Here is a 55395-nt window from a genome sequence, read left to right on the forward strand (position 1 = left end):
GGAACGTCGCTGTGTGTACGGTACTGCACGAGGCGTTACAACTGCTTACTTTTCGCCGTCAACGGTGTTGTTGGCCATCGCGTTTTTGTAGCCAAGCGCGACTGTTTCGCGCGTTCGGAAAAGGAGTCCGACATGAGTAAGCTGCTGATCGCATTGACCGCTGGTCTGTTCGCCGCTTCCGCGGCATACGCGCAAGGCGCGGCATCGACGCCCGTGGCGGCGTCCGCGCCTGCCGTGACAGCGTCCGCGCCGGTGGCCGCCAGCGGCGTGAACACCAAAAAGCACCATGCACGCCACCATCACGGTGCGAAGGTGAAGCGTGCCGAGCAACAAAAGGCGGCGAGCCACCCCGATAGCGGCGGCACCGGTTCGAAGTAACCGATCCGGGCGCGGTCGCGTTCGAAGCGTCGTGTACCGCTCCCCGCGGCATCGCGGCGTTCGCACAGCCTCTCCCGTATTGGCGGGCGGGGCTTTTTTATTGGCGCGGCATGCCGCCGATAGCGCTGCCGGCTCCATAAGCCTGACAAGCGGGTTATTCTGTTGGTCGTTCGCGTGGCTTGGGCAAGGTCGCCGCGCGGCTTACCCCCATAATAAGCCGTCAAGGAGTGCTGGATGTCGCCAAAGGACCTGTTGCTCGCGTTTGTCGTGATCGCAGTATGGGGCGTCAATTTTGTCGTCATCAAGGTCGGGCTGCACGGTCTGCCGCCGATGCTGCTCGGCGCGCTGCGTTTTCTGCTTTCGGCTTTTCCCGCTGTGTTCTTCGTCAGGCGGCCAGCCGTGCCGTGGCCGCTTTTCCTGGCTTATGGCGCGACCATCTCATTAGGCCAGCTCGGGTTACTGTTCATGGCCATGTACGTTGGGATGCCCGCCGGACTAGCATCACTGGTGCTGCAATCGCAAGCATTCTTCACGCTGGTGTTCGCCGCGCTGCTGCTCGGTGAGCGTTGGCAGCCGCACAATTTGCTCGCGTTGGCGATTGCGACGATCGGGCTAGCCGTCATCGGCATACAGAGTCAACATGCGATGCCGGCCGCCGGCTTCGTGCTCACGCTGCTCGCGGCATCGATGTGGGCGCTGGGTAATGTCGTGATGCGCAGGATCGGCAACGTCGATTTGTTGGGACTGGTGGTCTGGTCCAGCCTGATTCCGCCATTGCCGTTCATCGCACTGTCCCTCTGGTTCGAGGGGCCGGCGCAGATCTGGGCGTCGGTCACCCAGATCTCGGCTGCGTCGGTGTTCGCGGTGGCCTACCTGGCATTTGGTGCCACGCTGCTTGGCTGCAGCTTGTGGGGCCGCTTGTTGATGCGCTACCCGGCCGCGCAGGTCGCGCCGTTTTCACTGTTGGTGCCAATCGTCGGGCTGAGCACCGCGGCGCTGTGGCTCGGTGCGATTCTGGTGATGGGCGGCTTGCTGGTGAACGTGTTGGGCCGCTGGCTGAGCGATCGGCTGGCGCACGCACGCCGAACTTGAGCATGGCGGCGGCCCGACGGGCGGCGCCGGGCCGCCGCGGCTTTTGCAACGGCGCGCGCCCGCCGCGGCTTTTGCAACGACGCGCGCCCGCTGCATGCAACTCGTTATGCAGACTTGCCCCAACTGTCACGCAGGCTGACGATTCGGTTGAACACCGGCTGGCCGGGCACTGAATCGACACGGTCCGCGACGAAGTAGCCGTGTCGCTCGAACTGAGCCCGGTCCTCAGGTAGGAATTGTTGTGCGCCCGGCTCCAGGTAGGCGGTGACCACGCGTTTAGCATCCGGGTTCAGCGCTTCGAGGAAGTCACGACCGCCGGCATCCGGCTGCGGCTCCTTGAACAGCCGGTCGTATAGGCGCACCTCGGCGCGGTACGCATGCGCGGCGCTGACCCAGTGGATGTTACCCTTGACCTTGTAATGGTTCGAACCCTCGGTCCCCGACTTGCTGTCCGAGAAATAGTTGCAATGCACCGCGACGATGTTGCCGTGCTCATCCTTGTCCGCGCCCGTGCATTCGACGACGAAACCGTAGCGCAGCCGCACGCGATTACCCGGGAACAGCCGGAAATAGCCCTTTGGTGGATTTTCGTTGAAGTCCTCACGCTCGATCCACAGCTCCCGCGAGAACGGGAAGGTCCGCGTGCCGCGCTCCGGGTGATGCGGATGCACCGGCGCGCTGCATGTTTCCTCGCTATCTTGCGGATAGTTGTCCACGATAAGTTTGAGCGGATCGAGTACGGCGATTGCGCGAGGCGCCTTCTCGTCCAAGTCCTCGCGTAGTGCCGCCTCGAGCAGTCCAAAGTCGATCCACGAGTTGATCTTGGTCAATCCGGTGCGTTCGCACATCAGCCGGATGCTCCCTGGCGTGAAGCCCCGACGGCGCAACCCAACGATCGTCGGCATGCGCGGATCGTCCCAGCCGTCTACGTGCTTGCCCTCGACCAGTTGCAGCAGCTTGCGTTTGCTCGTGATCACGTACGTCAGGTTGAGCCGCGAGAACTCGATTTGCTGCGGCAGCGGGCGCGTGAAGATGCCGGCATCGGCCAGCTCCGCGAGAAACCAGTCGTACAGCGGCCGATGATCCTCGAACTCCAGTGTGCATAGCGAATGCGTGATGTTCTCCAGCGCATCGCAGATGCAGTGCGTGTAGTCGTACATCGGATACACGCACCATGCATCGCCGGTGCGATAGTGATGGGCGAAGCGGATCCGGTAGATGACTGGGTCGCGCATGTTGATGTTCGGCGACGCCATGTCAATCTTGGCGCGCAGCACATGCGTGCCTTCGGCGAATTCGCCAGCCTTCATCCGGCGAAACAGCGCCAGGTTTTCCTCCGGCGTGCGATCGCGATACGGTGACGGCGTGCCAGGCTCGGTCAGTGTGCCGCGTGTGGCGCGCATCTGCTCCGCGCTCTGGCTGTCCACATAGGCTTTGCCGCGCTGAATGAGCAGCTCGGCGAACGCGTACAGCTTGTCATAGTAGTCGCTGGCGAAGTACAGGTGCTCGCGACCGTCCTTCTGCCAATCGAAGCCGAGCCACCGGACCGCGTCGATGATCGAGTTCACATACTCGACATCTTCCTTTTCTGGGTTCGTATCGTCAAAACGCAGGTGGCAAACGCCGCCGTAGTCGCGCGCGATGCCGAAGTTCACGCAGATGCTCTTGGCATGGCCGATGTGCAGGTAGCCGTTCGGCTCCGGCGGGAAGCGCGTCTCGACCCGTTGGCCCCACTTCCCGGACCGGTTGTCGTCATCGATGATGTTGCGGATGAAGTTCGATGCGGTGGCCGGTTCAGCCGATGCGTTTGTGGGTGCGCCCGAACCGCCGCCGGCCGGCGGTACGCCAGCAGAGGCGGCAGGGTGTTGGCCGGGCTTGGCACCCGATCTTGCGTTGTTGCGTTCGATATTCATGAGCGGGCAGGGTGGGCCGGCCCGTGCCCGGGCCGGACAATATTCATGACATTGCATTTTACCCGACGTGACGGCGTGGCGCGGGCTGTGCGGCGCGATCTGCTGGCGGGGCTGCGACCGTAACATCTGTAACAGCCCGTAAAACTGATTGCCACCCCGCGCCTCGGTCTCTTAGGATCCCTGAGCTCGCGCATGCGCGCGGCCCCGCTCAAAGGAGAAGAAATGAACGCGAAGGCGTCGACGCTCGCAAAGTTGGTGGTCCTGGTATCGCTCGTTCCGGCATTGTCCGCATGCGGCTCGTTGTCGCGCTCAGAAAAACACGCGGCGATTGGTGCGTCGGCCGGGGGCGCACTCGGTTACGTGTTGACCGGTGGGCCGCTGGGCACGGTGGTGGGCGCGGCTGCTGGCGGCCTGGTCGGCGCGGGCCATTGATGCGTGATTCTGGGCGATAAAAAACGTAGTCCTCACTGGCGCGCTTTCTAACGTGTTGCGCCGCGCCGGTCGGTAACGCAATATTATTTAATATATTAAATAAATTAAGGAGACATCATGAGTTTGGACGACACCTGTCGGTGGTCGCGCGCCATGTTAAGCATCGTGGCCAATGCGGTTGCACTGTCGTTGCCGTTGTCCTTCGTCGGCAACGAAGCGGCCTTTGCGAGGGCGCCGGTCCAAACCCCGGTGCTGACCGCGTCGGCCATCGCGGTGGCTGACAAGTACAGCGCCGATGCCGCCCAGCAGATCTTCAACGAGGGCGGCAACGCGATCGACGCGGCGGTGGCCATCGCGTTCACGCTGGCAGTCACGTATCCGGAGGCGGGCAATCTTGGCGGGGGCGGCTTCATGACGCTGTACGTGGAAGGCAAGCCGTACTTCGTCGACTACCGCGAGCGCGCGCCGGCCGCCGCGTCGCGCACCATGTATCTGGATGGCAAGGGCAAGGTGGTCAGCGGTATGAGCCTGGTCGGCGAGAAGGCCGCCGGGGTGCCGGGCACCGTTGACGGCATGTGGCAGGTGCATCGCCGCTTTGGACGCTTGACATGGAAGCAGGTGCTGACACCGGCAATCCAGTACGCGCGCCAAGGCTTCGAAGTCGAGCCGCAACTGCAGCAGGTGCGCGAAGCGGAGGAAAAGCACTATGAGGGCAAGACCAATTTCAGCCGCTATTTCGGTGCGTTGAAGGCCGGTACTACGTTCAAGCAACCGGAGCTGGCTCAGACGCTGCAACGCATTGCTGATCACGGCGGTCGCGAATTCTATACCGGCAGGATCGCCGAGTTGATCGCCGCGCAGACGCGCGGCAGCAAGTGGATCACCCGGCATGACCTGCAGCAGTACCGAGCCGTGTGGCGCCAGCCGATCATCGCGAACTGGCACGGCTATCAGGTCATCACCGCGCCGCCGCCGAGCTCGGGCGGCATCGGGTTGATCCAGTTGCTGAAGATGAAGGAGAACCTGCGAAGCCGCTTCGCCGACGTGCCACTGAACTCGCCGCAGTACATCCACCTGGTCGCGGAGATTGAGAAGCGCGTGTTTGCCGACCGCGCGCAATACCTGGGTGATCCAGATTACTACAAGGTGCCGGTCGCGCAGTTGATCGACGAGCCGTATCTGGCCAAGCGGGCGGCCGAGGTCAACCCGAAGGCGCCGTCGGACACCCGCAGCGTGCAGCCAGGCCTGGGCATGGTCACTGCACAGCGCGTGAGCCGTGTCACGGCGAATGAACGCGCCGAGACTACGCACTACTCGGTAGTCGATAAGTGGGGCAACGCCGTGTCGAATACCTATACGATCAACGGCTATTTTGGCTCCGGGGTGGTCGTCGAAGGTGCGGGCTTCCTGTTAAACAACGAGATGGACGACTTCTCGTCCAAGCCCGGTGTGCCGAACCTGTACGGGGTGGTCGGCAGCGATGCCAATGCGATTGAGCCCGGCAAGCGGCCGCTGTCGTCGATGACGCCGACGATCCTTACGCGCAACGGCAAGCTCGCGCTGGTGGTCGGCACGCCAGGCGGCTCGCGCATCTTCACGTCCGTGTTTCAGGTCATCACCGACCTGTACGACTTCAAGATGCCGGCCAACGAGGCCATTGCCGCGATGCGCTTTCATCATCAGTTGCTGCCGCCCAACACGATTTTCTGGGAGCCGTACCGGCCGATCGAGGGCGAGCTTGCGCAGCAGCTCCAGACGCTTGGCTATACGCTGGAAGGGCAGGCGTTCAACGGCGACGTCCAACTCGTAAAGATCAACGGCGATACACCTGAGCCGGTGACGGACCCGCGCAAGCGCGGCGTCGCGAGGGTGATCCGGTAGGGCGGCTGTTCGATGCGGCGTCGCGCTTGCGCGACGCTCAGTATGAGCGGGGCGCGGGCGCTAACACAAACTACAGTTGAGCACGATCAACAACGTCAGCGGATAGAGCGTGGCAAAGCCCTCGCGACGGCGGTGCGTGGCTTTCGCGCCTATCTCGGCGAGCGCGATCGCAAGCACGGCGCAGCTCGACGACTGCAGCGCGCCGAGAGTATCGTGCAGCAGTGCCAGCCCAAGCGTGAAGCCGAACAACAGCGAGTCGGCGCTCGACGAACATGCCGACACGCGGCGCTCCAGGTGATGCAGCACGGCGTCGAGCCGCCGCGCGGCGCCGTCCGGCACGAAAGCGAGTACGAGCGCGCCGCAGCACTGGAGCGTGCAGGCGAGCACCATCGCGGCAAAGGCGAGGTAGAGGAGCGACACCGGCAATGCAAGCGTATCGATTGCGTATGGATGCCTGCCCTACTGCAGCGCGAGCGTCGCGGCCAGGCCCAGCGCGCTGAACAACGGCAGGTTGTGCCGCAGGTCGGGCCACGGCTTGAACCATGTGTTGGGCGCACGCTTCATGTCAGATGACCCGTTGCTCGCGTAATGCGGCGAGCGTGGCCGTGTTGTAGCCGAGCCATTCGGCCAGCGGCATGGTGGCGCTCGAATCCATGTTAGTCATCAGAGCGGCGATCGCGACGCGTGCGCATCAGGGGCCGGCGAGCACGCGCGTCAGCTCCAGGACGCGCAGGTGAGTCAGGGCTCCCATCAACCGAACATGTCTTCTTGCAAGTGCGGCGGTTGCAGCAATTATACGGGGGTGGGCCGGTGCGTACATCCCGTATAATCAATCGTTTAAACGGACGCGTCCGTGTCCGGATTCACCCGATGCGCTGGCGCGCCAGCGACAGACCACTCGAAGCACGCTATGAAAGCCGCTGAAATCCGCGAGAAGTTCCTGAGGTTCTTTGAATCGAAGGGCCATACGATCGTTCGCTCGTCGAGCCTCGTGCCCACCAACGATCCGACGCTGCTGTTCACCAACTCCGGCATGGTGCAATTCAAGGACGTGTTTCTGGGCGCCGACACGCGGCCGTACTCGCGGGCCACAACCGCGCAGCGCAGCGTGCGGGCCGGCGGCAAGCACAATGATCTGGAGAACGTCGGTTATACCGCTCGGCACCATACGTTCTTCGAGATGCTGGGCAACTTCTCGTTCGGCGACTATTTTAAGCGCGACGCGATCCACTATGCGTGGGAGCTACTCACGCGCGTCTACCAGCTGCCGCCTGAGAAGCTGACCGTGACCGTCTACCACGAGGACGACGAGGCGTACGACATCTGGGCCAACGAAATTGGCGTGCCGCTCGAGCGGATCATCCGCATCGGCGACAACAAGGGCGCCCGCTATGCATCGGACAATTTCTGGCAAATGGCCGATACCGGTCCCTGTGGCCCGTGCTCGGAGATTTTTTATGATCATGGCCCGCAGGTGTGGGGTGGGCCGCCCGGATCGGCCGATGAGGAGGGCGAACGCTTCATCGAGATCTGGAATCTCGTGTTCATGCAATTCAACCGCGATGCGCAAGGCAACCTGACGCCGTTGCCCAAGCAGTGCGTCGATACCGGCATGGGCCTGGAGCGGCTCGCCGCGGTGCTGCAGCACGTGCACAGCAACTACGAGATTGATCTATTCCAACGGTTGATTGCCGCGGCGGCTCGCGAAACCGGCGTGTTGGATCTTGCGCACAACTCGCTGAAGGTGATCGCCGACCATATCCGCGCGTGCGGCTTCTTGATCGTTGACGGCGTGATTCCGGGCAATGAGGGGCGCGGCTACGTGCTGCGCCGCATCGTGCGCCGCGCGATTCGCCACGGCTACAAGCTTGGCCGCAAGAGCCCATTCTTTCATCGGCTAGTCGAGGATTTGGTTGGCGAGATGGGGGCCGCGTATCCTGAGCTGAAGGTGGCGCAGCAGCGCGTGACCGACGTGCTGCGCCAGGAAGAGGAACGTTTCTTCGAGACGATCGAGCATGGGATGTCGATTCTGGACGCCGCGCTGTCCGAGCTGACGGCGCGCGGCGCAAAAGTGCTCGACGGTGAGCTTGCGTTCAAGCTGCACGATACGTACGGCTTCCCGCTGGACCTAACAGCGGACGTGTGCCGTGAGCGGGGCATCGGCGTCGATGAGGTGGCGTTCGACGAAGCGATGGCGCGCCAGCGCGAGCAGGCGCGTGCGGCCGGCAAGTTCCGCATGGTCCAGACGCTCGACTACACGGGCAGCAAGACGACATTTCACGGCTACGACAAGCACGTGTTCGACGATGCCAAGGTCGTCGCGGTGTATGTCGATGGCACGGCGGTGCCATCGCTGCGGGCGGGCCAGCAGGGCGTGGTCGTGCTTGACCAGACGCCTTTCTATGCGGAGTCGGGCGGTCAGGTCGGCGACCAGGGCACGATCGGCAATGCCACGGTGCGCTTTGCGGTGTTTGACACGTTGAAGGTGCAGGCCGACGTGGTCGGCCACCACGGTACCCTCGAGCAGGGCGAGCTGAAGGTCGGCGATGTCGTTAGCGCCCGCGTCGATGCCGAGCGGCGCGCACGCACTGCGCGCAATCACTCGGCGACGCACCTGATGCACAAGGCGCTGCGCGAGGTGCTGGGCCCGCATGTGCAGCAAAAGGGCTCGCTGGTCGATCCGGACAAGACCCGTTTCGATTTCTCGCATCATGCGCCGCTCAGCGATGACGAGATTCGTCGCGTCGAGGCGATTGTCAACGCCGAGGTGCTGGCCAATACGCCGGGCCTCGCGCGAGTGATGCCATTCGACGACGCGGTCAAGTCGGGCGCGATGGCGCTATTCGGCGAAAAGTACGGCGACGAGGTCCGCGTGCTCGACCTGGGGTTTTCGCGCGAGCTGTGCGGCGGCACGCACGTGCAGCGCACCGGCGACATCGGTTTGTTCAAGATCGTGTTCGAAGGGGGGGTGGCGGCCGGCATCCGTCGTGTCGAGGCGATCACCGGCGACAATGCAGTGCGCTATGTGCAGGACCTGGAGTCGACGCTCGCGGGGGCTGCCGCGGCATTGAAGGTCCAGCCGGCGGAGCTTGCCCCGCGCATCGCGCAGGTGCAGGATCAGTTCAGGGCGCTGGAGAAGGAACTGGCGCAGCTTAAATCGAAGATCGCGTCGAGCCAGGGCGACGAGCTGGTGAGCCAGGCGGTCGACGTGGCGGGCGTGCATGTGTTGGCGGCCCAGCTCGAAGGCGCCGATGTGAAGACGCTGCGTGAAACGGTGGACAAGCTGAAGGACAAGCTTAAACATGCAGCGATCGTGCTGGCGAGCGTCGACGGTGGCAAGGTCAGCCTGATCGCCGGCGTGACGACCGACGCGAGCAAAAAGGTCAAGGCCGGCGAGCTGGTCAACTTCGTTGCGCAGCAGGTCGGCGGCAAGGGCGGCGGCCGGCCGGATATGGCGCAGGCGGGCGGCACCGATCCGTCGAAGCTGCCGGCGGCGCTCTCCGGCGTCAAGGAATGGATCCAGGCGCAGTTGTAAGCACGCCGCGGGTATCACTGCAGGTTACCGCGTGTCGCGGCGACGGTCCGGTGGCCCTCACGCAGCGTGGCCCGTGGACACAGTTGGGGCGGCGGGCGGCGGCCGCCGACGGGACTGCGGCGGCCGCGATGGCGCCACCGTCGCAGTCGTCGTAGCCGTCGCGGCGTGGGGCGGCGCGACGGCTACGGCAAGGTCAGCCAGCAGAATCTGCCGCAGCGCCCGGGCTGCGGATGACGTGTACCCGCACCGCCATGCGAGCAGCGTGTCCGATCATGCCGATGTCAGGCAACGGGTGCATTGATATACCTATTTCACGCCCGCCCGCTCGTTGCAGTTCGAGCACTGAGCGGGGCGTTACGGCGATGCCGGCCCCGGCGGCGACACAGGCCACGATCGCATGATACGAGCCGAGCTCGAGCGCGCGGCGAGGCCGCAGCGCGTCGTGCGCGTACCAGCGTTCGGCATACGCACGATACGCGCAGCCTGACTCGAATGCAATCAGCGTGGCAACGCGCACGTCCCGCGGCTGGCGGATCGGCGGGTGGTCGCGCGCGGCGATCAGCACAAGTTCCTCGCGATACACGGGCGTGAGTTCGAACGTGTCGGTGAGGTGGGACACGCCATCCACCGGTGTGGCGATCAGCGCGACATCGATATCGAACTCCCGCAAACGGTTGATCAGGCATCCGGTGGTGCCGGTTGCGAGTTCCAGCGTCACGTCTGGCCACTGGCCACATGCTCGCCGGCCCGTCGCATCGTCGGCGTGCGGCAGACGATGCACGGCGCGGCCAGGGGGAGTCTCAAAGCCGATACAATAGGCGGCTCTTTCGCGCATTTCAAACGATGATGGGATCGACCCTCGCAGGCGTGTTGGGCAGCGACTACCGGTATTGTCCGCGCTGCCGCGCCGAACTGATTGACCAACCCGTTGCGCACGGTACTCGAGCCGCTGGTTCGATAGCGGGGCGGCGGACACGATACGTCGAATGCTCGCGGATTTGACGATGCAATCGTTCGTTGCCGTGTTGCTCAATGGCCTGAGCTATGGGTTGCTGTTGTTCCTGTTGTGTGCCGGGTTGACACTCGTGTTCAGCTTGATGGGCGTGATGAACTTTGCGCATGCGAGTTTCTACATGCTCGGTGCCTACATCGGCTACACGAGCGCGCGCTACGGTGGCTTTGCCGCCGCGTTGATCCTCGCGCCGGCCGCGGTGGCCGGCCTGGCCGCCGCTTTCGAGCTTGGCGTGCTGCGCCGTGTGCACCGTCAGGGGCCGCTTGCCCAGTTGCTGGCGACCTTCGGCCTGGCTTATCTAATTGCCGAGTTCGTGCAACTAGGATGGGGCCGCTCGCCGTTGCCCGCCGTCGTGCCGCAGTGGCTCGATGGCGCACTGGTGAATTGGCATGGCGTGGCATTCTCCCGTCTTCGTGCCTTTATGATGGCGATCTCCGCTGGCGTGCTTGGCCTCTGTGCGCTGCTACTGCGGTATTCTCGCCTTGGCCTGGTGATCGCGGCCGCGCGCACGCACCCGCACGCCGTGCAGGCACTGGGCCATGATGTCGCTCGTGTGCATACCCAGGTGTTCGCGTGCGGCGCGGCGCTTGCCGCGGTGGCTGGCGTGCTTGGCGGCGTGGCATTCGTCACGGATACGTCGATGGCCGAAACGCTGGGTTCGGTCGTGTTCGCAATCGTCGTGGCGGGGGGAATGGGTTCGTTGGCTGGCGCATTCGCCGCATCGCTGTTGTTTGGCATCGTGCAGACGCTGCTTGTCGGACTCGACATACGGCTTGGCGCGCTGCTCCATTGGGTGTTGCCGACGGTGGACGAGACCGGCGCATGGGGCCGCATCACGTTGGCACAACTCGCGCCAGTAACGCCCTTTGTGTTGCTAATCATCATGTTGGCGTTGCGTCCGGGCGGGCTGGTGCGTGGCCATGTGGAGCTGGACACATGATGGTGCATCGCCAGGCCCCGCGTGGCATGCGGATCGACCGCGACGTGCGGCGGCTGCCGTGGGGCGGGCTGATATTGACAACCGTGCTCGCCGCGCTACCGCTGCTGCCGCTGGCGCACGGCGAGCCGAGCGGCGCGGCGCTGGCGCTCGCGTCTCAGGCGGCCGTGCTGATTGTGTTCGCGCTGTCGTACGATTTGTTGCTCGGTCAAACCGGCCTGCTGTCGTTTGGCCATGCCATGTATTACGGCATCGGCGCATTGGCGGCGGCGCGCGTGGCCAACGCGTGGGCATTGTCCGCGCCGTGGCTGCCGGTGGTCGGCGGCGCAGGTGCGGCGCTTGTTGCCGTCCCGGCCGGGTGGCTCAGTGCGCGCCGGGGTGGCGTGACCTTCGCGATGGTGACGCTGGGGCTCGGCGAACTGGTCGCGACTGCCGCGAGCACCGTGCCGGAATGGTTTGGCGGCGTGGGTGGCGTGATGATCGACCGCGGCGCCGTCCCGGGCTGGCTCGGTATCGATTTCGGTGCGACGCGCGCGGCCTATGGCCTGGTGGTCGTGGTCGCACTGGCCTCATGCATGCTGATCGCCTGGTTATTACGCACGCCGCTCGTGCACGTGGCCAATGCGGTGCGCGACAATCCGCGACGGGCGGCATTCGTCGGCGTGGATCCGTCGCGCGTGAGGTGGGCGATGACGGTCATTGCCGCATTCTTTGCCGGCGTCGCCGGCGCACTATCGGTGGTGACCTTTGAGATCGCCACCGCGGACAATGCGAGCGTTGCAACATGCGCGACCGCGTTGATCGCCGTGGTGATTGGCGGCACTGGCACGTTCGCCGGTCCTATCCTGGGCGCCGTGGTTTATGTGTCGATCGCGAACGGCTTGGCGTCGATCACCCGCGCGTGGCCGATGTACGTCGGCCTTTTTTTCTTGCTCGTCGTGGTGCTCGCGCCCGGCGGGCTGATCGGTGCATGGTTGCATCGCCGGGTGTCGCCATCGCTGGCGGGCAGCCGGCGTGCGCGATGCGCGCTACCACGGTTCAGCGGAAGACGCATGGGACGTGCGCTGGCAGTGCTCGGCATGCTGGCCGGCGGTATCGCTGTAATTCAGTCAGTTTATGCATGGCGATTTGGCGATACCGGCGCAGATATCAGTCCGGGCTTGCATGCCGCCAACGGGTGGGGCATCGCGGTGGCCGGGGCGGTATGGATGGCGGTGTCGGCGTTCGCGCTGCGTGGCACGACGCTGCGTTCGCCGCGCCGGGTTGCTACGAGCTTGCGTTCGACCCATGCTGCTGCGGCAGCCATGGCTTCGACCCACGCTTCTACGGCGGCCATGGTTTCGACCTATGCTGCTACGGCAGCCACGAGACCAGCCGTAGCCAAAGCCACCGCGTCAGTCATCGTCGCAGGCGCCGCCGCCAACGTGCCGGCACGAGCAGCCGGTACGGCGGAACAAGCGAAACCCATTGATCCTGCGCCGAGGGTACGGCCGAGACACGCGCCGAGTGGTCTGGCGCTTGATGTGACGCTGGACGACGTCCATGTCAGTTACCGCGCGACATCCGTGCTGCGCGGCGTGCATTTGCACGTGCGAGCCGGCGAGATTCACGCATTGATCGGCCCGAATGGGGCAGGCAAATCCACGGTATTCAACGTGCTCAGTGGCGTCACACAGGTCGATCGGGGCACCGTGCGGCTCGATGCCAGGCCGATCCGGCGGTTGGCGGCACATCGGATCGCTCGCCTTGGGGTCGCGCGGGGCTTGCAGACACCCAACTTGTTCACGCAGTTGTCGGTACTGGATAACGTGTGCTGTGCGATGCTTTGCCCGCGCGGCGCGCCGCTTTATCGCTGGCTACAACCTGCCGCGTGGCGCGGTCTGCGTGAGCGCGCACTCGACTGGCTACAGGTGGTGGGCCTCGGCGACGAAGCCAGCGCCCGCGCCGCGCAACTGAGCTACGCCCAACAACGCGCGCTTGAGTTGGCCATGGCCACGGCTAGTGGTGCGCGACTGCTGTTGCTGGACGAGCCGACCGCCGGCATGAGCCGGGCAGAGGCCATCGAGGCGCTTGCATTGATCCGCGCGATGGCGGCGGGGCGCACGCTCCTGCTGATCGAGCACGACATGGGCGTCGTGTTCGATCTCGCAGACCGGATTTCGGTGCTGGTTGATGGCGTGGTCATCGCCACCGGTACGCCGGCGCAGATCCGCGCCAATCCGGACGTGCGCGATGCTTACTTGGGCCCCGCGCGTGCGCTATGAGACTTGACGTGCGCCACCTGGAGGCCGGATACCAGGGCGTGCGGGTCATCCAGCACGTATCGATGCACGTGGACGGCGGCGAGATCGTCGCCCTGTTTGGCCGCAATGGCGTGGGCCGCTCGACGCTGGCCAAGGCCATTGTCGGTCTGGTTGAGCGGCGCGGCTCGATCGAGCTCGATGGCATGCAGATCGGCACGTTGCGCACCGTGGACATTGCCCGCGCCGGTGTCGGTTATGTCGCCGAGACCCGCGATGTGTTCCCGACATTGAGCGTCGCGCAGAACTTGCTGCTCGGTCTGCCGCGCCGCGCACGGGGTCCGGCGGTGCTCGAGCCGCTGTACGAGTTGTTTCCCCGCTTGCGTGTCCGTGCCGACGTGAAGGCGGGCGTGCTCTCCGGTGGGGAACAGCAGATGTTGGCCATTGCCCGGGCGTGGGCCGCGCAGCCCCGTGTATTGATCATTGACGAGCCGACTGAGGGCCTCGCGCCGCGTGTTGTCGATGAGCTTGGCGTTGCACTGTCAACGCTGGCTGCGCGCGGCACGGCGATTGTGCTGATCGAGCAGCGTGCCGCAATGGCGTTGGAGCTGGCGCGACGCGTCTACGTGATGGGACGCGGTCCGTCGGGCTTGGGTGAGATCGTCTTCACCGGTGCGCGTAGCGAGTTCGAGGCGAAGCCGGCGATTGCCCGGCAATGGCTGTCGGTGTAGCGCTGCGCGAGCCGCAGCGGCGACATGGCATGATCAAGTTATAGTCTGGTCAGCACGCCGGCAATGCAGGCTGCCAGCGTCGTTTCCCGCTACAATTCGTAGGCGGTGCGGCTCGCATCGCGTTTGAGCTAACGGTAGGGATTCGATGGAAGTTCACAAGGAAGTTGACGCGCGGGGGCTGAACTGCCCCTTGCCGATCTTGCGTGCGAAGAAAGCGCTGGCCGACATGCAGAGTGGCCAGATCCTGAAAGTGCTGGCGACGGATCCCGGCTCGCAGCGAGATTTCGCCGCGTTTGCAAAGCAGACCGGCAACGAGCTAGTGGAAACCAGCACGGGCGCTGACAGGACATTCGTGTTCCTGATGCGTCGGCGCTGAGTAGCAAACGCGCCGCAAGCTGCGGCGCCGTGCCGCGGCGTTAGCCTTCGAGTACCGGCGAGCGGGTGCGTAGGTATTCGGCGAACTCGTCGCGAACCTCCGGGTGCTGCAGCGCGAACTCGATTGTTGCCTTTAGGTAGCCGAGCTTGCTGCCGCAGTCGAAGCGCGTGCCGTGGTACTTGTACGCGAGCACCTGCTCGTCGCCGAGCAGCGACTGGATCGCATCGGTCAATTGCAATTCACCGCCCGCGCCTGGCTTCAGTGCACGCAAGTGACTGAAGATGCGCGGCTTGAGCACATAGCGGCCGACCACGCCAAAATTGGATGGCGCGACCTCCGGGGCTGGCTTCTCGACGATGCCTGACATCTTGACGATGTTGTCTTCCCATTCCTTGCCGTCGACGATGCCGTACGACTTCGTTTCCTCGTGCGGCACTTCCTCGATGCCGATCACCGAGCTGTGGTAGTGATCGAATACGTCGATCATTTGCTTCATCACGGGCGGGCGACCGTACAGCAGATCGTCGGCGAGGATGACCGCGAACGGGTTATCGCCGACGAGTTTTTCTGCGCACAGCACCGCATGCCCGAGCCCGAGCGCCTCGGGCTGGCGAACGTAGAAGCAGTCAACGTGGCTGGGCTTGATTCCGCGCACTAGCTCGAGCAACTTGTCCTTGCCGCGAGCCTCGAGTTCCGCTTCGATCTCATACGACTTGTCAAAGTGATCCTCAATCGCGCGCTTGCTGCGGCCTGTCACGAAAATCATTTCGGTGATACCTGCGGCAATCGCTTCCTCAACCGCATACTGAATCAGCGGCTTGTCGACCACTGGAAGCATTTCTTTCGGGCTCGCCTTGGTGGCTGGGAGGAACCGCGTGCCAAGACCTGCCACGGGAAACACTGCCTTAGTAACTTTGAGCATCTTCGATTACCTTGTTCGTTTCCGGTTGTACTACGTTAGCCCGATATTGGGAAAATGAACAGCGCGACAAAAAATATCGCCCTGTCATAGCAGATAACCCTGCACTTTATGCCGGAAGCCGCTCGAGTTGGGTGGTCAGTTTTGCCAACCTCGACTCAAAATCTGCCAATCTTTTGCGCTCCTGGTCAACGACGGCGGCCGGTGCGCGAGCCACAAAACGCTCGTTTTGCAGCTTCGTATTGCATTTGGCCAGTTCGTCGCCGATGCGGCTGATTTCGCGGGTCAGTCGCTCACGTTCGGCGGCAACGTCGATCTCGACCTTCAGTACCAGCTTGCTCGAGCCGACAAGGGCGACAGGCGCGCCATGCGCCTGCTGGTCGAGCGCGGCTTCGTCTGCGAGCACCTGGACTTGCGACAACCGCGCGAGCGCTTGGGCATAGGGTGCGAATTCGCGCAGGCGCGTGGCATCGCCGGCCGCCACCAGCGGTACGCGGGTGGCGGGCGACAGGTTCATCTCACCGCGTAAATTACGACATGCATCGACTACTGCCTTCAGTTCGGTAACCCACTGTTCCGCCTGCTCGTCGATCTTCGATGGTGTGCTGCGTGGATAGGGCTGCATCATCACGGAGGCGTCGCCGGCCGCGGTCCCGGCCGGGTACCGGCCCGCCAGCGGCGCGACTTTCTGCCACAACGCCTCGGTAATGAACGGCATCAGCGGATGCGCGAGCCGCAGGATTGTCTCGAGCACCCTGAGCAGCGTACGCCGCGTGCCGCGCTGCTGCGCCGGCGTGCCGGTCTGCAACTGGACTTTGGCCAATTCGACGTACCAGTCGCAATACTCATCCCAGACGAACTTGTAGATCGCGTTTGCAATGTTGTCGAAGCGGTAGTCGGCAAAGCCCTTCTCGACATCGGCCTCGACCCGTTGCAACAGCGATACGAGCCACCGGTCGGCGGGCGAAAAATCGAGCGTGCCGTGCGGCCCGCAATCGCCTTGGCACGGCGCGATACCGCAATCATGCCCCTCGCAATTCATTAGCACGAAGCGCGTGGCGTTCCACAATTTATTGCAGAAGTTGCGATAGCCTTCGCAGCGCGCCAGATCGAAGCTCACGTTGCGCCCGAGCGTGGCCATCGATGCCATCGTGAAGCGCAGCGCGTCGGTGCCGTAGGCAGGAATCCCGTCCGGGAACGCTTTGCGCGTCTTTTGCTCGATCGATGCCGCCTGCTTCGGATTCATCAACCCGGTTACGCGCTTGGCGACGAGCGTCTCTAGGTCGATGCCGTCAACGATGTCGATCGGATCGAGCGTGTTGCCGCGGCTCTTGGACATCTTCTGGCCTTCAGCGTCGCGCACCAGGCCGTGCACATACACGGTGTGGAACGGCACCTTGCCGGTGAAATGGGTGGTCATCATCACCATTCGGGCGACCCAGAAGAAGATGATGTCGAAGCCCGTTACCAGCACCGACGAGGGTAGGAAGTGCTCGAGTTCCGGCGTCGATTGGGGCCATCCAAGCGAGGAGAACGGCACGAGCGCGGACGAGAACCACGTGTCGAGCACGTCCTCGTCGCGCTTGAGCGCGCCGTTATAGCCCTGAGCACGGGCCTGTGCTAGGGCATCGGCTTCGCTGTGTGCGACGAACACCTGCCCATCATCCGCATACCAGGCGGGAATCTGGTGGCCCCACCAGAGTTGGCGCGAGATGCACCAGTCCTGAATGTTCTCCAGCCACTGGTAGTACGTGGTGGTCCAGTTTTCCGGCACGAACTTGATTTGGCCGCGGCGCACCACGTCCAGCGAGGTTTGCGCGATCGACTTGCCCGGATGCAGTGTGCCTTCGGGCGCCGGCTGGCTCATCGCGACGAACCACTGATCGGTGAGCATCGGCTCGATGATTGATTGCGTGCGATCACCACGCGGCACGACCAGCCGGTGCGGCTTGACCGACTCGAGTAGGCCGAGCGCGTCCAGGTCTGCGACGATGCGCTCGCGCGCGTCAAAGCGATCCAGCCCGCGGTAGGCGGCCGGTGCGTTGTCGTTAATCTTCGCATCGAGCGTGAGCACGACGATCTGCGGCAGTCCATGGCGTTGCCCGACCTGGTAGTCGTTGAAATCGTGTGCTGGCGTGACCTTGACCACACCGGTGCCGAACTCGCGTTCCACATAGTCATCGGCGATCACCGGGATCTCGCGTCCGACCAGCGGCAGCGTGACGGTCTTGCCGACCAGCGCCGCGTAACGCTCGTCCTGCGGATGGACCATGACCGCGACGTCACCGAGCATCGTCTCGGGCCGTGTGGTCGCCACGGTTAGGTGGCCGGAGCCGTCAGTGAGCGGATAGCGGATGTGCCACAGCTTGCCGTCCTCCTCCTCGCTGACCACCTCCAGGTCCGACACCGCGGTCCTTAGCTTCGGATCCCAGTTCACGAGCCGTTTGCCGCGGTAGATCAGCCCTTGCTGGTAGAGGCGCACGAACACGTCGGTGACGACGCGGGACATGCGCTCATCCATCGTGAAATACTCGCGTGACCAGTCGGTCGATGCGCCGAGCCGCCGGATCTGCCGCGTGATCGTGGAGCCCGATTCCTGTTTCCATTGCCAGACGCGCTCGATGAAGCGCTCCCGCCCCAGCTCGTGCCGTGATTGCTTTTGCGCGTCGAGTTGGCGTTCCACGACGATTTGCGTGGCAATGCCCGCGTGGTCCGTGCCGGGCACCCACAACGTGTTCTCGCCGCGCATCCGGTGGTAGCGTGCCAAGCCATCCATGATAGTCTGGTTAAACGCGTGGCCCATGTGCAGCGTGCCGGTCACGTTCGGCGGTGGCAGCTGAATCGCGAAGTCGGGTCGCTGCGGGTCTAGGGTTGCCTTCGCGTAGCCACGCTTTTCCCATTCTGGGCCCCAATACGCCTCGATCGTCGAAGGCTCAAAACTTTTTGCAAGCGTGGTATTGCTGTCGCTCATTGTCGAAATCTGCCGGAAAGACGGTGAAAATGCGGTCGAATAGATCGTTACAGTAAATTATAAGGGAGCTGGCGATGCACGGGCGCCGGTTGCGCCGCCGCGCGGCGCGGCACCTGCCGCCGTGGGACGGCGCATACTGGGTGCATTCCCCGCCTGCTGGACCGATCACGGCCGTATAATGGCAAGCTTGTTGTGACCAAGGCCGCTCATGTCCGATTTGCTTGCCAACCTGAATCCCGAACAATATGCAGCGGTGACGCTGCCAAATGAACCGGCCCTGATTCTTGCCGGCGCGGGCAGCGGCAAGACGCGCGTGCTAATTACCCGCATTGCATGGTTGATCTCGCGCGGCGAGGCGAGCCCCGCTGGCATCCTGGCCGTCACCTTCACAAACAAGGCGGCGCGCGAGATGCTGATCCGTTTGGACGCGATGCTGCCGATCAATACGCGCGGCATGTGGATCGGCACGTTCCACGGATTGTGCAACCGCATGCTGCGCGCCCATTACCGCGATGCCGGGTTGCCGCAGGCCTTCCAGATTCTGGACACAGCAGACCAGTTGTCGGCGATCAAGCGGCTGATGAAGGGTCTGAACATCGACGACGAGAAATATCCGCCAAAGAGCCTACAGTACTTCATCAACAACGCGAAGGAGCAAGGGTTGAGGCCCGAGCAGGTCGATGCGAGCGATAATTTCAATCGCAAGTGCGTCGAGCTGTATGCCGCCTACGAGCAACAATGCCAGCGCGAGGGGGTCGTCGACTTTGCGGAATTGCTGCTGCGCTGCCATGAACTGCTGCAACGCAATCCGACGCTGCGGGCGCATTACCAGGCCCGTTTCCGGCATATCCTGGTCGACGAGTTCCAGGACACCAACAAGCTACAGTACGCGTGGCTGAAGCTGCTGGCCGGCGGGCACAATGCGATATTCGCGGTCGGCGACGATGACCAGTCGATTTACGCATTCCGCGGCGCCAACGTGGGCAACATGCTCGATTTCGAGCGCGAGTTCAACGTCCGGCATCTGATCAAGCTCGAGCAGAACTATCGTTCGCACGGCAATATTCTCGATGCCGCTAATGCGCTGATTGCGCATAATTCAAAACGGCTTGGCAAGAACCTGCGTACCGATGCCGGCCACGGCGAGCCGGTGCGGGTCTATGAGGCGACGACCGATTCGCAGGAGGCCGGCTGGATCGTCGAGGAAATCCGCGCCCTGATCGACACGGGCCTGTCGCGCGACGAGATCGCGGTACTTTATCGCAGCAACGCGCAGTCGCGCGTGGTCGAGCACACGCTGGTCAATGCGGGGATCGCGTACCGAGTCTACGGCGGGCTGCGCTTTTTCGAGCGCCAGGAAGTCAAGCATGCGCTTGCGTACCTGCGGCTGATCGACAATCCGAGCGATGACACCGCATTTGCGCGGGTGGTCAATTTTCCGGCCCGTGGCATTGGCGCACGCTCGCTTGAGCAACTGGCCGATGCCGCGCGGCTGTACAACTGCTCAATGGCACAGGCGATTCCCTATGTGACCGGCAAGGCCGGCCAGGCGCTGGGCGGGTTTCTTGCTCTGATTGAGCGGATGCGTGGCGAGACCCGTGCGATGAGCTTGCCGGAGACGGTCGAGGCGGTGATCCGGCTCAGCGGGCTGGAGCAATTCTATGCCAACGACCGTGAAGGCCAGGAGCGCATCGAGAACTTGCAGGAGCTGGTCAACGCGGCCAGCGCATTCGTATCCGAGGAGGGCTATGGCCTCGATACGCCGGCGCGCTCGATTCCGCTGGCGCCGGGTGCAAGCCGCGCTGCCGCGCTGCGGGGGCCGGACGATGACGGGGAGCAGGCCGTGCTGGATGCGCCGCGCATTGACGCACCGGCGCAGAATCCCGACCAGATGACGCCGCTTGCCGGCTTCCTGTCGCATGCGTCGCTCGAGGCGGGCGACAATCAGGCGCAGGCCGGTGAGCACGCGGTGCAATTGATGACGGTGCATGCCGCCAAGGGGCTCGAGTTTGCCGCCGTGTTCATCACCGGACTCGAGGAAGGCTTGTTCCCGCATGAGAACAGCGTGACGGAACAGGATGGGCTCGAGGAAGAGCGGCGCCTGATGTACGTTGCAATCACGCGCGCCAAGGAGCGGCTCTATCTGTCGTTCGCCCAAAGCCGGATGCTGCACGGCCAGACGCGTTACAACGTGCGCTCGCGTTTTTTCGACGAATTACCGGCTGGGGTGTTGAAGTGGCTCACCCCCAAGTTAGAGCCCGGCTCACGCTGGGGTCAGCGTGCCGGTTTCGGCGACAACGCTGGATGGGGCCGCGATTGGTTCGGCCGCGGCGGCCGGCGCGACGACGCGCCGTATGGCAATGCGCGCTTTGACGACGGTGCACCGGCGCCGGCGTTCGCGGACCAGCAGCGCGCCGCGCAAAGCGGCTTCCGGATCGGCCAACCCGTGTTTCACGCGAAATTCGGCGAGGGTACGATCACCGCGCTGGAGGGGGGCGGCACGGACGCGAAGGCGCAGGTCGCCTTCAAGCGGCACGGCACCAAATGGCTTGCGCTCGCGGTCGCGAAACTGCAGTCGGTATGACGAACGGATAGCGGTGAGGGCGACGGGCTGGCAGCGGTGAAGGCGATGGGCCGGCAGCGGTGAGAGCGACAGACTGGCAGCGGTGGTGGTGACGGACCGGCAGCGGTGGACGCGCAGGGCCGTGGCACGCACGCGGCGGCGCTCCCGTGAGCGTCGCGACGGCTTACTCGGTCGGCGGCGGACCAGTGGGCTGCTCGACGCCGAAACAGCCGCGATAGGTTGCGTAGAACGAGCAATAGATCATTGTCCACAGGATTACGCTGACGGGCAACAGCGCGGTCAACGCGCCGCTTGTCAGGCCGAACGCGCTCAGCACGAAACCGAGCACCAGCGACACACCCATCAGGACCGCAAGCCACGTGGCCAGGTAGACGAGGAACGCGCCGCGGTTGCGCCAGCAGGCCACGAAGCTGAAGAACATCGCCTTGACGGGCGGCACGCGATGCCAGGCGGTCAGCAGCGGCGCGAACCAAAACAGCATCATTGTGGGCACGTAAAATACGAAGCCGAGCGCGATACTGGAAAGGAACATGCCGCTGGAGGCGACGTCGTCATCCGGCTTTGCCTCGCTGACGACGGTTTTCAGCAGCGAACCGCCGTCGATCAGTGACGTCAGGAACAGGCTCGCGGTGACCAGCACCAGGTAGATTAGCCCGAGTTGCAACAGCTGCCGCGCGACGGCGCCGCCATGCGCGCGAAAGCCGGTAAACAGCGCGAGCGGTAACACGTGCTTGCCGGCGATCACGTCGCGGCACGCGCTCATGAACCCGACGGACAAACCTGGCGCGAGCATTAGCCACAGCGCGGAGCCGACTACCGGCACATGCGCGACGAGCATCATCGAGAACAAATAGGTGAAGAAGATCGCCAGGAAGCTCAGCGGGTTCTTGCGGAATAGCCAGATGCCTTGGCGGAACCAGACATAGCCGGATTTTGTGGGTGCCTCGATTAGTCGCATAGGAGAGTGGTCAAACCCACGGTAACGCGTCTGCGCCGATACGCTCGCGCAACACACGCTCGAAATGAGCGGGGTCGTGCGGCTTGAGCAGGTGAGCGTCGCGTGGCAAGTAAAAGTCATAGAGCCGGGATAGCCAGAAGCGCAACGCACCGGCACGCAGCATGTCGCGCCAATGCTGTGTCTCGGTCGGCGTGAACGGCCGTACGGTCTGGTACGCGCGCAGCAATGCCTGTGTCCGCGCATCATCCAGGCGACCGGTGTCCAGGTCGATGCACCAGTCGTTGACAGTCACGGCGACATCGAACAGCCACTTGTCGCAGCCGGCGAAATAGAAGTCGAAGAAGCCGCCGAGCGTGTCACGTCCGTCGCACGACGCGAACAGCACGTTATCGCGGAACAGATCGCAGTGGCATGGCCCGCCGGGCAGCGCCGCGTAGCCGGACGACGCGAAGAACGCCTGATGATACGCCAATTCGCTGACCAGCAATCGGTGCTGCGCATCGGTCACGTAGGGCAACACCGCCGGGATATTGTCTCGCCACCAGGACAGGCCGCGCAAATTCGGCTGGTGCATCGGAAAATCGCGTCCGGCAACATGCATCCGCGCCAGCATGTGTCCGACTTCGGTGCAGTGTGTGACCTGCGGCGCCAGCCGCGGCGAGCCGTCCAGCCGCGTCACGATCGCGGCGGGCTTATCCATCAGCATGCCGAACAACGCGCCGTCGTCGCGGCGCATCGGGTCGGGCACCGGCACGTGATGCGCTGCTAGATGCCGCATCAATTCCAGGTAGAACGGCAACTCGTGCGCGGCGAGCTTTTCGAAGATCGTCAGCACGTACTCGCCAGTGGTTGTCGTCAAGAAAAAATTGCTGTTTTCGATTCCAGACGTAATGCCGCGGAAATCGATGATCTCGCCTATTGCGTAGTGCTGAACCCAGGCGGCGAGCTGGGCTTCGGGGACGGCGGTGAAAACGGCCATGCAGACGTCATTGGACAGGTTGAAGGTTGCCGCCGCTAGCGTGAGGCGGCAGGGGGGCCGCGTGCGGCTGGTATCGATTGCCGGCCGCCGAGTCGGTCAGTACTTGAGTTGCAAGGACGGCAGCCGCGTAGAAGGCTTGCCGCTCTCATGCACTTGCGGCGAGACATCCGGCGAGGCGCTCATCTGATAGCGCGTGCCGAAATTCGAATGGACCTGGATTTCGACCGGCTTGCCACGATCGCGATATTCGGTGATCGATGTGCCGTTCGGACTCTTTTCGTAGAAGCTCGGCGTGCGGGGCGCGTTCAATTGCACTGTCGAATGCGCGACGCCGGCAGGCCGGTTGATTTCTGTCAGATTCGGCAAGCCGACGGCCTCGTTTGCATCCTGCGACGCGGCGGTGGCCGGCGTCGCCGCCGCGTCCGGTTGTGGTGCGCTTGCCGCAGCGACCATTGTGGCGGCCAGCGCCAAGGTAGCCGGCACCAGTACGGTCGCGAACCGGGCTGCGCCGCGAGGGGGTGCGCCAAGCGCAATGTGGAACGGCTTCATGACAGTTCTCCGAGACGGTAAGGCAATTTTATCAAACCAGCGTGCGTCATAGACGCCAGCGTGACGCTGTCGCCGCGGTTTTTTTGTGCCCCGCATCGCTGCCATGTTTCGTGATAATGTGGATTGGCTCCGGTCGGCACGGGCCCGCTGCGCTCCTGCACCCAGGCCGTCACGTCTGCTCCGAGGAAATCGAATAATGAATATGATCAACGCGTCTGCTACGTTTTGCACCGAAGCCTTCGACGATCCCGCCGCGGCCGTCGAGCGGCTGTCCGCCATTTATGCTGCCAGCAGTGCGTCGCTGCGCGATGCATTCGAACGGTATCGGCGTGGTGAGCGCATCGAGGCACGTATCCGCGCCTGTTATCCGTTCGTGCGGATCCGCACGGACGTCAATACGCATATCGATTCACGCCACTCGTATGGCTTCGTCGCGGGCCCCGGCGTCTATGAAACCACAGTAACCCGGCCAGACTTATTTGCCGACTACTATCGCGAACAACTGAGACTGCTCGTGAAGAACCATAAGGCGTCGATCGAGATCGGGGTGTCGCGGCAGCCCATACCGATCCACTTTGCGTTTGCGGAAGGCATCTACTTGGAGGGCGAGCTAGACGTGGACCGCCTGCGGCAGATGCGCGACATCTTCGATACGCCGGATTTGTCGCTGTTGGATGACCGTATTGTTAACGGCACGTACGAGACGCCGCCTGGCGAACCGCACCCGCTGGCCCTATTCACAGCGGCGCGAGTGGACTTTTCGTTGCACCGGCTGCGTCACTATACGGCGACGTCGCCGGCTCACTTTCAGAATTACGTGCTGTATACGAATTACCAGTTCTACATCGACCAGTTCGTCAAGCTTGGCCGTTCATTAATGGCGCGTGCCGACGATGCGCGTGAGCGCGCGTATCGCAGCGAATACGTCGCGTTTGTCGAGCCCGGCGACGTGATCACATACAACGCGAACCTGGGGGAGCAGCCGGAACAGGGGCTGCCGGTGGCGCGCATGCCGCAGATGCCTGCGTACCACTTGAAGCGCGCCGACGGCAGCGGCATTACGATGATTAATATCGGCGTGGGGCCGTCTAATGCGAAGACGATCACTGATCACGTCGCGGTGCTGCGCCCGCACGCGTGGATCATGCTCGGGCACTGCGCCGGCTTGCGCAATACGCAGCGGCTTGGGGACTACGTACTCGCGCATGGCTATGTGCGCGAGGACCACGTGCTCGACGACGACTTGCCGCTGTGGGTACCAGTGCCCGCGTTGGCCGAGGTGCAGGTGGCACTGGAGCGAGCTGTCGCACAGGTCACGCGGCTCGAGGGCGCCGAGCTTAAGCGCGTGATGCGCACCGGCACGGTCGCCACCACGGATAATCGCAACTGGGAACTGCGCGATCATCACGAACCGGTGCTGCGGCTGTCGCAGAGCCGGGCAGTCGCGCTCGACATGGAGAGCGCGACGATCGCGGCGAATGGCTTTCGCTTCCGCGTGCCGTATGGCACGTTGCTGTGCGTGTCTGACAAGCCGCTGCACGGCGAGCTGAAGTTGCCAGGCATGGCGGATCGGTTCTATCGTGCGCAGGTGGACCAGCACCTGCAGATCGGCGTAAAGGCGATGGAGCTGCTGCGCACCAACGGACTGGACCAGCTGCACAGCCGCAAGCTGCGCAGCTTTGCTGAGGTGGCATTTCAGTAGTCCAGCCTTATGGGGCGGGGGACTGGCGCCCCCCGCCAGCTTTATTTTGTCTAACTTGTCTAGGGTTGTCTAACTTGCACGCTTGATCGGCACGGGTGAAACACGTTCGACCTCCCGAGCTTTTGTGTAGTGTGCCGTCATTCCTTCGGTCGTGTGGCCGGCCAGCGCCTGGGCTGTTGCGGCACCTTTCAGGCGTTTCAGGTCGGTTAATGCCTTGGCCCGCAGATCGTGGAAATGCAGTCCAATCAGATATTTCGGATCGGGTGCGATCCCTTTTTCATTGCAGCCGTCCTCGTAAGCTTTCCTCGCGCGTTGACAACCGCGTTTCCAGCCAGAATAAGCCCCAATATAGGTGAAGCGACTGCCCTTGTGTGTGCAGATGACTGGTCCAATGGCCGTAACCTTTCCACCACGTGCTAGATCGAGCGTGTCCTTCAACTCGGGTGTCATTTCGATGAGTAATCGCACGCCACTACTATTGACCGTTTTGCTGGGATGAAAATAGATCCCTTCGTCAGTGACATCTTGCCAGTTGAGCGCAAGCAAGTCGCCAATCCGCTGGGCGGTTTGGTAAGCCAGATCAATCAAGCAAAGAATGGAACGAGAAGAGGAATGCAGGTTCTTCCCTGACTCGACAATGGCGGCTCTGATTGCTTCCAGTTCAGCGTCTGTAATGTACCGATCGCGCTTTTTTTCTTTGGCTGCGCCAATTTCTCGGGCTGGGTTTCGATCGCGTAATCCTTTCCGAATGGCGTGCATGAAGATCAACGACAACAACGCTTTGTACTTGTTGCTGCTGTTCGGCTTGTCGTGAAAGTGCTTGTCGAGAAAGCGCGCGACATCTGCGGGGCGCACGTCCTCAATTAGCCATTGCGGGCCAAATTCCTGGCGAATCAGACTAAGCATCTTGGCATAATTTGAGCGTGTCTTTGGGGCATAGTCAGGAAGCTTCTTTTGCACCCAATCGTCGATTAGAGCAGGCATCGTATTGGCTGCTGACCGCGAACTGTCCGATGCGCGCGTATATTTAGCCAGTTTCTCGTACAAGCATGCGATCCCTTCGGTGGTACGACATAGTTTGTGCCACTTTCGTTTGATATCCACGAACCACCATGTGCCATGCTTCTCGTACACGCGAGCGGGCAAATGAGATGGAATTTTGCGACGCCCAATCACACTATAGCTCCCATATCGGATGTCAATTGCGGACGCTTGCGTTGCTTGCTTGGCTGTGCGATGCCGGTTATATGGTGGCGCCAAACGCGCACACTGCCATCGGGGCGCCGATCGGCCGGGATACCCGCTTTCTGTAGCGCGGTAAGTTGCCGGCACGGCTGACGGTAGCCGGTCGCTTCAATGATTTCTTGTTCGGTAAGGGTCAGTGAGTCCATAATGCCTTTGAGCCAATGCCTCTAGATCACTCTCCATCTCCAGCAGGGACAGGTGTTGTTCCAGGTGTCATCCTGGAATGCTGCGTGCGCATTGCATAGAGCGATGCATGCCATTGCGCCATCTACCGCACTGCGTGTCATTCCGCATTCCCGCGCATTGGCATGAGTTGTCATTGCTTTGTTCAAAAGAACGGGCGCACGTACTGGTTGCCCGCCCGTAAGTGCCGCGAGGTCCGTCACTTCATCCTCGCGTTGCCGGACACGTGTACGTCCTCGCACACCCGCGCACTGCCGAACACAATAAATCGATCATCGATAAGTTCGAATTTCTTGACAATGGTCATACCTTCACCGTTCGGGTTGTTCATGGTGCCGATTCTCCTTGGGCAAACGGGCGGATGTCTCACCCAAGCATGAGACATCCGCGTTAAGGCTTGATTTCGAGGCGTTGGCTGTGTTCGAGCCGACAGCCCGGCACGCCGCTCCCGTCTTTGATTGCCTGTGCGATCAACTTTTTGTCTGGCTTTGGTTGTGGAGGTGGCGGGTCTGTCATGTACGCCATTGGAACTTGGCGTTCGTCATCGATGACGACCTTGGCAGGATTCTCACGCACGGTAAGCTTAAGGTACGGACATTCAAGCTTTTGCACGCCGCTCATCAGCATGTTTTGCAGCAGATATGCTCTGATTCGCTCTGCACGATTTGCGTATTTTTGCGCGCGCATCTGCATTTCTTCAATTGCAACTTGAATCTGTTCGGCCGACGTTTCAAGGTTGCGAATCAAGAACGCAATGTTTTGAGCTTTAGTAATGAATTCCCCGCTGATTGATTCAAGCGTGTCTGCTACGGTTTGCTCATCGAGATCAAGTTCCACTAATCTATCGGCCGCATGTCGATACTCATTGGCAATTTGGTATAAGGTCAGGTCACTCACGTCAACTCCTTAAAAGGGGATGTCGCCATCCGTGTCCAACGAGCTGTCAGCGCCAGGTATAGGGTCGCCTGGCTGGGAGGCTTGTCCTGCCACGCGCTTCAACGGACGATGGCGAAGCGCCAAAATCATCTTTGAGAGTTGTGTCGAATCAACCTTTTTGTCGAGGATTTCTCCAGCCATCAATCCGCTCGAGGCTTCAAAAAAGGCGGCGGGCACGACTTTGGTTCCGATGCTTCCGTCCTTTTTTAAATAGTCCTCGGTTTCAAACAAAATGCCTACCTGCTTGTTCATAAGATCCTTGAACACCTCGGCGTCAAAATCCTGAACGCTGTTCGTTTCCCGGTCCCACTTCTTTACGATGGCGTGAGAGGGCGTGATGCTCTTGATACGCAGGCATGCCATCAGCGCTTGTAACTGCTTGAAGCCGAACAGTGGTTCGCCTTGTGCTTTCATGGTCCAAAGCGTGAAATTTGCGCTCAAGCGTTCTGGTGTCTCGAACGTGAAGTCGATGCCACGGGTGCCTTTGGCGCTCGTCACGTCTTCTGCTCGGGTGCATATCCCCACATACTTTCCAATGTCAGTGATGCGTCCACTGCGTTCATCGGCTTGACGTGCTGCGTTTGGATCGAGTGCATACATGATATGTTTCCGTTCAGGTGGTTTCGGTCAGTTCGTAGAAGGCGGTGATGGCGTGATCGACCGCCGACAGGTCATTCGGAATACGGTCCGATTCGAACAATCCCATCGGACTTTTAACGGTGTCACGTCCGTTGTTACGCGTGGTGAAGGTGTATTCGCCATCGGTCACGTCGGTGCGCAGCACGATGGTGAACATCCCTTCGATCGTGATCTTCTCGTCTAACATCTTTCCGATCGTCTTGATCTTCGTGGTGCCTGACTGATCTTCTTCGGTGTGGCTGAGCACATAAACGCGCACGTCATCGGGCAGCGTGCCAGCAGCGCAAAGCACGTCCCATGCGTGGCGGCCAATGTCGGTAAACTTGTCAAATCCACGTTCGTCGCTGCGGCGCATGAATTCGTTGGCGAGCATGTACTGGAAGTCGTCCAGCACAATGACCTTGCGCCTGGTGTGCTGCATGACCGTGATAATCTTTTGGGATTGATCCGACACGAAGATGTTGCCCGCCTTGTCCTTCGTGTGATAAGTCCATCCTGCTGCGCGAAAAGGCAGCGGCTTACGGATGGTCTGAATCAACAGGGTGTGTGCTGGGTCCATCTTGCAGAGGGCGGTAGACTTTCCGGTTCCGCTCTGACCGAGAATCAGCGTTGCGATGCTCATTTTCGACTCCTTGCGATTCGTGCCATTGAAGAAATTCCTGTAATTCCTGTTGCTGTCGGTAGTCGGGGCCGTGATCAGTGGTCATGTGCTTTCTCGTGTCAAGGGCGGCAGGATTCAGGATGCCCCGATGCATCTGCGAACGCCGCGGGGAAGGGGACAGATTTGTGCTATGCTGCGTGATATCTGGCTCTGTTTCTGATATTTCGCCATGACCGCCATCGCCTTTGACACACTGAAATTTGCTAACCGGCTCAAGACGGCCGGTGTGCCACCCGCACAGGCTGAAGCGGAGGCCGAGGTGTTTGCGGATATCTTCGAAGCCAACCTCAACCAGCTTGTGACTAAAGCAGACCTGCACGCTGAGCTGGAAAAACTTGAGAGCCGCCTGGATGTCCACATGGACAGGCATTTGACTGACTTGGAAACCAAGATAGACAAGCGCTTTGCCGAGATGGATAGACGTTTGGCCGTTTTGGATGCCAAGGTGGACAAGGGATTCGCGGAGGTCAAGAGCGAGCTTGATAAAAGGTTCGCGGAAGTCAGGGGCGACCTTGATAAGAGGTTTGCGGAAGCCAAAGGCGAAGCGTTGCTCCTCAAATGGATGCTCGGTGTGACGGTTGCTAGCACGACATCTCTCCTAATCAGATCGTTTTTCTGAAGAAGTAACCTTTTTGCCCAAACGGCATGAGGCGCACGCTGTTACCTATCGAGATTCACAACAATCAATACGCCTAGCGTGATTGCAAAGCATGCGAGCGCGACGGCGCTATCCGACATTCCAGACCGAAGGAGCATCCGATCCCACAGCGGCGGGGTGATGTCCTTGGCATCGTTTAGGCCAGCGGGGTGCTTGCTTTCTGCGCTGATCGTTATCTTGCTCATCTCAGTGCGTCCTTTCTAAATTTTTGACATCGCAGATAGCTTCTGTTTCTGCATCCTCGAGCATCGTGTCCAGCACAATGCTTTTGACCATCGCGCCAAACTGAGCGTCGCCCATCAGCCATGCGGTGCGCAGCGCTTCGCCGTGCTTCGACTGCATCGCGCTATGCATCCCGCCCACGATGTCGTCATACGTCAGCCTGTTGACCTTGCTTGCGAACTTCTCTTTGGCGATGGACGCGATGAGTTCATCACGCTCCGTCTCGGCGTCTGCGCGCTCGTCCATTTCGGCCTTTTCGCGGGCGTAGCGGTAGTCACGAAGCTGGTCTATATCTGCATAGAGGGTCATAGCTGCCTCCTTTACCTATTGATAAGTGCTGCGTATCGAAGGAACAGTGGTTAATCAACGCTATACGGTATGCACTACTAATTTTGTATCGCTCGGCTTGAAGCTTAGGTACTTGTTGTGTTCAGTAAATGACGCTGTAGCCGGGCGCTACTCTGACGTATTGGGAGACGAACCTATGCTTTCTTTGTCGCGCGCCTGTTTTCTAAGCCGCACAACGCCATTTACTCAACATTGGATTGAATACAACCGCCGGGCACCGCGGCCACTCCTGATGCTGGCAGTTCCGGGTTTCTCCGGCGGTCGAGTATCGCTTCCGTGACCTTTGTCGCTTCCTGCTCTCCGGTAGCCAATACTTCGGCCTAGCGCGGGGCTTCTGGCGTCACGTTTCGGCCAAGCGATAGGGCCGGCATGGCGAGTCCCTTCTGGGAGGCACATGCATGACTTCGATTGTTAAAGATCGCCGGAGAACTACCGGGGCACCTTGTGCTGTTGAGTAACTATAGCAATATGCTAAACTCATAGCAAGAAAAATTTTGCCAAGAGCTAAAATTTATATACAAGAAAGCCCGCACTCAGCGGGCCATTTGTGGGCTAGGGCTAACTATCTAGGCACCTGCAAGCAAAGGATTGAGCGATGCGCCTCCTCATGGCCTCCTCTCTGGTGGTGGGTGCTCGGTTGTTTCCGAATCGACGGCTAGCATAGCGGCGCGAAGGCACATCTTCACGTGTTCCAGTTGCCGCAGTACTTCGCATGTCTCGCACGGACTTTCAGTTGGCTTGTTCGCTTGGCCCTCTATGGCATATAGGACTGTTCGTTTACTCTCAGCTGTCACTATGTGCTCCCCATTTTCCCAGTTTCGTTAACAATGGAAATGAAGGAGCGGGCGCGTTCTTGGGGTCTATGGCAATCGATGTTACTTTGTCTTTTTTTTCGACTGCCCAACGCTTGGGGCGCCCCGCTGCGAGCGTAGGATATAGTCTACGCCAGCAATCACCATCTCACGTTGTGCGCCTCCTACTTGGTCAATTTCAATCAGGCGTTCGATCGTTTCCCGCATACCCCCCGAGATATTCAAAAGAGTTTCGGCAAGTAACCTAGCTCGACGCTCACGGGCTGAACCAAACACAAGTGGTTGATTCGCTTCTGCAACCTGGGGGTTGACAAAATCATCATCATGTGATTGGTCCATCCATCCTTCCGCTTCTCCGATGGCTTTCTCTATGCGCCGCGCTATGTCATCTCCCATTGAGCGTTGTCGCCCCGTCTTGCTGTTCGGCTGTGCTGTCTTTACTTGACTTAAGTAGGCAGGTGATACACCTGCGGCCTCCGCAAGCTGCGTCTGTGAGCCGTTCATGCGCTCAATCGCCAGCAACAGGTTGCTCCGCCTAATCTCTGCAATCGTCTTCATGGCGCATATTGCATAGCGTTGAGATAACAAAGGAAATGTGCCTATTGCTATTGATATGTATTTAGCAATTTGCTATATTGCGGCGTGGATTTGAAAGCATACCTTTTTGAGAAGCGCGGTCGCCTAGCCGATCTCAGCCGAAAAATCGGCGCTCATGCCTCTGACGTTAGTCGGTGGGCTTCAGGCTATCGACCTATACCTGTTCAGTTTGGGTGGCCGATTGAGCGCGAGACTGGGGGCCTCGTTACACGCGAAGAATTATTCCCCGACAAGTGGCGAGAAATTTGGCCTGAACTTGCAGTAAAAACCATCAATAGAAAGATGCCGTGATAACCATTTAGCGAGACGTTTTACGCAGATTGCAGGTCTTGCTGCGCTGCAAATTTGTGGGTAAATCTCCCAATATTAGACGCTCCTTTTTAAGCTTGGCGTTTCAGCGCCAAGCTTAAACGTTGGTCCTGACAAGCGCTGACAAGAGAGGTTGTCGATGAGAGTCACCGGGGGGGAAGAACGCCTACTGACTGTCGGGGCCGGAGAAAGTACACAGGATTTCACTAAAGTCACGATGCCGTTGAAGCTACCGAGTAATCGGTCATGGCATACCAAAAATTTTCCTCGAAACAACGACACAACACGAGACAAACGATTTGACGTGAGATGCATCGATGCAGCGAGAACTGAACTTAAAGCCGGAGATGCAGCGCGTGGACATACGCTGCATCGACGCGCAACCGTCGCTGACAGCGGCCATCCGCCTGTGTCAGCAGATGTCCGGTTTGGACGACAAGAAGATCGTCGGAAAGCAGGGCATCGTCGCCGACGTGGCGCAGTGGTCGCGCATCACCAGAAGCGGCCAACATTACTTCCCCCAGGACAAGCTAAACGCCTTCATGGACTTGTGCGGCAACGAGGCGCCGTTGATCTGGCTGGCCCGGTCGCGAGGGTATGACCTTACCCCGCTTGAGACCGAGATGGAGCGGCGTCTGCGCCTGGAGCGCGAGAAAACCGACGAACTCGAGCGGGAAAACATGCTGCTCAAGAAGCTGCTGACGGGGAGGATGGAATGAAAAAAGCTCATTGCACATTGATTGAAATACAGGCTTTTGCTGCCGCTTGCGTGGTCAACCTCTCAGGCTGGTGCCGGTTGCACGCGCAGCCCAAGCGCGCGCGACGTCACCATGCTTGAACAGTCGAAACTGACGACATAAGCGTCGCACATCATAGACGGTTGAATGGAGCTAAGCATGGCCCGTGCACGAAACATCAAGCCCGGCATTATGGAAAACGAGGATTTAGCCGAGTTGGATCCGTTTGCCCGACTCCTTTTCATTTATCTGTGGATGCTGGCGGATCGCGAAGGCCGTCTTGAAGATCGACCGAAGAAGATCAAAGTGAAAGCGCTGCCGTATGACGATGTGGACGCGGATGCACTGCTTAATAGCTTGCAGTCCAAGGGTTTCATTGTGCGGTACACCGTCTCTGGCGTCGGATACATTCAAATTCTGACGTTTTTGAAGCATCAGAAGCCGCACTCGAACGAAACGCCGAGCGAGATACCACCTTGGAGCCAAGGACTTGCTACCAAGGTAGACAGTCCTTGTGACCTTGGGGTGAAGGACTGCGCACCCAAGCAACAAGCACTTGGCCCTTGTATCTCTGATTCTCTGATTGACGGATTGACTGATTGTCTGATCCCTAGTAAAACCCTTTTACCCCCGACTGCGTCGGAGGCGCCCTCAAAAAAGCTTAAAGCGGAAAAGCCGCCTGTGCCGACAACCGGGATCTGGCACGCCTACGCGACTGCTTACCAGCGCCGATACGGCGCGTTGCCGGTGCGTAACGCGAAGGTCAATGGCCAGCTATCGCGGCTGTTGCAGCGCCTTGGCAAGGAGGAAGCGCCGGGTGTAGCCGCTTGGTACGTGGACAGCAATAAGCGCTACTACGTGCAAAAGATGCATCCGGTGGACTGCCTGCTGGCCGACGCGGAAGCGTTGAGGACGGAATGGGTGACAAATCGCAGGGTGACAGAGACGCAGGCACGCGAGGCGGATCGGTTGCAGGCGACGGGTGATATGTGGACGCGAATCCTGCGGGATGCGGAGGCGGTCAATGGCGGCGGCTGACTTGATCCAGGCGGTGGCGGCCACGGCCGAATTGTGCGGCACAAACCTGAGCGAAGCGGCAGCCAAGATGCTGGTGGCTGATCTGGCGGCGTTTGACGAGCAAGCAGTGATTGTTGCGTTGTCGAAATGTAGACGCGAGATCAAAGGCCGGCTAACGCTCGCGGAGATCCTGTCACGGATTGACGATGGCCGTCCAGGGCCGCAGGAGGCATGGGCAACGTTGCCGCGTGACGCCAATGCGACGGTCATGATGACCGACGAGATGGCGCAGGCCTGGGGCCTCGTGCGCAACCTCCTGAGCGAAGGGGAACAGGTGGCGGCTCGTATGGCGTTCTTGGAAGCATACACGAGGCTAGTGACGGACGCGCGCAACGCAGCCAAGCCCGTCAGATGGTTTGCATCGCTGGGGCTCGACAAGGACGAACAACGGGCGGTTATCACGCGTGCGGTTGAGACGGGCCGTTTGACGCCCGAGCACGCCAAGGCGCTACTGCCCGCACCCGTAGACGGACCGGTGAGACAGTTCCTGTTGACCGGAAACGCAGCCCCCTTGCTCGCGGTGCAATCACCAGCGGACCGGGCGGCTGCGCTGGATAACCTTGGCGAGATAAAGAAAATTATGGCTCGCGTCTGTAAAGCGAAAGAAGCGAAAGCATGAACGGCAACAGGTAACTGTAGCGGCTCGTGCATCCCATATTGCAAGCAATAAGGGTAACGGAAGTGGAAAAACATGAACGGAGATAACCAGGCGCTGCATGAGTTTTGTTTGCGCTGGGTTGAGTGGAGCAGGACGCGGCGACTTTATGCACCATTGCGGCCGAAAAATATTTTGCTACGGCTTAGAGAACCGGCAGGGCTGGGCGATGAGCGTGATGCGGAACTAGATGTTGCGCTGAATTTATTCAACATGGCGTTGAAGGCATACCCAGAAGGGCGATCCAAACAGGCGTTCATGGCATTCTATTTGGGCCACGTCCGCCCGATTAAACGAGCAGCCTATGAACTGGGCTACTCGCGCATGGGTTTTTTCAAAGCCGTGCGCCGGGTGCGGGAGAATGTGTATGCAGCCTCACACCGCTTGATGCGAGATCGGGAGCAGGTCTGAAACTTTGATTCGCTTTGCTGCTCATCGGTACACCTCGCGGCGGTTTCCGATTCGCACAACGAGAATGCGCAAAGTACCGTCCTCGATATTAGCAATAATTCTGCAATCCCCGACACGGTATTTCCAGAAAGCCCCCAAGCGCGAACCTTTGAGGGCTTCGCCAATGCTGCGAGGGTCGTCCATTACGGATACACGCTCATGTAGAAAGGCCAGTATACGGCGGGCATATTGCGGGTCAAGTTCCTTAAGATTCTTGCGTGCCAGGCTCGATAATTCAACCTTCCATGCCATAGTGTTTCATTACTTGTTCGAGCGGTGCGGTATCAGATTTTCCCGCGCGGATCGCTTCAAGCTCACGCTCGGCCAAGTACAAATCCTCAAGGTCGTCGAGATGTTCGCAAATCGCCTCGGTGATGTAAAAGCTCTTGGTGCGCCCGGTCAGTTCGGCCAGGTTCTTCAACCGGGCTTCCACATCGCTAGGCAGTCGAATTGAAAGGGCCATAGCGCTCTGCTCCTTGGATAGTGTGATACAAGTATCGTACAAGGCTGGGCGAAGCGCAAGCTTTTTTGTCTAGAAAACGGTGCATTTTTAGGTGCTGCATGATGATTGTGGTGAGCTATGCCTTTGTCTTGCTTCTCAAATCAGACGTATTCAGATAATTGATCCCGATAAAAAACGAAATGTAACAGAATGTAATAAATGTAAACTTTTTAGTTTACTTAATAAAAGTTTACATTTTCCCCAGTTTTTTGTATCGTTTGTGAAAGGCTGGATTTTGACGTCCAGACGAAACAACGGGTTGAAAGGCGCGATTTCTAAGCCCTGAGCCGGGTTAATCGGCCAGGGCTTTTTTGTTGACCGACTCATCGGCCATCCAGACCGTCAGGTCGTAGGCCAGGACAAGCCGTTGAGTGTCCGCAACAACCCCGGCAGTGCGTCAAGCTTTGATTCTCACGGCAAGGACGCACCGCTGACCCGGCGTGAAGGGTATGAACGTGTAGTAGCCACCAAAAAGTTGTCATAAAAGCGAAAGCCCCGAACCGTTAGCAGCGGTTGGGGCTTTCTTGTTTCCACCCCTTGCCGTAACCAAGAGGAAGAACCTTGTTCAAGTATACGCCGAAACGACAGGAGATTAAATGAAAAAATTCACCTTACCCCCCATTAACGTCACCGCCCCTAGAATTAATTGGAATTTTCCACCGCAGATTTCCAACGCTCCAGTGGCATGTCCACAATTACCTCATGTTGATGCCAATCGCAAACAATTTACATGTCCCCATCTTCTATATAGTCGAGTAAAGGACCTGGACCACCATATAGCATCACTATCCCCCGACGCTGATTTTATCATCAGCCAGTTAACAGACGATGACCAAATTAAATTTTCAGAAAACATCGAAAAAATTAGAGTTTTGAAGCAACAAGTAAGCGAATCCAAAGCACAAGCTGACCAAAAATTAATTGAATACGTCAACAGATTTAAGCTCCAGAATATTTACAACCACCCAAGCGACAATACTGAGGAAAAGAGACTAGATCGCTTAAGCGTTACGCTTTCTGTGCTGGGAGAACATTTTTTCTATCAAGAATGGGAAAATAACTATGCTAAAGCTCGACGCCACGAAATTGATGTTAAGTTTCAACTGGCTGAAACCTATCAACGTCTGATGCCGACACTCAAAGAAGCTTACCTATCAAAATTTTACCATAATTTTCTCAATTTCCCGAGTCGTAGCCGTGATGCAGCCAAAACAATGTTAGACTGGATTGGAGCTCGTAATTTGCATGACGGATTTCTTGACAATAAAGTAGAAATAATTATTAGTGACAGTTTTCTTACTCACCCAGGATCGCAATTTGGCCATGTCGCAATCAATATTGGTGGCGTAATCTATGGTAGAGCGCCAGCTGCTTGGGATATTCGTGGTAAGGAGGCTTATATGGAAAAACAACAGCTCGGGCGAAGCAGCATTGGATATGTAATTCAATTAAGCGAAGAAGATAAAATAAAATTGTTTCGCTCTGTGATCAATAAAATCGTGGAAGATAAAAAATATAGCGTTCTTGATCATAGTTGTTCTATTGAGATCGTCAAGTCTTTCGCTGATATTGGTATTAACGTTGTTGATCCGCGTTGGACTGTTGGAACAATATATTCTCCAGCTGATATTGATAATTTTCTAAAGCATTCAAAATCGGTCATCCAGGTGAATTCATACCCAAAGAATTAGCGTGTCTATGGTTATGAAAAGAATATTTAATCAAATATCTTCTCATCGCCAACCATTAGATAGCCCTTAAATCCATTTTCACATTCCGTCCAATGAAAGCCGTATACTTTACCGTGCGACATACGCTGACTGATACGACAAGCTGTACCTTCTGGAACAGTCATCTCCGAAGTCTGATTAACATCTGAATACAAAACGACTTCTTGTTTAGCTATTTTTTCTGGGCCAAACGAGGGTGCACATCCAGCCACGACAAGCGTTACTATAAGTAAGCGTAACGCTTTTTTGATCGGCCGCCGAACCTGAGAATTTAAGGTTTCTCGGGAGGGCCATCCTCGATAAATCATGGGGTTCCCTTTAAAGTACAGGATACTTGAAAATAGCACGCTAACATCATCATACTAGCACTAGCTAAGGCTTTTCGTATCACACGCACGCATAGCACCGTGCCGCCAGTCAGCGAAGCTTACCTCGCCGTCAGCATCTGAGCTTTACCCACAAGTCCGGTTGTAACTGGATTGGACGGTGTTAACTTTGGTTCATTCTGTTGATGCAGCGGCAGCGGATTGGCGATCGGGGACGACACGGCGGATGCATGGATTGGCGCTCGCCATTCTGCATCTCGTGCTCTGCCGCAAGTGCGAGGAAAGCAGAGCGCGACAGCTTCCGTTCTTGTGCCGCGGAATCAATTTTTTGCACCAAGCGCTCGGGTAAGCTGATATTGAGCCGCACCGCCTTTGCGTTGATTTTGGAAAGATCGATGTCGAATAACATCCAAACGCCCCCCTTGTATTCGGGATGTTGCGTCAGCGCTTCGAGTGGCGAGGGCTCTGGAATCGAGCCTTCATCGCCGTCGAAATGCGCTTCGACCGCTTCTTGGACAGCAACTGGCAGCTCGGTCCAGTTGTCTGCCGCAGCGAAGCAGCCGGGGAAATCCGGGAATGTGACACCATGGGCATGCTTGGCGTCGCCCACATGGACATAGAGTGGGTAGAGCATAGGTTTCCTCTCAAAAACTGCTGGTCACTTCAAGCCAGCCTGTTTCAGGATACTGCGCGCCTTGCCCATCGGAAGATCCTTCTTCGGGTGGGGCACTGTGACCTTACTACGCTGAACACTTAAGTAAACTTTTTAGTTTACTTAATAAAAGTTTACATTTTCCCCAGTTTTTTGTATCGTTTGTGAAAGGCTGGATTTTGACGTCCAGACGAAACAACGCGTTGAAAGGCGCGATTTTCAAGCCCTGAGCCGGGTCAATCGGCCAGGGCTTTTTTGTTGACCGACTCATCGGCCATCCAGACCGTCAGGTCGTAGGCCAGGACAAGCCGTTGAGTGTCCGTAACAACCCCGGCAGTGCGTCAAGCTTTGATTCTCACGGCAAGGACGCACCGCTGACCCGGCGTAAAGGGTATGAACGTGTAGTAGCCACCAAAAAGTTGTCATAAAAGCGAAAGCCCCGAACCGTTAGCAGCGGTCGGGGCTTTCTTGCATTAACCCTCTGGAACAATCAGAAGGAAAGCATGAGTGAATTCTAGCAAACTCATTAGGGAGTTGCGGATGATGTTGAAGGAAATGCCAGCTCAAAGGTTTTGGGCGCTATGGATTGTGGCGCTGTGCTTCGGGGTGGGGTATCTCGCTAAATCCGTCAGTTTTTTCTTTGGACATTAAGTGTGAAGTCGGTCGAAACGACGATTCTGGAAAAACGGAAGCGATCCCGTATCGGCTAACGATAGACGCGAAGATGAATTCAACCGATGCTGGCATTGTGGGACGCCGACTGGCTAATGCAGCGTTAATTGTAGCGGCCGGGTTCGGTAGCGCGGCGCTGATGTGGGCGATTCGCTGGTGGTGAAAGAGACGTGGATCATGCCGATTCCGTTCCCTCACGGTTTCCGCAATCTGGCTATGTACATGTATTTGAATGGTGTACGGAACGGCTAGGCGAAAGCCAGCAGGCTTTTTTATTTGACCGACTCATCGACCATCCAGACCGGCAGGTCGTAGGTCAGGACAAGCCGACGAGTGTCCGCAACAACCCCGGCAGTGCATCAAGTCTTTATACTGGTCGGTCGCTAGAGCGAGGAGTATCGGTTTGAGCGCACGTCCAGTGTGGCGCGGTGTTGCCCCTTGGCTTGCCGCTTGTAATCGCGTTTGAACGCAGACGATCGGTCAATCGTCCGCATGCAGATCTGCCATCAGACTATCGACACTAGCGAACTTTTTGCCCTTGCCCGCTTCCAGTTCAGCAATCGCTTTGCGCGTGGTGGCATTGGGCACCTTCACCTCAAACGGCAGGCGGTGTTCGTCAGCGATGCGCAGCATCAGCAGACGGATAGCATCGGAAATCGATAGCCCCATCGCTTCAAGCGCACTCGCGGCGCGTTCCTTGGTGTGAGTGTCGATGCGAGCACGAACGTAGGTATCAGCGGTACTCATGGTCATTCCTTGATCAGGGTGTTAAACCAATTGTAGTCACAATTTGACTACAAATCAAGTTCCGAACGATGACCATAGCCGAGGGTTCTTACTCGAAACAGCTATGACCCTTAACAGCACAAGAACAGCAAGAAAACAGCGAGGCAAGCCGTTTGCCAAAGGGCAAACAGGCAACCCGAAAGGCCGCCCTAAACGCACGCAGGAGGAATTGGACTTGATCGCCGCGTGCAAGGCCAAGACGCTTGATGCGCTTGAGGTAATCGAGTCAATCATGGTGGGTGGCGATAACGAGCGCAACCGGCTATCGGCTGCACTGGCGATCATCGAGCGGGGTTATGGCAAGCCGGTACAAGGTGTGGAACTAGGGGGCACGGGCGGCGGGCCGATTCAAAGCATAAACATGCCTCCAGATAAATTCTGGGAGATTGCCAAGACCATCGCCGATGAGATTTGACTATGCATCCATTCAGCCCGGACGAACACTTCGCGGCTGCAAAGATGGCACAAGCGGACTTGTACTTCTTCTCGCGCTGGATGTTCTATCAGCGCCGCCGGTACAAGTGGCTGCGCGGCCCGCACCACAAAGCAATCTGCGATGCGCTGATGCGTGTCTTTTTCGGTAAGGTCAACCGGCTGATCATCAACGTACCGCCCCGATATTCAAAAACTGAACTCGCGGTAGTCAACTTTATCGCTTGGACACTCGGACAGGTACCCGATGCCGAGTTCATCCACGCGAGCTACGCTGCACCACTGGCCGCGAATAACAGCGCCAACGTGCGCTCGCTCGTGCAACACGAGGCTTACCAGCAGGTTTTCCCAGCCTGCCGCTTAGCTTCGGACTCGAAAAGCCACTGGATTACCACCGAGGGTGGCGTGATGTACGCCGCTGGTGCCGGGGGTACGATTACTGGCTTTGGTGCGGGCAAGCACCGCGAGGGCTTTGGCGGCGCGATCATCATTGATGACCCGCACAAGCCCGACGAAGCCAAGAGCGATGTCATTCGACAGGGCGTCATCGATTGGTTTCATAACACGCTGGAGAGCCGCAAGAACAGCAAGGACACACCGATCATCCTGATCATGCAGCGCCTTCATGAGCGCGACCTGGCAGGCTGGTTACTCGATGGTGGCAACGGAGAATCGTGGGAGCACGTTTGTTTGCCTGCAATTCAAGACGATGGCACGGCGCTATGGCCGGAGAAACATACCATTGATGATCTGAGACGGATGGAGCAAGCTGCTCCCTATGTGTTTGCAGGGCAATACCTGCAACGCCCATCTCCACCGGATGGTGGCCTCATCAAGCCGGACGCAATCACGACAATCGACGCGCTACCTGCGGGCACGATCAAATGGGTGCGCGGCTGGGATTTGGCCGCGACCATCGACGGCGACTATACGGCGGGCGCGAAGCTGGGCAAGCTGGAGGATGGCCGCTTTGTCATTGCTGACGTGGTGAGGTTGCGCTGCGGTCCCGACGAGCGGGACGCGGCACTGACGAACACAGCCGCTCGCGATGGCAAATCGGTGCGCATTAGCCTGCCGCAAGACCCGGGTCAGGCCGGCAAGACTCAGGCGCTATACCTGACCCGCAAGCTGGCGGGCTACGCGGTCACCACCTCGCCAGAATCCGGCGACAAGGCGACACGGGCTGAACCGCTGGCCGCGCAGATCAACGTCGGTAATGTGCTTATGCTGCGCGGTCCGTGGAACGACGCCTTGCTTAACGAAATGCGACTGTTCCCGAATGGCACGCATGATGACCAGGTCGATGCGTGCTCACGCGCGTTCGCTGAAATCATGGTGCACAAGCGCGGCTTCTTCGATTTGGATTAAAACCGACATGTTCAACTGGCTACGACGCAAGGATGAGCCGCCCCAAGCCCCCGAGACCCCAAAGTCCGGGGGCTTTTTCACGACCGAGCACGATCTGCGTGTCGGCCACACTGAGGCGTGGGCACATTTGCAGGCGTCAACGTTTCAGCGCTCGGTGGCCGATGATTTCAGCGCCGCTGGCGCCGGCATGGACGCGAACGAACTTGAAAACAGCGTCAAGCGTATTGCAATGCTCCGACAGGAAAACATGCCAGCCGCGCAGGTCGGTTGGTACGCGTCGCAGAGCTTCATCGGCTACCAACTCTGCGCGCTGATCGCGCAGCACTGGCTGGTTGATAAGGCATGCGCGATGCCGGGTAAGGATGCAATCCGCAATGGCTATACGGTCACGGTCAATGACGGTACAAGAGTTGATGCGGGCGTCATTGACGCAATCCGCAAGGAGGATAAGCGTTTTCGAATCAACCACCAGATGCGCGAGTTCGTGCGCATGGGGCGTGTATTCGGCATTCGCATCGCCATGTTCGTGGTCCAGTCAACCGACCCTGAATATTATGCCAAGCCATTTAATCCAGATGGCGTGACACCCGGCAGCTACAAAGGCATCCGGCAAATTGACCCGTATTGGGCAGTCCCAGAATTAAGCTCGACGGCCGTAACCGACCCGACAAGCCTGCACTTCTATGAGCCGACTTACTGGAGGATCAATGGCAAGCCGATCCATCATTCGCACCTGATTATCTTGCGCATCGGCGAAGTTCCGGATGTACTGAAACCGACCTACTACTACGGTGGCGTGCCGGTGCCACAGAAGATTTTCGAGCGCGTCTATGCTTCCGAGCGCACGGCCAACGAGGCTCCGTTGCTCGCGATGTCCAAGCGCAGTACGGTCATTCATATGGATGTGGAAAATGCTGTCGCCAATCAGGCAAAGTTCGAGCAACGGATGGCGACCTGGGCTCACTATCGCGACAACCACGGCATCAAGGTCGTTGGCACGGAAGAGCAGATCGAGCAGTTCGACACGGCGCTCGCGGACTTCGATGCAGTCATCATGACGCAGTATCAGCTTGTCGCGGCGGCGGCGAACGTGCCGGCCACCAAGCTGCTCGGCACATCGCCCAAGGGCTTTAACGCAACGGGCGAGTTCGAAGAAGCGAGCTACCACGAAGAACTGGAAAGCATTCAAGCGCATGACCTGACACCGCTGCTTGATCGTCATCACCTGCTGGTCATCCGCTCGGAAATTGTGCCGAAGTTTGGTGTCCCGCCATTTGAGACGACGGTGGCATGGAATCCGCTGGATTCGATGACAGCGAAGGAACGCGCAGAAGTCAACAAGATGGAAGCGGAAACCGGAGCCATCCTGGTGCAGTCCGGTGCCATCGATGGCATTGATGAGCGCCGCCGCATTACTCAAGACCCCACTAGCGGTTACACGGGCATCGAACAAGCCATGCCGGCTGATCCGTTTGACGATTCCAACCATGAATTGCCCGAACATGATGATGGCGCGTAAGCTACTGACTCGCAAAAAGGCAGTGTGGGCGGATCAGTTCAAGCCAGCTGTGCTACGCGGCAAGCCGCTGCGCGTCAGTGCTGGCCTACAAGCACGCTACCAGCAGGATCTTGAGCAGCTTGTTGCCGAGATGACAGCTGCCAGTCATAAAGAAATTGTCGCGCTGTTCGAGAGCCCGCCAGCACAAGCCTTTTTTGCGCAGGACGCCAGCCTATCGAGCCAGGCACGCATCATGACAAACGCGCTGATCCGGCGTGTACGCAAGCGCTTCGCGCTCAAGGCAAAGGCAATCGTGGATCGCATGGTCGCGGGTGCAGATAAGGCAAGCAGCGTCAGTTTGCACAGCAGCCTGCGTGACCTGTCCGGTGGACTATCTCTAAAAACCACAGCCCTGCCATCGACTACAAAAGAAATCCTCGCCAGTTCAGTCGCCGAAAACGTTGGCCTCATCAAGTCGATTGCTGACCGGTATCTGGCCGGCGTACAGGGTGCGGTCATGCGTGCAATCAGCAGCGGCAACGGACTACAAGACCTGATCCCCTATCTACGGGAACAGGAAGGCGTTACCAAGCGACGCGCGCGAAACATCGCGCTGGATCAAACACGTAAGGTCTACAACGGCCTGAACAATGGGCGCTGTATGTCGCTTGGCGTAACGCAAGGGGAGTGGGTGCATAGCGGCGGCGGGATACATCCTCGCGAACGCCATCTTGCCTTTGACGGCAAGGTGTTCAATCTGGCGAGGGGCGCGCCGGTCGGACCCAATGGGGCCTATGTGCGACCAGGGGAAGAGCCCAACTGTAAATGCAGCTTTATACCTGTCATTCGCTTTTCCCGAGGTGACGCATGACAAATCGCGTCATCGATACGAACGGCTGGGCTGAAATCCGAGGCAACCCGATTTCCAAGGTGGGTGTATTTCCTTACCTGGGCAGATCAATCGGCGCGCCCGAGCCTAGCCGCATTTACATGGTCTACCGGCCAGAAGAAGAGTTGGCCGATCCTGCTTGCATTGAATCGTTCAGGCTGCTGCCGTGGGTCGATGAACACGAAATGCTAGGCAGCGAGGATACCGGCTATATCGCGCCGGAAAAGAAGGGAATTCAAGGTGTCATTGGTGAGGACGTGTACTACGAAGATGGTGTGCTGAAAGGCAACATCAAAGTCTTCTCCGAATCACTCGCGGCGCTTATCCATAGCGGCAAGCGTGAGCTGTCTGCCGGCTATCGCTGCCAATACGAGTTTACCTGTGGCCAATACAACGGCCAACGCTACGACGCCATTCAGCGAAAGATTCGGGGCAACCACCTCGCGTCTGTCCACGAAGGGCGCCTGGGACCCGATGTCGCTGTCCTGGATCACATGACATTTACATTCGATGCAAAGGAGTTACTCATGACAAATACAAGCAAGGCAACGGGGCAAGATGAAGACGTGTCGCTTGCCGACGTGGTGAAACAGCTGATTCCGCTGGTGCAGGCGCTGGTCGGTTCGGCACCTTCCGCCTCGCCGGACGGCGACGTAGACCCATCGGTAATCGGCGACGATGCTCCGACCAAGACGCCGGTTGAAGAGGACGATGACACGCTGCCTGCCGAAGATGAAGACGATGATTCCCCGGCGGCGAAGGGCGATAAAGAGACAGAAGACGAGCAAGAAACCGCGCAAGCCATGGACGCGGCAATTAAGGCGCTTCGCACTGCATCCAAGACTGCGCCGAAAGCGATGCGCGCGAGCATGGACAGCGCCATTGCCGGATTACGCAAGGCTTACACCGCCGCTCAAACCCAGTCGCAAAAGCCGCGCAAGACGGTAGCGAGCGTTGACGCCGCCGAGGTCACGGCGCTACGCGCGCGCGTGGCTCAGCTGGAGCGCAGTGCCGCCAAAGGAATCATGAGCGAGATCAGCAAACGCGATGCGCTGGCCAGCCGCTTGTCCGCTCACATCGGCACGTTTGATCACGCCGACAAGACGCTGGTCGAAGTGGCGCGCTACGGTGTCTCAAAACTCGGTATCGCTTGCGCCAAGGGGCAGGAGATAGCCGCGCTCGACGGATATTTACACGGTCGCGAGGCCCCCAAACCGGGGCAAGGTACGGATGCAAAGCATCCGACCTCGAGCGAACTCGACCAATATTTACAAGGAGTCTGACAGCATGGCTTTCCAAACCACTGTTCGCGCCGACATGGCCTTCGGGGTGCCGGGCGAACTTTTTACCGATGGCCCGGTGCGCGCCGCGCCGTGGACCTTGGTGTCCTCGAAGCCCAACGTGATTGGCCATGCCTATACGCTCGCGGGCGACGGCGTGGCGCAAGTTGGCGGGACCGGGCAATTTGTGGGCATCCTCGTCCACCCCAAACACTATGCCTCGTATGGCGCAGCAGCCGGTACGCTCACGCCAACGATGGAATTACCCAACCAAAGCATCGGTGAACTGCTCACGATGGGCGAAATCGTGGTGAGCCTGCCTGCTGCCGCCGATGTGGGCTATGTGGTTATCTACGACACCACGACGGGTGCACTGTCCACCATCGAAGAAGATAGCGAGGTACCCAGCGGCAGCGTTGAAGTACCCAACGCGCTTGTTTCGCGCTACCTATCGACGGGGGCGGGATTGGCCGTGATCACACTGACCAACTGAGGCACTGAGTATGCAAAGCAAAGAACATTCGTATATCGGTCCACGTGCAGTACGGCCGCTCAAGCTGTCGAGCGTCGCTGGCTATCAGGATCTGTCCCGTATCGGTATTGGCATGGACGCTGCAACCGTGCACCGCATGATGGCGGCGATGGACGCAGCGCTGGTACCCGGTTTAACTACACCGACGATTACCACGCCCGAGCAGTTCCTACAAAACTGGCTGCCTGGATTTGTGGCGATTACCACGGCGGCGCGCACGATCGATGAATGCGTGGGCATCACGACAGCGGGCGCATGGGAAGATGAGGAAGTCGTGCAGGGCGTCATGGAGCTTACCGGTACATCCGTGCCATATGGGGATTACACGAACGTGCCGCTGTCGTCATGGAACGTCAACTTCGAGCGGCGCACAGTGGTGCGTTTTGAAGAAGGCATGCGCGTTGGCACGCTCGAAGAAGCACGCGCTTCGCGGATGAAAGTGAATAGTGCCGAAGGCAAACGCGAAGCGGCAACGCTGGCGCTGGAGATCAACCGCAATCGCGTCGGATTTTACGGCTACAACGATGGAAACAATCGCACTTATGGACTTTTGAACGACCCCAGCCTGCCCGCGTATGTCACCCTGCCAATGGGTGGGGCCAATTCGACCCAATGGGCGTCTAAGACCTTTCTCGAAATTACAGCAGACATTCGCACGATGGTGGCCGATCTGCGCAACCAGACGCGTGGCGTGATCGACCCGAAAAGAGAACAACTGACGCTTGTTCTTGGCACGTCGGTCATCGATTATTTGACAGTGACTTCGATTTTTAGCGTGTCTGTGCAGGACTGGCTGACTAAGACCTATCCGACGATGCGCGTGGTGTCTTGCCCGGAATTTGATGCAGCTCATGCGGGCGACAATGTCGCATATCTGTACGCCGAAAGCGTCAGCGATCAATCGACCGACGGCGGTCAAACCTTTGTACAAGTCGTGCCGGCGAAATTCCGCGTGCTGGGGGTTCAGCAGCTCGCAAAAGGCTACGAAGAGGACTATTCCAATGCGACGGCTGGCGTAATGTGCAAGCGGCCGTATGCTGTCGTGCGTCGCACTGGACTTTAACGGAGAGCAATCATGCATTACGTGTACTCGACCGCAACATGCGATACCGCCTATGGCGTGTGGATCAACAGTGGAAACGACTTGCCGATTCGTACGCGTGCGATCGTGATCAAAGGCGGTGCGGGCGTCGCCAACAAAAACTTAATTACACCTCGTGGTGTAGTAACGCAGGTGACGGACGAGGATTTGGCGCTGCTTGAAAAGGACGAAGCCTTTCAGCGGCATGTCAAACGTGGCTTTATCCACGTCGAGCGATCCAAAACCGATCCAGAGAAGGTTGCCGCGGATATGACCGGTCGCGACCAAGCGTCACCGCTGGTACCGCAAGACTTTGCGGAGAAAAAGCGCCCTAAGACGCGGAGCGGATGATCGTGAGTGCGTCCATCCAGTGGGATGTCAGCGCGTTTCGCGCCGCCTTCGCTGCATTCGAGAGCAAAACCGCGTATCCCGACACCGCGCTTTCGGCAACCTGGGCGGCGGCGACGTGCTATGTGAGTCCAGAGGATCATGGGCACCTGCAAGGCGATGACCGAGTCCGTGCGCTGAATCTGATGACGGCCCATCTCCTTGCGCTGGCGGACATAGTGAAAGGCGGTCAAACGCCGGGCATGGTGTCCACCGCAACCGTGGACAAGGTGCAAGTCACCCTTACCCCACCGCCTGTCAAGTCACAATGGCAATGGTGGCTGTCGCTCACCCCCTATGGGCAGCAGCTCCTCGCGTTGCTGTCGGCTGCTGCCGTGGGTGGCTTTTATATTAGCGGGCTGCCGGAAGGATCGGCATTTCGTCGCGTGTACGGCATCTATCCCTGATGCCTAGGCCGCCTGGATTGGGCGGTCCTATTTCCTAAGTTAATTTAATGGCCAAGGTAATACGCAAGCCCGGCCCCGGCGGTGCACGTCTGCATCAAGCGTTGCAGGATATCGGCGGCCATATCGGCAAGGTTGGCTGGTTTGAATCCTCCAAATATCAGGATGGCACACCAGTCGCCTATATAGCCGCCATCCATGAGTATGGCGTGCCCGAGAAAGGCATTCCGATGCGCGCGACGATGCGCCCAACGGCTCAGGCACAACGAGCGCAATGGGTAAAGCTGGCACAACAGGGCTATACGGCGGTGTTTCGTGGCACGGACACGCCAGCCGCAGTTACGGAGAAAGTGTCGGCCAAAGCAGCTGGCGATATTCGCTGCGCCATCTCAAGAATCCGTACGCCCCCGCTGAAGGTCGCCACCATCACGGCAAGATTTCGTGGCAAGAAGCAAGGCCGCGTCGTCTCGTTAACTGCGGCTAAGCCGCTGGTCGATTCCGGTGTGCTCTTGAATACGCTTACACATATCGTGGAGGACAAATCGTGATGCCAGGCTCTAACCTGCTCGGTTTTGCGTTGTCCGTGATTGGCAAGCAACGTGTCGAGTATTACCGATTTTTGGGGCGCGAGACCAACGATGTGGGCCTTGATGTAAACAGGTATGCGCCGCCTGTGCCGCTGTATGGCAGCGTGCAAGCTGTAGACCGGAACCTATACCAATACCTTGGCCTTGATTTTCAGAAGCGCTACATCCGTCTGTATGCGTGTGCGCAGTTACAGGATGTAGCACGCAACCGATCGAGCGATCAAATCGAGTTTGCCGGTCAGCGCTATCAACTGCTGTCGGATGCCGATTGGTTCAACATCGACGGCTGGGACGGCGCGCTTTGCGTACAGATATGACAGACAACGAACTGTTCCGCATTCTGCTGCCGTTGATTCGTGACGGGCTGCGCGCGAATGGCATTGCCGACATTGCCATCAAGCAGCAGTACCAGCCGACGCAACAAGGCACACCAAGTGGCCCGGTGGTGTTTTTGAACAAAATCGGCGATTACCGGTACGGTTTTCCGCAGCGCAAAAGCGTCTGGGATCGCGAAGCCGGGCAGTTCGTCCATACCGAGTCGGTGTGGATGCACACTGCGCTCCAAGTGAACGTACTTGCACCGCAAAAGCCTGAGCAGCCTGATTGGCTGACGGCATCCGATCTGCTGAACCTGATCGCGTGCATCCTGCAAAGCGATGCTGCGCGCCACACGTTGCAGTCGCATCAAGTCGGCCTCTATCGCGTGCAAGACATTCGCCACACTTATTTTGCTGATGACCGGGATTGCTTCGAAGCCAGCTCGTCATTCGATTTTATCCTCACCCATCTGCGCACGCTTACCAGCCGAGTTCCATCGGTTGACGCGTTCGAGCAAAACATTCATCGCATCTAGGAGCCACTGATGGCTATTCGATTTCCCAAGTACGTTGACGTGACATCGGGCGTCGGCGCAGCGGCCGGTGTGCGCCGGCGCGATTTAATCGGGCGTTTTTTTACGACAAATGCGCTGCTGCCACCGAAAGCGGTGGTCGAGTTCGATAACCTCGATGATGTTGGGCGTTACTTTGGCACGGCCTCGGAGGAATACGCCCGCGCGTCTTTCTATTTCGGCTGGATCTCAAAAAACATTACGCGCGCGCAGAAAATCAGCTTCGCGCGCTGGGTGGATGCCGCCGTCGCGCCGATGATCTTTGGGGCGGCAGTGACTGCGCCATTGTCTCGATTCCAAGCCGTGACGGCTGGCGAGCTGACAATACAGCTTGGCGCAGATATCCACTCCGTATCGCCGTTGTCGTTCGCGGAAGCCCTCAGTTTTGCCGACGTGGCATCGGTTTTACAAGCAGCCATTCGTGCCGCAGGTGAGGGCCCTCTTTGGGAGGGCGCAATGGTCACGTTCGACGCGCGGAAAAACGGCTTCCATTTCACAACCACCAGTACGTGTGCCAATGTAAAGGTCGCTGTCCTGTCCGGCACGATCCATACTATCCTGGGTTGGGATGATCGCGCGATCTACGCCGATGGCGCAGCCGCCGAAACGATCAGTGATGTGCTGGCCGCTTCAACCGAGCTATCCAACAATTTCGGCTCGTTCACGTTCTTGCGGGCGCTTTCCACAGCCGAGACAGAAGAAGCAGCGAAGTGGAACGCGGCGCAGAATGTGATGTACCAGTTCCATACGCGCGTGTTATCCGCCGATGCGGCAGCCTACTATGAAGCGCTCAAAGGTTACGCGGGGACCGGTCTAACGCTCATCGGCGCAAGCGGCGAATACCCCGAGCAACTTCCGATGATGATCCTGGCCGCCACCGATTACAGCCGTCGTAACTCGGTGCAAAACTACATGTTCCAGCAAGCGGCGCTTACGCCCAGTGTGACGACGACGCCTGAATCGGATCGGTTGGATACGTTGCGCGTGAACTACTACGGCCGCACGCAAACGGCTGGACAAGTGCTCGACTTCTATCAGCGCGGCGTGCTGATGGGGGGTGCCACCGCGCCGACAGACATGAATGTCTACGCTAACGAACAATGGCTTAAGGATGCGGCCGGCAGCGCCATTATGGAACTGCTGATGTCGCTGGCGAAGGTATCGGCCAACGTGCAAGGACGTGGTCAACTGATCGCGACGCTGCAAAGCGTGGTCAATCAGGCATTACTCAACGGCACGATCAGCGTCGGCAAGGAGCTGAACAATACGCAGCAGCTGTATATCACCAATATGACGGGTGAAGCCGATGCGTGGCGGCAGGTCCAGACCATCGGTTACTGGCTCGACTGCGTAATCCAATCCAGTGTGACGCCAGACGGACGCACCGAATATAAGGCCGTCTACACCCTCATCTACAGCAAAGACGATGCCATCCGAAAAGTGGACGGAAGCCACGTCTTGATTTGATCCAGACCAGGAGTAACGATGGAAAACATCTCAGGCTTCGGCCTTGTGGTGCAGGTATGTGCATCTAAAACGTTTCCCGCCGGTTTTACGGTCACGCAGTTCGCCGACGATGGCGATCCGTTCGACATTCCGAGCATTCAAGTGAATGACAAGGCGATGGGGCTCAATGGCGATTTGATCGTCTGGTCCAAAGCCAACCCAATCACAGTGACGTTGAACCTGATTCCAGGAAGTGACGATGACAAGAACATGTCGATTTTGCTTGAAGCAAACCGGGTCGGACGTGGCAAACAGAGTGCAAAAGACGAAATCACGATGGCAGCGATCTACCCGGACGCCCGCATACTCACGCTGACCAAGGGGGTCATCACTGACGGCATGCCTGCCAGCAGTGTGGCCAGCGCAGGGCGGATGAAAAGCAAGCCGTACATCTTTGCTTTTGAGAACCGGACGGGGACATCATGAGTCTATTGCTTGAGCCCAAGGAAATATTGATCAGAACGATGGCGGGCGAGGATCGCCCCTACATCCTGTCGAAATTTCCCGCCATTGCAGGTCGCGAGATCGTTTCGCAATACCCGATCAGTGCGGTGCCGAAACTCGGCGATTACAAGACCAACGAGGCGCTCATGTTAAAAATCATGGGCTTCGTAGCGGTGCCGCTTGACAACGGCGAATTGCGATTATCGACTGCCGCACTGGTTGACAATCATGTGCCGGACTATGAGACGTTGATGAAAATCGAGTTCCACATGATGGACTACAACACGTCTTTTTTCTCAAGCGGAAAGGTCTCGACTTTCTTAGGCAATGTCGAGGGCAAGGCGATAGCGTGGATTTCCAAAACGTTGACGCACTTGTTGGAGCGATCCTTTCTGAAGGACGTGCCACGCTCCAGGAATTGAGGACGGTCTACACGCTGGAGGATGCTTTCATCCTTTGGGAGAGCATCGCTATTCCCCGCTACAACGAATGGCTGGCTGCTGAGCATGCCAGACGGACATCGAAATGAGCATTCTTGAGACGTTCTATATTCTGTTCGATTCAGATGCACAGGAAGTCAAGCAAGGGGCACAAGAAGCCGAAAAGGCGACCGAACAGCTTGAGAAAAAGATCAAGGGTGCGGATATGGCGGCCACCCAACTTGGCAAGTCGTTCAAGTCGCTAATCGGGGCGGCCACCGGTGCGATTGCTGGTGCTTTGTCGTTGGGCGCACTGGTATCCGGCGTGGCGCGCACTGTGGCCGGCGCCGACGCGCTCAGTCAGAGTTCCGAGGCACTGCGTGTCGAGGTCGAGACATTGCACGCATGGAGTGAAGCGGCCGAGCGCTGCGGCGGCAGTGGCGAGGCATTCCGAAAGACACTTACCGGTCTGAATGAAAAGGTCACTGAACTGGCTAAGACTGGCAAAGGTGACATTGGCCCATTGCTACAACGGCTCGGCGTGCGGTTTCGCGATCTGAACGGCAACGTCAAGGCCACGCCACAACTGCTGCTGGATCTCGCCCAGTCGTTTGAGCGTTTAAACAAAACGGAATCCGCCGCATTAGGCAGAAAGATGGGGCTGGACGACGCCACCATCGCTCTGTTGCAGAAAGGGCGGCAAGCGCTCGAAGAACAAATCAAGCGGCAAAGAGAGCTTGGCGTTGTCAACAAGACCGATGCTGAAGCGGTAAAGCAATACACCGAGCAACTCGGCAAGGCCAGGATCGCCTTAAGTGATCTCGGACAGGTATTTCAGTACATGTTCACGAATCTCTCGACCACAGTGCTGCCCGCTTTGACGTGGTTGCTGAAGAAGTTCGAAGCGCTCACGGCCTACCTGGCAGACCATTGCGACCTAGTAAAAGGCTCCTTCATCGGACTGGCGATGGTACTGACGGCGCTGTACGTGCCTGCTGTCTTGAGTGCTGCCACCGCGACACTCGCGCTAGTCGCGCCCTATCTACTGATCGGCGCGGCTATTACAGCGGTCGGTGCGCTGTTCGCGCTGGCCTACGAGGATGTGATGGCGTTTCTCGATGGCAACGACTCGCTGATCGGCGAGATGGCGAAACGCTGGCCAATTATTGGCGAAATCGTGCATGGGGTTGCGGATGTGTTTTCGTTTCTGTTTGATCTGGTGAGGGCTGGACTGACCTTCATGACCGATCTGATTGACGAGCCTGAGAAAGCATTTGAGCGCTTTTCGGCGAATGTGCGTGCCGCGTTCGACAAGCTGTTGAACAAAATACCCGCGCTTAAGCCGGTTATGACCTTGATCGGCGATGTATTTGATCAGGTCGGCCACACCGTCAAAGCCACGTGGAACGGGATTGCCGCAGCGATCGAAACCGTCATCGGCTTTGCCTCACGCGGCTTGAAGATCATGAGTGGCGCGCTGGGGCAGGTAAAATCTTTTCTCGGCCTTGGGGACGCCGTGCCATCGCAAGGTGGAGCAGCACCCAAGGGCGTAGCGGCCGCAGATCATGCTGGCGTCATCGCTGGCAAACAGGCGCTGGCCGCCACTTCAACGCCGCTGGCGGCACAGACCTCAGCCAGTATTACGCATGCAAACCGCAGTGTAAGCAAGAGCATGAATGTGCAGACGGGACCCATCACGATCCATACCCAGGCCACGGACGGCGATGCGGTCACTCAGGCCCTCAGCCGTGGTTTGGGGCAGGAGCTGAGTACGACATTGAACCATTTTGATGACGGAGTGGCAGCGTGATTACTGGATTCATTCCGACCGCCGCCGTCGATGTCGTCGGCGTGTTCGATGCAGGCTTTCAGCAGCTTTTTGGCGACGCGCGGCCGATAAAGGCGACGGTCAAGGAAGCGTCAAAAGCAATGGAGCATCCGATTGAATCGGGCGCAACCATGACCGACCACCGGATCATCTTGCCGGTTGAGATCGAGTTGAAGATGATGCTGGCCGGGGCAACATATCGGGACACTTATCGGCAAATCCGTGAAATGTTTCGAAAGGGTGACACGCTGACGGTGCAGACGAAGGCGGGCAGCTACGCCAACATGCTGATCGCAGAAATGCCGCATGAGGAAGAGCCTGATGCCCTCGGCACCCTCGTGCTCACGCTGAAGCTTAAGGAAGTGCGGGTCGTCACGGCACGATACGAAAAACTGTCCGTCCGGAAAGTCAAGGACAAGACACACGCATCCACCGTGCAGCGTGGCGAGCAATCTGGAAAACCTGCGAAAAGGAAAGCGTCCACGCTTCACGACATCTTCGTTTAAAGCAGTCTTCGTTTGATGTAATCGCCATGATTCAAATTCCGCTCGATGCGATCCCTAATCAATCGCTGTCGATTCGGCTCGACTCACGCCGCTACGAAATCACAGTCCAGGCCCTATCTGGGATGATAGCTGCGACGATTGCCCGTGACGGCGAGATGCTTGTGCAAGGGATTCGGTGTGCTGCTGGTACGCCTGTGCTGCCGTTCCGGTATCTAGAAGACAGCGCTGGCAACTTCGTGTTTCTGACGGAGGATGAGGAATATCCCGACTACACAAAGTTCAACAGCACGCATCAGCTTGTGTACCTCAGCGGTGCCGAGCTTGCGCAGGTTCGCCAGTGAAGCCAATGGATAAACTCGATCCACGCATCGTGCGTGTGGGCATCGAAATTAACGGCGAACTGAAGACATATGACGATCTGGCGATTAGCGCGACCGGCTCCAAGTTCGCAAACGCCTTGCAAAATGAAGCCGAGATCCGTGTTTCGAATCTGTCCAAAGCGGACCGCGAATACCTGTTGACGGAAACTAGCCCGTTCAACTTGAATCATACACCCAAGCGCATTGTGCTGGACGTAGGCCGACGCTCCACTGGCGCATCGCGCGTGTTTGTCGGAGACATTTCCAGCTGCCTGCCATCTCAGCCGCCAGACATCACGCTGACGTTCAAGTCATCGACTGGGCAATTTCAGAAGGGCAACATCCTTGCGCGCAGCCAGGCTGGCACCGCATCCCTATCGGCCATCGCTAAACAGATAGCGGGCGATCTCGGACTCACGCTGCGCTTCGAGGCGACAGACAAGAACATCGCGAACTATGCGTTTGCCGGCGGCGCGCTGAAACAGGTAGACCGGCTCGGCGAAGCCGGGGGCGTGAACGCCTATGTCGATGACAACACACTGGTCGTGAAAAACTACAACGTGGCGCTGAGCGGCGAGGCACGTGTGCTGAGCGAGTCCACCGGCATGATCGGCATCCCTGAAATCACCGAGCAGGGCGTCAAGGTCAAGTATCTGTTTGATACCACGACCCGCCTGGGCGGCGCATTAACCATCGACAGCAAGTTGAATCCAGCCACGAGCGGCAGTTACGTCATCTTCAAGCTGCATTTCGAACTCGCCAACCGCGACACCCCGTTCTACTGGATCGCGGAGGCCAAACGTGCAGATACCCACTGATGAGTGACTACACCATCCCAAGTCATGATCCGGCGAACACAGGGGGATTAGCGGGCACGCTGCGCGAAGTGTTTAAGAAGCTGATCCAAGGCGTCGATGACATGCTGCCCGCAAAGATTGTCGGCTACGACCGCAACCGCAATGTAGCAACAGTGCAACCGCAGATCATGATGCTGACCACCGAGAACCGGACATTATCTCGGCCGCCATTGGCCTGTGTGCCCGTACTAGCACTGGGCGGCGGCGGCTTTGTGATGTCGTTTCCGTTCAAACCCGGCGACGCTGGTTGGATCAAGGCCAGCGACCGCGATATCTCGCTATATCTTCAATCCGGCTCCGAAGCCGGACCCAATACGCAGCGCCTGCATTCGTTCGCTGACGGCCTGTTCATCCCGGATGTGATGCGCGGCTACACGCTGGCCGACGAAGATGAAGCGAACGCAGTCCTGCAAAGCGCGGATGGCTTGGTACGCGTCGCACTCTGGCCGGACAAGCTTAAGCTGACTGCGCCGATGGTCGAACTTGAGGCAGCGAATGTGCACTGTACGGGCAATCTGACGGCCGAAGGGCGCGTGACCGGACGCGGCGGCGTGACGTTCGGCGAAACACCGGCTGAAACACACCGACATGACGGCGTTCAATGCGGCAGCGATATCAGTGGAGGCCCGGTTTGAAAAGCCTTGCAACGAATCAACGCAATGACCTGTTCATCAACGCTGACGGCAGCCTCGCCCTCGCGCGCGACATCGAGGCGGTCAAGCAGGACTGCCAGCACGCGATGC

61 protein-coding genes and 1 pseudogene (1 of these 62 cut by a window edge) are annotated in these 55395 nt (G+C 58.9%); 39 read left to right on the plus strand and 23 right to left on the minus strand.

Features of this window, described 5'->3' with window-relative positions:
* The first annotated feature begins 132 nt into the window (after positions 1 to 132).
* Both KPG66_RS03640 and KPG66_RS03645 read left to right on the plus strand, forming a co-directional pair.
* Positions 133 to 378 carry a hypothetical protein gene (locus KPG66_RS03640; protein WP_237070029.1) on the plus strand — a complete coding sequence of 82 codons (246 nt, stop codon included), beginning with the start codon at positions 133 to 135 and terminating at the stop codon, positions 376 to 378.
* A gap of 234 nt (positions 379 to 612) precedes the next feature.
* Positions 613 to 1470: an EamA family transporter gene (locus KPG66_RS03645; protein ID WP_237070030.1), complete on the plus strand. Its 858-nt coding sequence runs from the start codon at positions 613 to 615 to the stop codon at positions 1468 to 1470.
* A gap of 104 nt (positions 1471 to 1574) precedes the next feature.
* Here KPG66_RS03645 and KPG66_RS03650 read toward each other — a convergent pair whose 3' ends face one another.
* Positions 1575 to 3509 carry a glutamine--tRNA ligase/YqeY domain fusion protein gene (locus tag KPG66_RS03650; RefSeq protein WP_237070031.1) on the minus strand — a complete coding sequence of 645 codons (1935 nt, stop codon included), beginning with the start codon at positions 3507 to 3509 and terminating at the stop codon, positions 1575 to 1577.
* 96 nt (positions 3510 to 3605) lie between these two features.
* Here KPG66_RS03650 and KPG66_RS03655 point away from each other — a divergent pair, with 96 nt between their 5' ends.
* Together KPG66_RS03655 and ggt are read left to right on the plus strand one after the other, a co-directional pair.
* Positions 3606 to 3815, plus strand: coding sequence for an ornithine carbamoyltransferase (locus KPG66_RS03655; protein ID WP_041753204.1), 210 nt, complete (start codon positions 3606 to 3608; stop codon positions 3813 to 3815).
* A gap of 117 nt (positions 3816 to 3932) precedes the next feature.
* The gene (gene ggt / locus KPG66_RS03660) at positions 3933 to 5696 is read left to right on the plus strand and encodes a gamma-glutamyltransferase (RefSeq protein ID WP_237070032.1); all 1764 of its coding nucleotides are present in this window, start codon (positions 3933 to 3935) and stop codon (positions 5694 to 5696) included.
* Between the two features lie 60 nt (positions 5697 to 5756).
* Here ggt and KPG66_RS03665 read toward each other — a convergent pair whose 3' ends face one another.
* On the minus strand, positions 5757 to 6116 hold the full coding sequence (locus KPG66_RS03665; RefSeq protein WP_157864335.1) for a hypothetical protein: 360 nt from the start codon (positions 6114 to 6116) through the stop codon (positions 5757 to 5759).
* Between the two features lie 490 nt (positions 6117 to 6606).
* Between KPG66_RS03665 and alaS the strand changes: the two genes are divergently transcribed.
* Positions 6607 to 9231 (plus strand): alanine--tRNA ligase, encoded by a 2625-nt coding sequence (gene alaS, locus KPG66_RS03670; RefSeq protein WP_237070033.1) that lies wholly within the window; start codon positions 6607 to 6609, stop codon positions 9229 to 9231.
* A gap of 193 nt (positions 9232 to 9424) precedes the next feature.
* Here alaS and KPG66_RS03675 read toward each other — a convergent pair whose 3' ends face one another.
* Positions 9425 to 10207: a LysR substrate-binding domain-containing protein gene (locus tag KPG66_RS03675; RefSeq protein WP_442929407.1), complete on the minus strand. Its 783-nt coding sequence runs from the start codon at positions 10205 to 10207 to the stop codon at positions 9425 to 9427.
* A 28-nt stretch (positions 10208 to 10235) separates the two neighbouring features.
* On the opposite strand from KPG66_RS03675, the gene KPG66_RS03680 reads away from it, so the two are divergent.
* From KPG66_RS03680 to KPG66_RS03695, 4 genes are all read left to right on the plus strand, one after another.
* On the plus strand, positions 10236 to 11183 hold the full coding sequence (locus KPG66_RS03680) for a branched-chain amino acid ABC transporter permease (RefSeq protein ID WP_237070034.1): 948 nt from the start codon (positions 10236 to 10238) through the stop codon (positions 11181 to 11183).
* Positions 11180 to 13444, plus strand: coding sequence for a branched-chain amino acid ABC transporter ATP-binding protein/permease (locus tag KPG66_RS03685; protein ID WP_013434648.1), 2265 nt, complete (start codon positions 11180 to 11182; stop codon positions 13442 to 13444). The genes KPG66_RS03680 and KPG66_RS03685 overlap by 4 nt, the downstream gene beginning before the upstream one ends.
* A complete protein-coding gene (locus tag KPG66_RS03690; RefSeq protein WP_013434649.1) occupies positions 13441 to 14151 on the plus strand; it encodes an ABC transporter ATP-binding protein in 711 nt (236 codons plus the stop codon). The genes KPG66_RS03685 and KPG66_RS03690 overlap by 4 nt, the downstream gene beginning before the upstream one ends.
* A 145-nt stretch (positions 14152 to 14296) precedes the next feature.
* Entirely contained in the window at positions 14297 to 14527 is a 231-nt protein-coding gene (locus tag KPG66_RS03695; RefSeq protein WP_013434650.1) for a sulfurtransferase TusA family protein, read from the plus strand.
* A gap of 40 nt (positions 14528 to 14567) precedes the next feature.
* Here the strand turns inward: KPG66_RS03695 and galU are convergent, their stop codons facing one another.
* Positions 14568 to 15449 (minus strand): UTP--glucose-1-phosphate uridylyltransferase GalU, encoded by an 882-nt coding sequence (galU, locus tag KPG66_RS03700; RefSeq protein ID WP_013434651.1) that lies wholly within the window; start codon positions 15447 to 15449, stop codon positions 14568 to 14570.
* A gap of 106 nt (positions 15450 to 15555) precedes the next feature.
* Entirely contained in the window at positions 15556 to 18417 is a 2862-nt protein-coding gene (locus KPG66_RS03705) for a valine--tRNA ligase (RefSeq protein ID WP_013434653.1), read from the minus strand.
* Positions 18418 to 18625: 208 nt separating this feature from the next.
* Between KPG66_RS03705 and KPG66_RS03710 the strand changes: the two genes are divergently transcribed.
* Complete coding sequence (locus KPG66_RS03710) at positions 18626 to 21001, plus strand: UvrD-helicase domain-containing protein (RefSeq protein ID WP_013434654.1); 2376 nt, start codon at positions 18626 to 18628, stop codon at positions 20999 to 21001.
* Positions 21002 to 21164: 163 nt separating this feature from the next.
* Here the strand turns inward: KPG66_RS03710 and KPG66_RS03715 are convergent, their stop codons facing one another.
* The 3 genes from KPG66_RS03715 to KPG66_RS03725 form a co-directional block, all read right to left on the minus strand.
* Positions 21165 to 21959, minus strand: a complete 795-nt coding sequence (locus KPG66_RS03715; protein WP_041753209.1) for a BPSS1780 family membrane protein — start codon at positions 21957 to 21959, stop codon at positions 21165 to 21167.
* A 10-nt stretch (positions 21960 to 21969) separates the two neighbouring features.
* Positions 21970 to 22938, minus strand: a complete 969-nt coding sequence (locus KPG66_RS03720) for a homoserine kinase (protein ID WP_237070035.1) — start codon at positions 22936 to 22938, stop codon at positions 21970 to 21972.
* A 96-nt stretch (positions 22939 to 23034) separates the two neighbouring features.
* Complete coding sequence (locus KPG66_RS03725) at positions 23035 to 23391, minus strand: hypothetical protein (protein WP_049786444.1); 357 nt, start codon at positions 23389 to 23391, stop codon at positions 23035 to 23037.
* 292 nt (positions 23392 to 23683) lie between these two features.
* Between KPG66_RS03725 and KPG66_RS03730 the strand changes: the two genes are divergently transcribed.
* Positions 23684 to 25189, plus strand: coding sequence for an AMP nucleosidase (locus tag KPG66_RS03730; RefSeq protein WP_237070036.1), 1506 nt, complete (start codon positions 23684 to 23686; stop codon positions 25187 to 25189).
* 69 nt (positions 25190 to 25258) lie between these two features.
* Here KPG66_RS03730 and KPG66_RS03735 read toward each other — a convergent pair whose 3' ends face one another.
* The 6 genes from KPG66_RS03735 to KPG66_RS03755 form a co-directional block, all read right to left on the minus strand.
* Positions 25259 to 26236, minus strand: coding sequence for a tyrosine-type recombinase/integrase (locus KPG66_RS03735; protein ID WP_232509331.1), 978 nt, complete (start codon positions 26234 to 26236; stop codon positions 25259 to 25261).
* Positions 26237 to 26361: 125 nt separating this feature from the next.
* Positions 26362 to 26580 (minus strand): DUF4224 domain-containing protein, encoded by a 219-nt coding sequence (locus KPG66_RS03740; RefSeq protein WP_013434661.1) that lies wholly within the window; start codon positions 26578 to 26580, stop codon positions 26362 to 26364.
* 236 nt (positions 26581 to 26816) lie between these two features.
* Positions 26817 to 26948 carry a hypothetical protein gene (locus tag KPG66_RS17535; RefSeq protein ID WP_269764290.1) on the minus strand — a complete coding sequence of 44 codons (132 nt, stop codon included), beginning with the start codon at positions 26946 to 26948 and terminating at the stop codon, positions 26817 to 26819.
* Positions 26949 to 27007: 59 nt separating this feature from the next.
* Complete coding sequence (locus KPG66_RS03745; protein ID WP_013434662.1) at positions 27008 to 27514, minus strand: siphovirus Gp157 family protein; 507 nt, start codon at positions 27512 to 27514, stop codon at positions 27008 to 27010.
* A gap of 9 nt (positions 27515 to 27523) precedes the next feature.
* Complete coding sequence (locus KPG66_RS03750; RefSeq protein WP_237070037.1) at positions 27524 to 28153, minus strand: hypothetical protein; 630 nt, start codon at positions 28151 to 28153, stop codon at positions 27524 to 27526.
* A gap of 13 nt (positions 28154 to 28166) precedes the next feature.
* A complete protein-coding gene (locus KPG66_RS03755) occupies positions 28167 to 28814 on the minus strand; it encodes an AAA family ATPase (RefSeq protein ID WP_237070038.1) in 648 nt (215 codons plus the stop codon).
* Between the two features lie 208 nt (positions 28815 to 29022).
* Between KPG66_RS03755 and KPG66_RS03760 the strand changes: the two genes are divergently transcribed.
* Entirely contained in the window at positions 29023 to 29472 is a 450-nt protein-coding gene (locus tag KPG66_RS03760) for a coiled-coil domain-containing protein (RefSeq protein ID WP_013434665.1), read from the plus strand.
* 41 nt (positions 29473 to 29513) lie between these two features.
* On the opposite strand, the gene KPG66_RS03765 is transcribed toward KPG66_RS03760, so the two are convergent.
* The 3 genes from KPG66_RS03765 to KPG66_RS03775 all read right to left on the minus strand — a co-directional run bounded on the left by KPG66_RS03765 (position 29514) and on the right by KPG66_RS03775 (position 31451).
* Positions 29514 to 29696, minus strand: coding sequence for a hypothetical protein (locus tag KPG66_RS03765; RefSeq protein WP_041753211.1), 183 nt, complete (start codon positions 29694 to 29696; stop codon positions 29514 to 29516).
* A 1-nt stretch (position 29697) separates the two neighbouring features.
* On the minus strand, positions 29698 to 30042 hold the full coding sequence (locus KPG66_RS03770; protein ID WP_013434666.1) for a hypothetical protein: 345 nt from the start codon (positions 30040 to 30042) through the stop codon (positions 29698 to 29700).
* Positions 30043 to 30956: 914 nt separating this feature from the next.
* The gene (locus KPG66_RS03775; RefSeq protein WP_237070039.1) at positions 30957 to 31451 is read right to left on the minus strand and encodes a hypothetical protein; all 495 of its coding nucleotides are present in this window, start codon (positions 31449 to 31451) and stop codon (positions 30957 to 30959) included.
* An 84-nt stretch (positions 31452 to 31535) separates the two neighbouring features.
* On the opposite strand from KPG66_RS03775, the gene KPG66_RS03780 reads away from it, so the two are divergent.
* From KPG66_RS03780 to KPG66_RS03800, 5 genes are all read left to right on the plus strand, one after another.
* Positions 31536 to 31781 (plus strand): YdaS family helix-turn-helix protein, encoded by a 246-nt coding sequence (locus tag KPG66_RS03780; RefSeq protein ID WP_237070040.1) that lies wholly within the window; start codon positions 31536 to 31538, stop codon positions 31779 to 31781.
* 335 nt (positions 31782 to 32116) lie between these two features.
* Positions 32117 to 32518 carry a hypothetical protein gene (locus KPG66_RS03785; protein WP_013434669.1) on the plus strand — a complete coding sequence of 134 codons (402 nt, stop codon included), beginning with the start codon at positions 32117 to 32119 and terminating at the stop codon, positions 32516 to 32518.
* A 165-nt stretch (positions 32519 to 32683) separates the two neighbouring features.
* Positions 32684 to 33574, plus strand: a complete 891-nt coding sequence (locus KPG66_RS03790) for a hypothetical protein (RefSeq protein WP_013434671.1) — start codon at positions 32684 to 32686, stop codon at positions 33572 to 33574.
* Positions 33561 to 34232 carry a hypothetical protein gene (locus KPG66_RS03795; protein WP_049786356.1) on the plus strand — a complete coding sequence of 224 codons (672 nt, stop codon included), beginning with the start codon at positions 33561 to 33563 and terminating at the stop codon, positions 34230 to 34232. The genes KPG66_RS03790 and KPG66_RS03795 overlap by 14 nt, the downstream gene beginning before the upstream one ends.
* Before the next feature lie 72 nt (positions 34233 to 34304).
* Positions 34305 to 34679 carry a hypothetical protein gene (locus KPG66_RS03800; RefSeq protein WP_013434673.1) on the plus strand — a complete coding sequence of 125 codons (375 nt, stop codon included), beginning with the start codon at positions 34305 to 34307 and terminating at the stop codon, positions 34677 to 34679.
* Positions 34680 to 34700: 21 nt separating this feature from the next.
* Here KPG66_RS03800 and KPG66_RS03805 read toward each other — a convergent pair whose 3' ends face one another.
* Positions 34701 to 34970: a type II toxin-antitoxin system RelE family toxin gene (locus tag KPG66_RS03805; protein ID WP_237070041.1), complete on the minus strand. Its 270-nt coding sequence runs from the start codon at positions 34968 to 34970 to the stop codon at positions 34701 to 34703.
* Positions 34954 to 35181 carry a type II toxin-antitoxin system RelB family antitoxin gene (gene relB, locus KPG66_RS03810; RefSeq protein WP_237070042.1) on the minus strand — a complete coding sequence of 76 codons (228 nt, stop codon included), beginning with the start codon at positions 35179 to 35181 and terminating at the stop codon, positions 34954 to 34956. Before relB ends, KPG66_RS03805 begins: the two co-directional genes overlap by 17 nt.
* 635 nt (positions 35182 to 35816) lie before the next feature.
* On the opposite strand from relB, the gene KPG66_RS03815 reads away from it, so the two are divergent.
* Positions 35817 to 36911, plus strand: a complete 1095-nt coding sequence (locus KPG66_RS03815; RefSeq protein ID WP_013434677.1) for a hypothetical protein — start codon at positions 35817 to 35819, stop codon at positions 36909 to 36911.
* A gap of 26 nt (positions 36912 to 36937) precedes the next feature.
* Here the strand turns inward: KPG66_RS03815 and KPG66_RS03820 are convergent, their stop codons facing one another.
* The 4 genes and pseudogenes from KPG66_RS03820 to KPG66_RS03840 form a co-directional block, all read right to left on the minus strand.
* On the minus strand, positions 36938 to 37258 hold the full coding sequence (locus KPG66_RS03820) for a hypothetical protein (RefSeq protein WP_157864338.1): 321 nt from the start codon (positions 37256 to 37258) through the stop codon (positions 36938 to 36940).
* A gap of 181 nt (positions 37259 to 37439) precedes the next feature.
* On the minus strand, positions 37440 to 37910 hold the full coding sequence (locus tag KPG66_RS03825) for a type II toxin-antitoxin system HicB family antitoxin (RefSeq protein ID WP_013434678.1): 471 nt from the start codon (positions 37908 to 37910) through the stop codon (positions 37440 to 37442).
* A gap of 24 nt (positions 37911 to 37934) precedes the next feature.
* Positions 37935 to 38018, minus strand: a pseudogene (locus KPG66_RS03830) (type II toxin-antitoxin system HicA family toxin); the annotation flags it as partial.
* Positions 38019 to 39080: 1062 nt separating this feature from the next.
* Positions 39081 to 39353 (minus strand): type II toxin-antitoxin system RelB/DinJ family antitoxin, encoded by a 273-nt coding sequence (locus KPG66_RS03840; RefSeq protein ID WP_013434680.1) that lies wholly within the window; start codon positions 39351 to 39353, stop codon positions 39081 to 39083.
* Positions 39354 to 39390: 37 nt separating this feature from the next.
* Between KPG66_RS03840 and KPG66_RS03845 the strand changes: the two genes are divergently transcribed.
* The 21 genes from KPG66_RS03845 to KPG66_RS03945 all read left to right on the plus strand — a co-directional run.
* A complete protein-coding gene (locus KPG66_RS03845) occupies positions 39391 to 39801 on the plus strand; it encodes a DUF5681 domain-containing protein (RefSeq protein WP_013434681.1) in 411 nt (136 codons plus the stop codon).
* 2 nt (positions 39802 to 39803) lie between these two features.
* Positions 39804 to 41186 (plus strand): phage terminase large subunit, encoded by a 1383-nt coding sequence (gene terL, locus KPG66_RS03850; protein ID WP_237070043.1) that lies wholly within the window; start codon positions 39804 to 39806, stop codon positions 41184 to 41186.
* 7 nt (positions 41187 to 41193) lie between these two features.
* Positions 41194 to 42705: a phage portal protein gene (locus KPG66_RS03855; RefSeq protein WP_041753217.1), complete on the plus strand. Its 1512-nt coding sequence runs from the start codon at positions 41194 to 41196 to the stop codon at positions 42703 to 42705.
* Positions 42674 to 43555, plus strand: coding sequence for a phage head morphogenesis protein (locus tag KPG66_RS03860; RefSeq protein WP_237070044.1), 882 nt, complete (start codon positions 42674 to 42676; stop codon positions 43553 to 43555). The genes KPG66_RS03855 and KPG66_RS03860 overlap by 32 nt, the downstream gene beginning before the upstream one ends.
* On the plus strand, positions 43552 to 44856 hold the full coding sequence (locus tag KPG66_RS03865) for a DUF2213 domain-containing protein (RefSeq protein ID WP_013434686.1): 1305 nt from the start codon (positions 43552 to 43554) through the stop codon (positions 44854 to 44856). Before KPG66_RS03860 ends, KPG66_RS03865 begins: the two co-directional genes overlap by 4 nt.
* A gap of 4 nt (positions 44857 to 44860) precedes the next feature.
* Positions 44861 to 45346 (plus strand): structural cement protein Gp24, encoded by a 486-nt coding sequence (locus KPG66_RS03870; RefSeq protein ID WP_237070045.1) that lies wholly within the window; start codon positions 44861 to 44863, stop codon positions 45344 to 45346.
* A gap of 10 nt (positions 45347 to 45356) precedes the next feature.
* Complete coding sequence (locus KPG66_RS03875; RefSeq protein ID WP_013434688.1) at positions 45357 to 46448, plus strand: major capsid family protein; 1092 nt, start codon at positions 45357 to 45359, stop codon at positions 46446 to 46448.
* A gap of 81 nt (positions 46449 to 46529) precedes the next feature.
* Positions 46530 to 46817 (plus strand): hypothetical protein, encoded by a 288-nt coding sequence (locus KPG66_RS03880; protein WP_157864340.1) that lies wholly within the window; start codon positions 46530 to 46532, stop codon positions 46815 to 46817.
* A 2-nt stretch (positions 46818 to 46819) separates the two neighbouring features.
* Positions 46820 to 47260 carry a DUF4054 domain-containing protein gene (locus tag KPG66_RS03885; RefSeq protein ID WP_157864341.1) on the plus strand — a complete coding sequence of 147 codons (441 nt, stop codon included), beginning with the start codon at positions 46820 to 46822 and terminating at the stop codon, positions 47258 to 47260.
* Positions 47261 to 47307: 47 nt separating this feature from the next.
* Positions 47308 to 47805 (plus strand): hypothetical protein, encoded by a 498-nt coding sequence (locus tag KPG66_RS03890; protein WP_013434691.1) that lies wholly within the window; start codon positions 47308 to 47310, stop codon positions 47803 to 47805.
* On the plus strand, positions 47805 to 48161 hold the full coding sequence (locus tag KPG66_RS03895; protein WP_041753220.1) for a phage collar protein: 357 nt from the start codon (positions 47805 to 47807) through the stop codon (positions 48159 to 48161). The genes KPG66_RS03890 and KPG66_RS03895 overlap by 1 nt, the downstream gene beginning before the upstream one ends.
* On the plus strand, positions 48158 to 48697 hold the full coding sequence (locus KPG66_RS03900; protein ID WP_041753221.1) for a phage gateway protein: 540 nt from the start codon (positions 48158 to 48160) through the stop codon (positions 48695 to 48697). Before KPG66_RS03895 ends, KPG66_RS03900 begins: the two co-directional genes overlap by 4 nt.
* Positions 48698 to 48706: 9 nt before the next feature.
* On the plus strand, positions 48707 to 50200 hold the full coding sequence (locus KPG66_RS03905; protein ID WP_013434694.1) for a DUF3383 domain-containing protein: 1494 nt from the start codon (positions 48707 to 48709) through the stop codon (positions 50198 to 50200).
* An 18-nt stretch (positions 50201 to 50218) separates the two neighbouring features.
* Positions 50219 to 50665, plus strand: coding sequence for a phage tail fiber protein (locus KPG66_RS03910; RefSeq protein WP_013434695.1), 447 nt, complete (start codon positions 50219 to 50221; stop codon positions 50663 to 50665).
* Positions 50662 to 51105 carry a hypothetical protein gene (locus tag KPG66_RS03915; protein WP_013434696.1) on the plus strand — a complete coding sequence of 148 codons (444 nt, stop codon included), beginning with the start codon at positions 50662 to 50664 and terminating at the stop codon, positions 51103 to 51105. Before KPG66_RS03910 ends, KPG66_RS03915 begins: the two co-directional genes overlap by 4 nt.
* 103 nt (positions 51106 to 51208) lie before the next feature.
* Entirely contained in the window at positions 51209 to 52912 is a 1704-nt protein-coding gene (locus KPG66_RS03920; protein ID WP_237070046.1) for a hypothetical protein, read from the plus strand.
* Positions 52913 to 52953: 41 nt separating this feature from the next.
* Complete coding sequence (locus tag KPG66_RS03925; RefSeq protein WP_237070047.1) at positions 52954 to 53436, plus strand: phage baseplate protein; 483 nt, start codon at positions 52954 to 52956, stop codon at positions 53434 to 53436.
* Positions 53437 to 53462: 26 nt separating this feature from the next.
* The gene (locus KPG66_RS03930; RefSeq protein WP_237070048.1) at positions 53463 to 53777 is read left to right on the plus strand and encodes a phage baseplate plug family protein; all 315 of its coding nucleotides are present in this window, start codon (positions 53463 to 53465) and stop codon (positions 53775 to 53777) included.
* A gap of 5 nt (positions 53778 to 53782) precedes the next feature.
* Positions 53783 to 54613 carry a baseplate hub protein gene (locus KPG66_RS03935; RefSeq protein ID WP_237070049.1) on the plus strand — a complete coding sequence of 277 codons (831 nt, stop codon included), beginning with the start codon at positions 53783 to 53785 and terminating at the stop codon, positions 54611 to 54613.
* On the plus strand, positions 54613 to 55287 hold the full coding sequence (locus KPG66_RS03940) for a Gp138 family membrane-puncturing spike protein (protein WP_237070050.1): 675 nt from the start codon (positions 54613 to 54615) through the stop codon (positions 55285 to 55287). The genes KPG66_RS03935 and KPG66_RS03940 overlap by 1 nt, the downstream gene beginning before the upstream one ends.
* On the plus strand, positions 55284 to 55395 hold the 5' end (the start) of the coding sequence (locus tag KPG66_RS03945) for a hypothetical protein (RefSeq protein ID WP_237070051.1). Its footprint extends 239 nt past the window's final position; the window shows 112 of its 351 coding nt (coding positions 1–112); its start codon is at positions 55284 to 55286; its stop codon lies beyond the right edge, outside the window. The genes KPG66_RS03940 and KPG66_RS03945 overlap by 4 nt, the downstream gene beginning before the upstream one ends.

It is taken from the genome of Mycetohabitans sp. B2, from assembly GCF_021733735.1.
GTDB classification, from domain to species: domain Bacteria; phylum Pseudomonadota; class Gammaproteobacteria; order Burkholderiales; family Burkholderiaceae; genus Mycetohabitans; species Mycetohabitans rhizoxinica.

Excerpts from the sequence above, each read along its gene's own strand:
- KPG66_RS03640 (WP_237070029.1), top strand. The coding sequence starts at position 133 with ATGAGTAAGCTGCTGATCGCATTGACCGCTGGTCTGTTCGCCGCTTCC.
- KPG66_RS03645 (WP_237070030.1), top strand. The coding sequence starts at position 613 with ATGTCGCCAAAGGACCTGTTGCTCGCGTTTGTCGTGATCGCAGTATGG.
- KPG66_RS03650 (WP_237070031.1), bottom strand. The coding sequence starts at position 3,509 with ATGTTACGGTCGCAGCCCCGCCAGCAGATCGCGCCGCACAGCCCGCGC.
- KPG66_RS03655 (WP_041753204.1), top strand. The coding sequence starts at position 3,606 with ATGAACGCGAAGGCGTCGACGCTCGCAAAGTTGGTGGTCCTGGTATCG.
- ggt (WP_237070032.1), top strand. The coding sequence starts at position 3,933 with ATGAGTTTGGACGACACCTGTCGGTGGTCGCGCGCCATGTTAAGCATC.
- alaS (WP_237070033.1), top strand. The coding sequence starts at position 6,607 with ATGAAAGCCGCTGAAATCCGCGAGAAGTTCCTGAGGTTCTTTGAATCG.
- KPG66_RS03680 (WP_237070034.1), top strand. The coding sequence starts at position 10,236 with ATGCAATCGTTCGTTGCCGTGTTGCTCAATGGCCTGAGCTATGGGTTG.
- KPG66_RS03685 (WP_013434648.1), top strand. The coding sequence starts at position 11,180 with ATGATGGTGCATCGCCAGGCCCCGCGTGGCATGCGGATCGACCGCGAC.
- KPG66_RS03690 (WP_013434649.1), top strand. The coding sequence starts at position 13,441 with ATGAGACTTGACGTGCGCCACCTGGAGGCCGGATACCAGGGCGTGCGG.
- KPG66_RS03695 (WP_013434650.1), top strand. The coding sequence starts at position 14,297 with ATGGAAGTTCACAAGGAAGTTGACGCGCGGGGGCTGAACTGCCCCTTG.
- galU (WP_013434651.1), bottom strand. The coding sequence starts at position 15,449 with ATGCTCAAAGTTACTAAGGCAGTGTTTCCCGTGGCAGGTCTTGGCACG.
- KPG66_RS03705 (WP_013434653.1), bottom strand. The coding sequence starts at position 18,417 with ATGAGCGACAGCAATACCACGCTTGCAAAAAGTTTTGAGCCTTCGACG.
- KPG66_RS03710 (WP_013434654.1), top strand. The coding sequence starts at position 18,626 with ATGTCCGATTTGCTTGCCAACCTGAATCCCGAACAATATGCAGCGGTG.
- KPG66_RS03715 (WP_041753209.1), bottom strand. The coding sequence starts at position 21,959 with ATGCGACTAATCGAGGCACCCACAAAATCCGGCTATGTCTGGTTCCGC.
- KPG66_RS03720 (WP_237070035.1), bottom strand. The coding sequence starts at position 22,938 with ATGGCCGTTTTCACCGCCGTCCCCGAAGCCCAGCTCGCCGCCTGGGTT.
- KPG66_RS03725 (WP_049786444.1), bottom strand. The coding sequence starts at position 23,391 with ATGGTCGCTGCGGCAAGCGCACCACAACCGGACGCGGCGGCGACGCCG.
- KPG66_RS03730 (WP_237070036.1), top strand. The coding sequence starts at position 23,684 with ATGAATATGATCAACGCGTCTGCTACGTTTTGCACCGAAGCCTTCGAC.
- KPG66_RS03740 (WP_013434661.1), bottom strand. The coding sequence starts at position 26,580 with ATGGACTCACTGACCCTTACCGAACAAGAAATCATTGAAGCGACCGGC.
- KPG66_RS17535 (WP_269764290.1), bottom strand. The coding sequence starts at position 26,948 with ATGAACAACCCGAACGGTGAAGGTATGACCATTGTCAAGAAATTCGAA.
- KPG66_RS03750 (WP_237070037.1), bottom strand. The coding sequence starts at position 28,153 with ATGTATGCACTCGATCCAAACGCAGCACGTCAAGCCGATGAACGCAGT.
- KPG66_RS03755 (WP_237070038.1), bottom strand. The coding sequence starts at position 28,814 with ATGAGCATCGCAACGCTGATTCTCGGTCAGAGCGGAACCGGAAAGTCT.
- KPG66_RS03760 (WP_013434665.1), top strand. The coding sequence starts at position 29,023 with ATGACCGCCATCGCCTTTGACACACTGAAATTTGCTAACCGGCTCAAG.
- KPG66_RS03765 (WP_041753211.1), bottom strand. The coding sequence starts at position 29,696 with ATGAGCAAGATAACGATCAGCGCAGAAAGCAAGCACCCCGCTGGCCTA.
- KPG66_RS03770 (WP_013434666.1), bottom strand. The coding sequence starts at position 30,042 with ATGACCCTCTATGCAGATATAGACCAGCTTCGTGACTACCGCTACGCC.
- KPG66_RS03775 (WP_237070039.1), bottom strand. The coding sequence starts at position 31,451 with ATGAAGACGATTGCAGAGATTAGGCGGAGCAACCTGTTGCTGGCGATT.
- KPG66_RS03785 (WP_013434669.1), top strand. The coding sequence starts at position 32,117 with ATGCAGCGAGAACTGAACTTAAAGCCGGAGATGCAGCGCGTGGACATA.
- KPG66_RS03790 (WP_013434671.1), top strand. The coding sequence starts at position 32,684 with ATGGAGCTAAGCATGGCCCGTGCACGAAACATCAAGCCCGGCATTATG.
- KPG66_RS03795 (WP_049786356.1), top strand. The coding sequence starts at position 33,561 with ATGGCGGCGGCTGACTTGATCCAGGCGGTGGCGGCCACGGCCGAATTG.
- KPG66_RS03800 (WP_013434673.1), top strand. The coding sequence starts at position 34,305 with ATGAACGGAGATAACCAGGCGCTGCATGAGTTTTGTTTGCGCTGGGTT.
- KPG66_RS03805 (WP_237070041.1), bottom strand. The coding sequence starts at position 34,970 with ATGGCATGGAAGGTTGAATTATCGAGCCTGGCACGCAAGAATCTTAAG.
- relB (WP_237070042.1), bottom strand. The coding sequence starts at position 35,181 with ATGGCCCTTTCAATTCGACTGCCTAGCGATGTGGAAGCCCGGTTGAAG.
- KPG66_RS03815 (WP_013434677.1), top strand. The coding sequence starts at position 35,817 with ATGAAAAAATTCACCTTACCCCCCATTAACGTCACCGCCCCTAGAATT.
- KPG66_RS03820 (WP_157864338.1), bottom strand. The coding sequence starts at position 37,258 with ATGATTTATCGAGGATGGCCCTCCCGAGAAACCTTAAATTCTCAGGTT.
- KPG66_RS03825 (WP_013434678.1), bottom strand. The coding sequence starts at position 37,910 with ATGCTCTACCCACTCTATGTCCATGTGGGCGACGCCAAGCATGCCCAT.
- KPG66_RS03840 (WP_013434680.1), bottom strand. The coding sequence starts at position 39,353 with ATGACCATGAGTACCGCTGATACCTACGTTCGTGCTCGCATCGACACT.
- terL (WP_237070043.1), top strand. The coding sequence starts at position 39,804 with ATGCATCCATTCAGCCCGGACGAACACTTCGCGGCTGCAAAGATGGCA.
- KPG66_RS03855 (WP_041753217.1), top strand. The coding sequence starts at position 41,194 with ATGTTCAACTGGCTACGACGCAAGGATGAGCCGCCCCAAGCCCCCGAG.
- KPG66_RS03860 (WP_237070044.1), top strand. The coding sequence starts at position 42,674 with ATGAATTGCCCGAACATGATGATGGCGCGTAAGCTACTGACTCGCAAA.
- KPG66_RS03865 (WP_013434686.1), top strand. The coding sequence starts at position 43,552 with ATGACAAATCGCGTCATCGATACGAACGGCTGGGCTGAAATCCGAGGC.
- KPG66_RS03870 (WP_237070045.1), top strand. The coding sequence starts at position 44,861 with ATGGCTTTCCAAACCACTGTTCGCGCCGACATGGCCTTCGGGGTGCCG.
- KPG66_RS03875 (WP_013434688.1), top strand. The coding sequence starts at position 45,357 with ATGCAAAGCAAAGAACATTCGTATATCGGTCCACGTGCAGTACGGCCG.
- KPG66_RS03890 (WP_013434691.1), top strand. The coding sequence starts at position 47,308 with ATGGCCAAGGTAATACGCAAGCCCGGCCCCGGCGGTGCACGTCTGCAT.
- KPG66_RS03895 (WP_041753220.1), top strand. The coding sequence starts at position 47,805 with ATGCCAGGCTCTAACCTGCTCGGTTTTGCGTTGTCCGTGATTGGCAAG.
- KPG66_RS03900 (WP_041753221.1), top strand. The coding sequence starts at position 48,158 with ATGACAGACAACGAACTGTTCCGCATTCTGCTGCCGTTGATTCGTGAC.
- KPG66_RS03905 (WP_013434694.1), top strand. The coding sequence starts at position 48,707 with ATGGCTATTCGATTTCCCAAGTACGTTGACGTGACATCGGGCGTCGGC.
- KPG66_RS03910 (WP_013434695.1), top strand. The coding sequence starts at position 50,219 with ATGGAAAACATCTCAGGCTTCGGCCTTGTGGTGCAGGTATGTGCATCT.
- KPG66_RS03915 (WP_013434696.1), top strand. The coding sequence starts at position 50,662 with ATGAGTCTATTGCTTGAGCCCAAGGAAATATTGATCAGAACGATGGCG.
- KPG66_RS03920 (WP_237070046.1), top strand. The coding sequence starts at position 51,209 with ATGAGCATTCTTGAGACGTTCTATATTCTGTTCGATTCAGATGCACAG.
- KPG66_RS03930 (WP_237070048.1), top strand. The coding sequence starts at position 53,463 with ATGATTCAAATTCCGCTCGATGCGATCCCTAATCAATCGCTGTCGATT.
- KPG66_RS03935 (WP_237070049.1), top strand. The coding sequence starts at position 53,783 with ATGGATAAACTCGATCCACGCATCGTGCGTGTGGGCATCGAAATTAAC.
- KPG66_RS03940 (WP_237070050.1), top strand. The coding sequence starts at position 54,613 with ATGAGTGACTACACCATCCCAAGTCATGATCCGGCGAACACAGGGGGA.